This window comes from Paenibacillus sp. FSL K6-2524 (genome assembly GCF_038005525.1).
Classification (GTDB): domain Bacteria; phylum Bacillota; class Bacilli; order Paenibacillales; family Paenibacillaceae; genus Fontibacillus; species Fontibacillus anaericanus.
In genome coordinates this window covers 5,435,001-5,490,900 of record NZ_JBBOSP010000001.1, presented here as the reverse complement: position 1 = coordinate 5,490,900, position 55,900 = coordinate 5,435,001, and the positions used below count along the sequence as shown (strand labels likewise).

Annotated in this window: 72 protein-coding genes, 1 rRNA gene and 1 other annotated feature (2 of these 74 only partly in view); of the genes, 70 read left to right on the top strand and 3 right to left on the bottom strand. The window is 43.9% G+C overall.

Annotation, left to right across the window (positions count from 1 at the left end):
* Positions 1-422: the 3' portion of a CDP-diacylglycerol--serine O-phosphatidyltransferase gene (gene pssA / locus NST85_RS25690; protein WP_307402307.1), read on the top strand. It extends 307 nt beyond the left edge of the window; only the last 422 of its 729 coding nucleotides appear in the window; its start codon lies off the left edge, out of view; the stop codon is at positions 420-422.
* Between the two features lie 542 nt (positions 423-964).
* Here pssA and NST85_RS25685 read toward each other — a convergent pair.
* The gene (locus NST85_RS25685; RefSeq protein ID WP_127194382.1) at positions 965-1,360 is read right to left on the bottom strand and encodes a DUF1573 domain-containing protein; all 396 of its coding nucleotides are present in this window, start codon (positions 1,358-1,360) and stop codon (positions 965-967) included.
* 208 nt (positions 1,361-1,568) lie between these two features.
* On the opposite strand from NST85_RS25685, the gene NST85_RS25680 reads away from it, so the two are divergent.
* The 65 genes from NST85_RS25680 (at position 1,569) to NST85_RS25360 (ending at position 51,828) form a co-directional block, all read left to right on the top strand.
* Positions 1,569-2,657, top strand: a complete 1,089-nt coding sequence (locus NST85_RS25680; protein WP_341190760.1) for a PIN/TRAM domain-containing protein — start codon at positions 1,569-1,571, stop codon at positions 2,655-2,657.
* A 96-nt stretch (positions 2,658-2,753) separates the two neighbouring features.
* Complete coding sequence (ispD, locus tag NST85_RS25675; RefSeq protein ID WP_445671189.1) at positions 2,754-3,461, top strand: 2-C-methyl-D-erythritol 4-phosphate cytidylyltransferase; 708 nt, start codon at positions 2,754-2,756, stop codon at positions 3,459-3,461.
* Positions 3,458-3,946, top strand: a complete 489-nt coding sequence (gene ispF, locus NST85_RS25670; protein WP_341190758.1) for a 2-C-methyl-D-erythritol 2,4-cyclodiphosphate synthase — start codon at positions 3,458-3,460, stop codon at positions 3,944-3,946. Before ispD ends, ispF begins: the two co-directional genes overlap by 4 nt.
* A 31-nt stretch (positions 3,947-3,977) precedes the next feature.
* A complete protein-coding gene (gene gltX / locus NST85_RS25665) occupies positions 3,978-5,444 on the top strand; it encodes a glutamate--tRNA ligase (protein ID WP_341190757.1) in 1,467 nt (488 codons plus the stop codon).
* Positions 5,445-5,945: 501 nt separating this feature from the next.
* Positions 5,946-6,605, top strand: a complete 660-nt coding sequence (cysE, locus tag NST85_RS25660; RefSeq protein WP_341190756.1) for a serine O-acetyltransferase — start codon at positions 5,946-5,948, stop codon at positions 6,603-6,605.
* 38 nt (positions 6,606-6,643) lie between these two features.
* The gene (gene cysS / locus NST85_RS25655; protein WP_341190755.1) at positions 6,644-8,047 is read left to right on the top strand and encodes a cysteine--tRNA ligase; all 1,404 of its coding nucleotides are present in this window, start codon (positions 6,644-6,646) and stop codon (positions 8,045-8,047) included.
* A 119-nt stretch (positions 8,048-8,166) separates the two neighbouring features.
* On the top strand, positions 8,167-8,628 hold the full coding sequence (locus NST85_RS25650; RefSeq protein ID WP_127194444.1) for a Mini-ribonuclease 3: 462 nt from the start codon (positions 8,167-8,169) through the stop codon (positions 8,626-8,628).
* An 86-nt stretch (positions 8,629-8,714) separates the two neighbouring features.
* Positions 8,715-9,476, top strand: coding sequence for a 23S rRNA (guanosine(2251)-2'-O)-methyltransferase RlmB (rlmB, locus tag NST85_RS25645; RefSeq protein WP_127194389.1), 762 nt, complete (start codon positions 8,715-8,717; stop codon positions 9,474-9,476).
* Between the two features lie 5 nt (positions 9,477-9,481).
* On the top strand, positions 9,482-10,003 hold the full coding sequence (locus NST85_RS25640; protein ID WP_127194390.1) for an NYN domain-containing protein: 522 nt from the start codon (positions 9,482-9,484) through the stop codon (positions 10,001-10,003).
* Positions 10,004-10,163: 160 nt separating this feature from the next.
* Entirely contained in the window at positions 10,164-10,814 is a 651-nt protein-coding gene (sigH, locus tag NST85_RS25635) for an RNA polymerase sporulation sigma factor SigH (protein ID WP_127194391.1), read from the top strand.
* Between the two features lie 290 nt (positions 10,815-11,104).
* On the top strand, positions 11,105-11,254 hold the full coding sequence (rpmG, locus tag NST85_RS25630) for a 50S ribosomal protein L33 (RefSeq protein WP_341190754.1): 150 nt from the start codon (positions 11,105-11,107) through the stop codon (positions 11,252-11,254).
* A 21-nt stretch (positions 11,255-11,275) separates the two neighbouring features.
* Positions 11,276-11,467, top strand: a complete 192-nt coding sequence (gene secE, locus NST85_RS25625) for a preprotein translocase subunit SecE (protein ID WP_127194392.1) — start codon at positions 11,276-11,278, stop codon at positions 11,465-11,467.
* Between the two features lie 23 nt (positions 11,468-11,490).
* The gene (gene nusG / locus NST85_RS25620; RefSeq protein WP_127194393.1) at positions 11,491-12,024 is read left to right on the top strand and encodes a transcription termination/antitermination protein NusG; all 534 of its coding nucleotides are present in this window, start codon (positions 11,491-11,493) and stop codon (positions 12,022-12,024) included.
* A 70-nt stretch (positions 12,025-12,094) separates the two neighbouring features.
* A complete protein-coding gene (gene rplK / locus NST85_RS25615) occupies positions 12,095-12,520 on the top strand; it encodes a 50S ribosomal protein L11 (protein ID WP_127194394.1) in 426 nt (141 codons plus the stop codon).
* Positions 12,521-12,673: 153 nt separating this feature from the next.
* On the top strand, positions 12,674-13,366 hold the full coding sequence (gene rplA, locus NST85_RS25610; protein ID WP_127194395.1) for a 50S ribosomal protein L1: 693 nt from the start codon (positions 12,674-12,676) through the stop codon (positions 13,364-13,366).
* Positions 13,367-13,447: 81 nt separating this feature from the next.
* Positions 13,448-13,599: a sequence feature (ribosomal protein L10 leader region), on the top strand.
* A 32-nt stretch (positions 13,600-13,631) separates the two neighbouring features.
* On the top strand, positions 13,632-14,141 hold the full coding sequence (rplJ, locus tag NST85_RS25605; RefSeq protein ID WP_127194396.1) for a 50S ribosomal protein L10: 510 nt from the start codon (positions 13,632-13,634) through the stop codon (positions 14,139-14,141).
* 65 nt (positions 14,142-14,206) lie between these two features.
* Positions 14,207-14,566 (top strand): 50S ribosomal protein L7/L12, encoded by a 360-nt coding sequence (gene rplL, locus NST85_RS25600; RefSeq protein WP_127194397.1) that lies wholly within the window; start codon positions 14,207-14,209, stop codon positions 14,564-14,566.
* A 116-nt stretch (positions 14,567-14,682) separates the two neighbouring features.
* Positions 14,683-15,279, top strand: coding sequence for a class I SAM-dependent methyltransferase (locus NST85_RS25595; protein ID WP_127194398.1), 597 nt, complete (start codon positions 14,683-14,685; stop codon positions 15,277-15,279).
* Positions 15,280-15,662: 383 nt separating this feature from the next.
* On the top strand, positions 15,663-19,208 hold the full coding sequence (gene rpoB, locus NST85_RS25590) for a DNA-directed RNA polymerase subunit beta (protein ID WP_341190753.1): 3,546 nt from the start codon (positions 15,663-15,665) through the stop codon (positions 19,206-19,208).
* Positions 19,209-19,402: 194 nt separating this feature from the next.
* Positions 19,403-23,017 (top strand): DNA-directed RNA polymerase subunit beta', encoded by a 3,615-nt coding sequence (gene rpoC / locus NST85_RS25585; RefSeq protein WP_127194400.1) that lies wholly within the window; start codon positions 19,403-19,405, stop codon positions 23,015-23,017.
* A 186-nt stretch (positions 23,018-23,203) separates the two neighbouring features.
* A complete protein-coding gene (locus tag NST85_RS25580; RefSeq protein ID WP_127194401.1) occupies positions 23,204-23,455 on the top strand; it encodes a ribosomal L7Ae/L30e/S12e/Gadd45 family protein in 252 nt (83 codons plus the stop codon).
* Positions 23,456-23,597: 142 nt separating this feature from the next.
* The gene (gene rpsL / locus NST85_RS25575; RefSeq protein ID WP_127194402.1) at positions 23,598-24,020 is read left to right on the top strand and encodes a 30S ribosomal protein S12; all 423 of its coding nucleotides are present in this window, start codon (positions 23,598-23,600) and stop codon (positions 24,018-24,020) included.
* Between the two features lie 45 nt (positions 24,021-24,065).
* The gene (gene rpsG, locus NST85_RS25570) at positions 24,066-24,536 is read left to right on the top strand and encodes a 30S ribosomal protein S7 (protein WP_127194403.1); all 471 of its coding nucleotides are present in this window, start codon (positions 24,066-24,068) and stop codon (positions 24,534-24,536) included.
* 44 nt (positions 24,537-24,580) lie between these two features.
* Positions 24,581-26,662 (top strand): elongation factor G, encoded by a 2,082-nt coding sequence (gene fusA / locus NST85_RS25565; protein ID WP_127194404.1) that lies wholly within the window; start codon positions 24,581-24,583, stop codon positions 26,660-26,662.
* A 92-nt stretch (positions 26,663-26,754) separates the two neighbouring features.
* On the top strand, positions 26,755-27,945 hold the full coding sequence (gene tuf / locus NST85_RS25560) for an elongation factor Tu (protein WP_127194405.1): 1,191 nt from the start codon (positions 26,755-26,757) through the stop codon (positions 27,943-27,945).
* Positions 27,946-28,174: 229 nt separating this feature from the next.
* On the top strand, positions 28,175-29,521 hold the full coding sequence (locus NST85_RS25555; protein ID WP_170220277.1) for a globin-coupled sensor protein: 1,347 nt from the start codon (positions 28,175-28,177) through the stop codon (positions 29,519-29,521).
* A 353-nt stretch (positions 29,522-29,874) separates the two neighbouring features.
* Positions 29,875-30,183 (top strand): 30S ribosomal protein S10, encoded by a 309-nt coding sequence (gene rpsJ, locus NST85_RS25550; protein WP_102715347.1) that lies wholly within the window; start codon positions 29,875-29,877, stop codon positions 30,181-30,183.
* A gap of 45 nt (positions 30,184-30,228) precedes the next feature.
* Positions 30,229-30,852, top strand: coding sequence for a 50S ribosomal protein L3 (rplC, locus tag NST85_RS25545; protein ID WP_127194407.1), 624 nt, complete (start codon positions 30,229-30,231; stop codon positions 30,850-30,852).
* 26 nt (positions 30,853-30,878) lie between these two features.
* A complete protein-coding gene (rplD, locus tag NST85_RS25540; protein ID WP_127194408.1) occupies positions 30,879-31,502 on the top strand; it encodes a 50S ribosomal protein L4 in 624 nt (207 codons plus the stop codon).
* Entirely contained in the window at positions 31,502-31,792 is a 291-nt protein-coding gene (gene rplW / locus NST85_RS25535) for a 50S ribosomal protein L23 (RefSeq protein WP_127194409.1), read from the top strand. Before rplD ends, rplW begins: the two co-directional genes overlap by 1 nt.
* A 27-nt stretch (positions 31,793-31,819) precedes the next feature.
* Entirely contained in the window at positions 31,820-32,650 is an 831-nt protein-coding gene (gene rplB, locus NST85_RS25530; RefSeq protein ID WP_127194410.1) for a 50S ribosomal protein L2, read from the top strand.
* 72 nt (positions 32,651-32,722) lie between these two features.
* The gene (gene rpsS / locus NST85_RS25525; protein WP_127194411.1) at positions 32,723-33,001 is read left to right on the top strand and encodes a 30S ribosomal protein S19; all 279 of its coding nucleotides are present in this window, start codon (positions 32,723-32,725) and stop codon (positions 32,999-33,001) included.
* A gap of 35 nt (positions 33,002-33,036) precedes the next feature.
* Positions 33,037-33,369 (top strand): 50S ribosomal protein L22, encoded by a 333-nt coding sequence (gene rplV / locus NST85_RS25520; protein ID WP_127194412.1) that lies wholly within the window; start codon positions 33,037-33,039, stop codon positions 33,367-33,369.
* Between the two features lie 13 nt (positions 33,370-33,382).
* On the top strand, positions 33,383-34,051 hold the full coding sequence (gene rpsC, locus NST85_RS25515) for a 30S ribosomal protein S3 (protein ID WP_127194413.1): 669 nt from the start codon (positions 33,383-33,385) through the stop codon (positions 34,049-34,051).
* A 2-nt stretch (positions 34,052-34,053) separates the two neighbouring features.
* Positions 34,054-34,488 (top strand): 50S ribosomal protein L16, encoded by a 435-nt coding sequence (gene rplP / locus NST85_RS25510; RefSeq protein ID WP_127194414.1) that lies wholly within the window; start codon positions 34,054-34,056, stop codon positions 34,486-34,488.
* Positions 34,478-34,678 (top strand): 50S ribosomal protein L29, encoded by a 201-nt coding sequence (gene rpmC, locus NST85_RS25505; RefSeq protein ID WP_127194415.1) that lies wholly within the window; start codon positions 34,478-34,480, stop codon positions 34,676-34,678. Before rplP ends, rpmC begins: the two co-directional genes overlap by 11 nt.
* 48 nt (positions 34,679-34,726) lie before the next feature.
* Complete coding sequence (gene rpsQ, locus NST85_RS25500; protein WP_127194416.1) at positions 34,727-34,990, top strand: 30S ribosomal protein S17; 264 nt, start codon at positions 34,727-34,729, stop codon at positions 34,988-34,990.
* 34 nt (positions 34,991-35,024) lie between these two features.
* On the top strand, positions 35,025-35,393 hold the full coding sequence (rplN, locus tag NST85_RS25495) for a 50S ribosomal protein L14 (RefSeq protein ID WP_127194417.1): 369 nt from the start codon (positions 35,025-35,027) through the stop codon (positions 35,391-35,393).
* Between the two features lie 90 nt (positions 35,394-35,483).
* Complete coding sequence (rplX, locus tag NST85_RS25490; RefSeq protein WP_211350252.1) at positions 35,484-35,837, top strand: 50S ribosomal protein L24; 354 nt, start codon at positions 35,484-35,486, stop codon at positions 35,835-35,837.
* Positions 35,838-35,870: 33 nt separating this feature from the next.
* Positions 35,871-36,413, top strand: a complete 543-nt coding sequence (gene rplE, locus NST85_RS25485; protein WP_127194418.1) for a 50S ribosomal protein L5 — start codon at positions 35,871-35,873, stop codon at positions 36,411-36,413.
* Between the two features lie 45 nt (positions 36,414-36,458).
* Positions 36,459-36,644, top strand: a complete 186-nt coding sequence (locus NST85_RS25480) for a type Z 30S ribosomal protein S14 (protein WP_054025317.1) — start codon at positions 36,459-36,461, stop codon at positions 36,642-36,644.
* Between the two features lie 31 nt (positions 36,645-36,675).
* A complete protein-coding gene (gene rpsH, locus NST85_RS25475) occupies positions 36,676-37,074 on the top strand; it encodes a 30S ribosomal protein S8 (RefSeq protein WP_127194419.1) in 399 nt (132 codons plus the stop codon).
* Positions 37,075-37,104: 30 nt separating this feature from the next.
* Positions 37,105-37,647 (top strand): 50S ribosomal protein L6, encoded by a 543-nt coding sequence (rplF, locus tag NST85_RS25470; protein WP_127194420.1) that lies wholly within the window; start codon positions 37,105-37,107, stop codon positions 37,645-37,647.
* A gap of 83 nt (positions 37,648-37,730) precedes the next feature.
* Entirely contained in the window at positions 37,731-38,099 is a 369-nt protein-coding gene (gene rplR, locus NST85_RS25465) for a 50S ribosomal protein L18 (protein ID WP_127194421.1), read from the top strand.
* A 27-nt stretch (positions 38,100-38,126) separates the two neighbouring features.
* Positions 38,127-38,624, top strand: coding sequence for a 30S ribosomal protein S5 (gene rpsE / locus NST85_RS25460; RefSeq protein WP_110931228.1), 498 nt, complete (start codon positions 38,127-38,129; stop codon positions 38,622-38,624).
* Positions 38,625-38,636: 12 nt separating this feature from the next.
* Positions 38,637-38,822, top strand: coding sequence for a 50S ribosomal protein L30 (rpmD, locus tag NST85_RS25455; protein ID WP_127194422.1), 186 nt, complete (start codon positions 38,637-38,639; stop codon positions 38,820-38,822).
* A 44-nt stretch (positions 38,823-38,866) separates the two neighbouring features.
* Positions 38,867-39,307 carry a 50S ribosomal protein L15 gene (rplO, locus tag NST85_RS25450; RefSeq protein WP_127194423.1) on the top strand — a complete coding sequence of 147 codons (441 nt, stop codon included), beginning with the start codon at positions 38,867-38,869 and terminating at the stop codon, positions 39,305-39,307.
* The gene (gene secY / locus NST85_RS25445; protein ID WP_127194424.1) at positions 39,307-40,605 is read left to right on the top strand and encodes a preprotein translocase subunit SecY; all 1,299 of its coding nucleotides are present in this window, start codon (positions 39,307-39,309) and stop codon (positions 40,603-40,605) included. The genes rplO and secY overlap by 1 nt, the downstream gene beginning before the upstream one ends.
* A gap of 83 nt (positions 40,606-40,688) precedes the next feature.
* On the top strand, positions 40,689-41,333 hold the full coding sequence (locus tag NST85_RS25440; protein WP_127194425.1) for an adenylate kinase: 645 nt from the start codon (positions 40,689-40,691) through the stop codon (positions 41,331-41,333).
* 5 nt (positions 41,334-41,338) lie between these two features.
* The gene (gene map, locus NST85_RS25435) at positions 41,339-42,091 is read left to right on the top strand and encodes a type I methionyl aminopeptidase (RefSeq protein ID WP_127194426.1); all 753 of its coding nucleotides are present in this window, start codon (positions 41,339-41,341) and stop codon (positions 42,089-42,091) included.
* A 3-nt stretch (positions 42,092-42,094) separates the two neighbouring features.
* Positions 42,095-42,409, top strand: coding sequence for a KOW domain-containing RNA-binding protein (locus NST85_RS25430; protein ID WP_127194427.1), 315 nt, complete (start codon positions 42,095-42,097; stop codon positions 42,407-42,409).
* A 2-nt stretch (positions 42,410-42,411) separates the two neighbouring features.
* On the top strand, positions 42,412-42,627 hold the full coding sequence (gene infA / locus NST85_RS25425; protein WP_028559500.1) for a translation initiation factor IF-1: 216 nt from the start codon (positions 42,412-42,414) through the stop codon (positions 42,625-42,627).
* Between the two features lie 232 nt (positions 42,628-42,859).
* Positions 42,860-42,973 (top strand): 50S ribosomal protein L36, encoded by a 114-nt coding sequence (rpmJ, locus tag NST85_RS25420; RefSeq protein ID WP_037291536.1) that lies wholly within the window; start codon positions 42,860-42,862, stop codon positions 42,971-42,973.
* A 20-nt stretch (positions 42,974-42,993) separates the two neighbouring features.
* The gene (gene rpsM / locus NST85_RS25415; protein ID WP_127194428.1) at positions 42,994-43,362 is read left to right on the top strand and encodes a 30S ribosomal protein S13; all 369 of its coding nucleotides are present in this window, start codon (positions 42,994-42,996) and stop codon (positions 43,360-43,362) included.
* A 19-nt stretch (positions 43,363-43,381) separates the two neighbouring features.
* Complete coding sequence (gene rpsK, locus NST85_RS25410; protein WP_127194429.1) at positions 43,382-43,777, top strand: 30S ribosomal protein S11; 396 nt, start codon at positions 43,382-43,384, stop codon at positions 43,775-43,777.
* A gap of 131 nt (positions 43,778-43,908) precedes the next feature.
* Positions 43,909-44,853, top strand: coding sequence for a DNA-directed RNA polymerase subunit alpha (locus NST85_RS25405; RefSeq protein ID WP_127194430.1), 945 nt, complete (start codon positions 43,909-43,911; stop codon positions 44,851-44,853).
* A 36-nt stretch (positions 44,854-44,889) separates the two neighbouring features.
* Positions 44,890-45,255, top strand: coding sequence for a 50S ribosomal protein L17 (gene rplQ, locus NST85_RS25400; protein ID WP_127194431.1), 366 nt, complete (start codon positions 44,890-44,892; stop codon positions 45,253-45,255).
* Positions 45,256-45,411: 156 nt separating this feature from the next.
* Positions 45,412-46,218 (top strand): tRNA pseudouridine(38-40) synthase TruA, encoded by an 807-nt coding sequence (gene truA / locus NST85_RS25395; RefSeq protein ID WP_127194432.1) that lies wholly within the window; start codon positions 45,412-45,414, stop codon positions 46,216-46,218.
* Between the two features lie 64 nt (positions 46,219-46,282).
* A complete protein-coding gene (locus NST85_RS25390; protein WP_127194433.1) occupies positions 46,283-46,639 on the top strand; it encodes a TFIIB-type zinc ribbon-containing protein in 357 nt (118 codons plus the stop codon).
* 246 nt (positions 46,640-46,885) lie between these two features.
* Positions 46,886-47,323: a 50S ribosomal protein L13 gene (gene rplM / locus NST85_RS25385; RefSeq protein WP_127194434.1), complete on the top strand. Its 438-nt coding sequence runs from the start codon at positions 46,886-46,888 to the stop codon at positions 47,321-47,323.
* A 19-nt stretch (positions 47,324-47,342) separates the two neighbouring features.
* The gene (gene rpsI / locus NST85_RS25380) at positions 47,343-47,735 is read left to right on the top strand and encodes a 30S ribosomal protein S9 (RefSeq protein WP_127194435.1); all 393 of its coding nucleotides are present in this window, start codon (positions 47,343-47,345) and stop codon (positions 47,733-47,735) included.
* Positions 47,736-47,897: 162 nt separating this feature from the next.
* Positions 47,898-48,590: a phosphoadenylyl-sulfate reductase gene (locus NST85_RS25375; RefSeq protein WP_127194436.1), complete on the top strand. Its 693-nt coding sequence runs from the start codon at positions 47,898-47,900 to the stop codon at positions 48,588-48,590.
* Positions 48,591-48,625: 35 nt separating this feature from the next.
* Positions 48,626-49,795: a sulfate adenylyltransferase gene (sat, locus tag NST85_RS25370; protein ID WP_341190752.1), complete on the top strand. Its 1,170-nt coding sequence runs from the start codon at positions 48,626-48,628 to the stop codon at positions 49,793-49,795.
* A gap of 87 nt (positions 49,796-49,882) precedes the next feature.
* The gene (gene cwlD, locus NST85_RS25365) at positions 49,883-50,635 is read left to right on the top strand and encodes an N-acetylmuramoyl-L-alanine amidase CwlD (protein ID WP_341190751.1); all 753 of its coding nucleotides are present in this window, start codon (positions 49,883-49,885) and stop codon (positions 50,633-50,635) included.
* Between the two features lie 77 nt (positions 50,636-50,712).
* Positions 50,713-51,828: an Mrp/NBP35 family ATP-binding protein gene (locus NST85_RS25360; RefSeq protein WP_341191168.1), complete on the top strand. Its 1,116-nt coding sequence runs from the start codon at positions 50,713-50,715 to the stop codon at positions 51,826-51,828.
* A gap of 47 nt (positions 51,829-51,875) precedes the next feature.
* On the opposite strand, the gene gerD is transcribed toward NST85_RS25360, so the two are convergent.
* Positions 51,876-52,616, bottom strand: coding sequence for a spore germination lipoprotein GerD (gene gerD, locus NST85_RS25355; protein ID WP_341190750.1), 741 nt, complete (start codon positions 52,614-52,616; stop codon positions 51,876-51,878).
* Between the two features lie 121 nt (positions 52,617-52,737).
* On the opposite strand from gerD, the gene NST85_RS25350 reads away from it, so the two are divergent.
* Positions 52,738-53,325 (top strand): KinB-signaling pathway activation protein, encoded by a 588-nt coding sequence (locus tag NST85_RS25350; protein ID WP_341190749.1) that lies wholly within the window; start codon positions 52,738-52,740, stop codon positions 53,323-53,325.
* A gap of 154 nt (positions 53,326-53,479) precedes the next feature.
* Here NST85_RS25350 and pdaB read toward each other — a convergent pair whose 3' ends face one another.
* Positions 53,480-54,289 (bottom strand): polysaccharide deacetylase family sporulation protein PdaB, encoded by an 810-nt coding sequence (pdaB, locus tag NST85_RS25345; RefSeq protein WP_341190748.1) that lies wholly within the window; start codon positions 54,287-54,289, stop codon positions 53,480-53,482.
* Positions 54,290-54,410: 121 nt separating this feature from the next.
* Between pdaB and NST85_RS25340 the strand changes: the two genes are divergently transcribed.
* From NST85_RS25340 to NST85_RS25330, 3 genes are all read left to right on the top strand, one after another.
* Positions 54,411-55,028, top strand: a complete 618-nt coding sequence (locus NST85_RS25340; RefSeq protein WP_341190747.1) for a stage II sporulation protein M — start codon at positions 54,411-54,413, stop codon at positions 55,026-55,028.
* Between the two features lie 211 nt (positions 55,029-55,239).
* On the top strand, positions 55,240-55,470 hold the full coding sequence (locus NST85_RS25335; protein WP_127194443.1) for a hypothetical protein: 231 nt from the start codon (positions 55,240-55,242) through the stop codon (positions 55,468-55,470).
* A gap of 344 nt (positions 55,471-55,814) precedes the next feature.
* A 16S ribosomal RNA gene (locus tag NST85_RS25330) occupies positions 55,815-55,900 on the top strand; it runs 1,467 nt beyond the window's last position.

Sequence of the window (55,900 nt, the reverse complement as noted above, 5' to 3'; positions counted from 1 at the left end):
TGTGCGGAGCATTACGATTGGCACGGTTCAATGTGCAAAAAGGAATTCCTGGTTACTTTATCGGCTTACCTATTCCTGCTGCTGGTGGTGTTTTAGCAACACTTTCATTATTTCATAAAGATATTACAGCGCCTTACTTTATCATTGCGATGTTGCTATTATCCTATCTCATGGTTAGCTCCGTGAAGTATCCTAATTTCAAGAAAGTCGGTCTGCCGAAAAAAGCAGTTGCCGTTGCACCATTTGTCGTTGTCTTAGCAGTTGTTCTTGCCGTACTCTTTCCTGAGCAACTTTCTAAAATGATCTTTATTCCGCTTGTTATTTACGCGTTATATGGATTGAAACAAAACGTCGACAAACTACTCCGTCGGAAAAAGCGTCATGAGGACGACTCCGAAGAAGTTTACCGCCCTAAACGTTAATATCACTCAACGTACAAAAAGGCATTGATCACCGCGAAGCGGAATGATCAATGCCTTTTTTAGGTTTATTCTTTAATGGTTTTCAATCTTTATTATTTTTCAATGTTTAATGTTATTAATTATTTCAACCGCGTATCCCGTAGGGACAGCATTGCCCATAGCGGATCCCCAAAGGGGACAGCGATTCCACGCACATAGTAGTGCACATCACTCTCAGGCTGGGCGTAAGCTCTAAAAGTAAAGCGTGCCCGTTAGGGCGACAAGCGACTCATTTCACCCAAGTCACTCGTGTGCTTCTAAAGTAGTAGTGTCTGCAGCATGTTTACCCTGGTAATACGGGTGTGCCCAAAGTGAGACGAACCCGAAGGGGGAAAAGCGTGCCACGTACCACCCCGAGCGTATCCCCAACGGGGACAGCGATGCAGGAGCGCCTCTAACACTCCCACGTTCCTTAAGCGGGAGTCCAGAGGGCGGGCAGCCCTTGGGGCCCTCCCTTACGATAAGGGAGGGTTTGGGTGGGATGGGATACCGGATCCCCACAACTATGACAAATTAAACAATCCCAACGTTGAGCACTTCTTGAACTCCCGTTCAACGACTTCATTCATATTAATTTCTAACAAATTGCAAAGTGCTGACATATAAAAAAGGTTTCGTCCCAGTTCATTGGTAATAGCATCACGGCAGTTCTCACACAGTTCGCCTTGAACATGCTTACGAATCGTATCTTTGGCTTGTTGTAGATCTATACCAGGCTCAAAGTCTTGTTTCGTAGCATGTAGTTCAATACAGCCGCATTCAGTAACTGCTTTGGTGACTGAACGGACGACAGAAGCATTCGTCTGCCCTGATTTAGATAACACATCCAACAAACTACGGTGACGGAGCAACAGTTCAGAGACTTGTTCTTGGAAAGATTGAAGACTTGGTGTGTTCATTTTTCCATCCACCTCGATAATTAAGAATTGAATACATTATATGCCACAGTTTCCCCTCTTATCAACAGGAAATCCCACGTAGTGGGGGACTACTCATTCCTACGTCCATTATTTTACCTAGAAAAAAGTTACAATTCGACCGATTACGTTTCCAAAAATTGGACCATACTTATTAAAGAACATACTTTATCAGGAGGTGAAGAGAGACATGATCAAAAAAGGTTTTTTTAGCGTGGTCGGTTTATGTGGAGCTTGGTTTGGATATACGGTAGGCGGGATGATAGGATTCTTTCCACAATTCCTCCAAACTTGGTTTGACGGAATGAACCCCATATCGAGTCACTTCATATTGGCGGTAACCGGAGCTTTTCTGTTCTTATTCTTGTTCTCAATAGGTGCGGGGGTCTTTTCCGCCCGGATAAGACGGTGGATTGAGGCATTGACCGTAATTCCAATGAGCGAAATGGCAGCCGGATCAGCTGGACTGACTGCGGGACTACTTCTTTCTTTAATGACTTACCCTATTTTGTCCTTGCTTGGATCTTTAGAGAGCTTTGCGCAGTTTGCTGTTTCGGCGCTGCTCGGCTACATAGGACTAACGGTTGCATTGGGGAAGAAAGAAGAACTGTCCTCATTCTGGAAATCAGGAAAATGGGGAAGTGGAACAGAGGGAAAAGAGCGGAAACTTGAGGAACATAAAATTTTGGATACAAGCGTAATTATTGATGGGCGGATAGCGGATATTTGCAAAACTGGCTTTATCGAAGGTACCATCGTTATCCCTGAATTCGTTCTGGAAGAACTGCAGCATATCGCGGATTCATCGGATCTGCTCAAGCGAAATAGGGGGCGCCGGGGCTTGGATATTTTGAATAAAATCCAGAAAGAGCTCGACGTTCAAGTTATGATCTATGAGGGAGATTTTGAGGATATATCTGAAGTGGATAGCAAACTCGTAAAACTTGCTAAAGTATTGCAGGGTAAAGTTGTTACTAATGACTTTAATCTCAATAAAGTGTGTGAGTTACAGGGGGTTTCGGTGCTCAATATTAACGATCTAGCTAATGCCGTTAAACCGGTCGTACTACCAGGTGAAGAGATCATGGTGCAGGTGATCAAGGACGGTAAGGAACATGGGCAAGGCGTTGCGTATTTGGATGATGGTACTATGATCGTGGTTGAAGGCGGTCGAGACTTTATTGGCAGCGTTACAGAAGTGTTAGTAACCAGTGTATTACAGACATCAGCGGGTCGTATGATATTTGCCAAACCAAAACTGTTGGAAAAAGCCCAGTAAATTCGGTATGATGGGTACAAATGCATGGCATCTTGGAGGGGAATCCAAAACCACGCATAATTCAGGCAGTGTAAGGCAGGGATCATGGTGACAGAAGTGAACACGGGAACAGGAGTTATTGTGGTGGCGGCAGGTCGGGGAACCCGCATGGGTAGTAAAGAGTCCAAACAGTATCTTATGCTGCAGGACAAGCCGATCGTCATCCATACGCTGGAGGTGTTCGACCGCCATCCGTTGATTACTGAGATTATATTAGTAACGGGTGCGCAGGATGTGGAACGCTGCTTATCATGGATTCATGAGTTCGGTATGACTAAAAAGATAAAAGTTATTGCGGGCGGCGCTGAGCGTCAGCATTCAGTTTACCAAGGGTTGCTTCATATGAATTCACCCTGGGTACTGGTGCATGACGGCGTTCGCCCTTTTGTCACGCAGCAACAGGTAACCTCATGCTATGAGGCAGCGGTTCAACATGGTGCAGCTGTTCTGGCAGTGCCTGTTAAGGATACGGTGAAACAAGTTGACGGCCAAGGATGGGTCACGGCTACACCTGACCGTCGCAGCTTGTGGGCGATTCAAACCCCGCAGGCTTTTCGACGTTCCGAATTAATACAAGCACATGAGGTTGCTGAGGCAGAGGGCTTTATAGGGACGGATGATTCCATGTTAATTGAGCGTTTGGGTGTTCAAGTGATGGTAGTGGAAGGTGGATATGCTAACATCAAGATTACAACACCGGAAGATTTGGATTACGCGGAATTTATCCGTATGAAAAAAGAATTAAAGGGAGAGGGCATAAAATGATTACTGTAGGACAAGGCTTTGATGTACATGAACTGGTTGAGGGAAGACCTTGTATTATTGGGGGGGTTACGATTCCTTTCGAGAAGGGACTAATGGGACATTCCGACGCTGACGTACTGCTGCATGCGGTGACCGATGCAATATTGGGAGCGCTTGGTCTGGGAGATATCGGACGCCATTTTCCTGATACCGATCCAAACTTTAAAGATGCAGACAGTTTGAAGTTACTGCAAGAAGTATGGGGTATGGCAAAAGAACGTGGATATCGTCTCGGAAATCTAGATGCCACGATTATCGCGCAACGTCCTAAGATGGCACCTTATATCCCGCAGATGGTTGACATTATAGCTGGAGCACTAGAATCACAGCCGCAGCAAGTCAACGTCAAAGCAACAACGACTGAACAACTTGGTTTTACTGGACGCGGAGAAGGCATTGCCTCTCAGTGTATTGTCTGCCTTGTTGCAGATGTGCTATCATCGTAAGATTGAATCAAAACTTTTAGGGGGGATTGTCATGACGGAAGTTCGTGTGCGTTACGCGCCGAGTCCGACGGGACACTTACATATCGGCAACGCAAGAACAGCGCTCTTCAACTATTTATTCGCTAGACATCACGGAGGCAAATTCATTATCCGAATAGAAGATACAGATGTGAAGCGCAACGTTGAAGGTGGGGAAGAGAACCAGTTCACTTATCTCAAATGGCTTGGTATTGAATGGGATGAGAGTGTTGACGTAGGCGGGGAGTATGGCCCTTACCGTCAAACGGAGCGTTTGGACCTTTATCGTACGTACTGGCAGGATTTGCTCGACCGTGGACTAGCTTATCGTTGTTATTGTACGGAAGAAGAATTAGAGCAAGAACGCGAAGAGCAGATAGCTCGGGGCGAGATGCCGCGTTATTCTGGGAAACACCGAGATCTGACATCGGAACAATGCGCTGCGTTCGAAGCAGAAGGTAGACAAGCTAGTATCCGTTTCCGCGTGCCAGAAGGACGCACCTTCACATTTGATGATCTAGTGAAGGGACCGATCTCATTCGAGTCAGACGTCAGCGGCGACTTTGTTATCGTGAAGAAAGATGGAATTCCGACTTACAACTTTGCAGTTGCACTCGATGACCATCTGATGAAAATTACACATGTACTACGTGGTGAAGACCATGTATCCAATACACCACGTCAGTTGATGATCTACGATGCGCTTGGCTGGGAGCCACCGATTTTTGGACATATGACACTGATTGTCGGAGAAAATCATAAGAAGTTGAGCAAACGCGACGGATCAGTCATTCAATTTATTGAGCAATATGATGAATTGGGTTATTTGCCGGAAGCCATGTTTAATTTCATCGCATTACTTGGCTGGTCACCGACAGGAGAGGAAGAGTTCTTCACGAAAGAAGAGCTGATTTCAATCTTTGATGCCGGGCGTTTATCACGTAGCCCTGCTTTGTTTGATAAGCAAAAGCTGGCTCACCTGAACAATCATTACATCAAGAATGCGGATACTGCGCGGATTGCTAAATTAGCTATTCCACACTTGCAGAAAGCCTCTCTCTTGCCTAATGATTTGACAGTAGAACAAGAAGATTGGGCGAATAAGTTGGTTGCCTTGTATCAAGAGCAGATGACGTCGGCTTCTGATATCGTCGAGCTGTCTGACCTATTCTTCCGAACTCATCTGGAACTGGATGATGAAGCAAACGCTGTGTTGTCCGAACCACAGGTTCCAACCGTGCTAAGCGCTTTTCTGAGCAAGGTGGAGGAACTTTCACCATTTGCACCAGAGAACATTGCAGCAGCGATCAAAGAAGTGCAGAAAGAAACTGGTTTCAAAGGCAAAGGCTTGTTCATGCCAATTCGTGTAGCTTTAACGGGGCAAATGCATGGACGTGATTTGAACCAGACGATCTACCTGCTTGGTCAGGAACTTACGATTGAACGTCTCAAGTTACAAATTAGTAAGCAACAGAGCTAACCCTCTTGTCAGCTTTATGGAATTTCGGGTAAGATAAGCACAAGAATCCTATTCTTGGCACAATATATCAAAATAAGAAATGCATAGATCGGGAGAAGTACGCAGGTGTCTGTATTTACCAGAGAGGATAACCGGGACTTTGAAGTGGATATTTAAGAAAGTATATTTTCAATTTATACTTTGCTTACTTTTCTACTTGGTTTCAGGCTGAAAGTTATCTAGGTACAGAGGGCGGAAATGCACCCGGGAGCTGCGGGATTGAGCGCGCGTAAAGCGTGGGTAGATCCTGACGTAATGTCCGCGTTAAGGACCCAAGGGGGAGGCTTCGAGTGCCACCGCTTATAATGAGCGGCTGTGATACAAGAAGAATCCAAGCAGAGTGGAACCGCGCGTAAGGCGTCTCTGTAGCGAAAGCTACAGGGGCGCTATTTTTGTTGGAATGATCAAAGGTTAAGGGTTAAGTGCAAGCCGGCATTGCATGGGAGAACAGGGGGAAGTTCTATGTTAAAGAGAATGAGGTCTGATATACAGGCTGTGTTTGATAACGATCCGGCTGCAAGAGGTTGGTTCGAGGTAATCTTCACTTATTCTGGACTCCATGCGATATGGAACCACCGGATGGCGCACTTTTTCTACCGGCATCATTGGTTCACGATTGCGCGAATTATCTCACAAGCTAGTCGCTTTTTTACCGGAATAGAGATTCATCCTGGTGCCAGAATCGGCAATCGATTGTTCATTGATCATGGCATGGGCGTCGTCATTGGTGAAACTTGCGAAATCGGTGATGATGTGGTTATCTATCAGGGAGTGACCTTGGGGGGAAGCGGTAAAGAGAAAGGGAAAAGGCATCCCACTATTGGCAATAATGTAGTGATTGGGTCGGGAGCGAAGATCTTAGGTTCATTTAAAATAGAAGATCAGTGCAACATTGGAGCAAATTCGGTAGTGCTGAAGGAGGTACCTTTTGGCAGTACGGTGGTAGGCATCCCAGGTAGAGTTGTTCGCCAGGGCGGGAAGCGCTTGGATCGATTAAGCCATCAGATGCCGGATCCCGTCGTTGATGCAATGGGATTGTTGCAGCGTGAGATTGAACAACTCCGGGTGGAAATGAAGAGTTTGAAAGAACAACTAGAGGCAGAGAAACTCCCGAAAGAGTAACCTCTTTCAATAATCATATGATTGAGAGGAAAGTGAATATGGCACTACAAATATACAACACGTTAACCCGAACGAAAGAGAAGTTCGAAAGCCAAGAGCCAGGAAAGGCTAGTATTTATGTCTGCGGTCCAACCGTATATGGATATATCCATATTGGAAATGCACGACCTGTGATTTTTTTCGATATCGTTCGTAGGTATTTAGAGAACCAAAATTATGAGGTCAATTATGTCGTCAATTTTACGGATGTGGATGATAAGCTAATCCGTAAGGCGGAGGAGATGAATACTTCTGTTTCTGATGTAGCGGAGACTTTTATTGAGGCTTATTATGCAGATTTAGAGGGTCTTGGCGTACCACGTGCCACAGCGAATCCTCGCGTAACGGATAATATGGGGATCATCATAGAATTTATAGAGGACCTGGAACGTAAAGGTTTTGCTTATGAAAATGGTGGAGATGTGTTCTTCCGCACCAATAAATTCGAAAGTTATGGTAAGCTGTCAGGCCAAAATATCGGTGAATTACAGTTTGGTATCCGAGTAGACGTAGATGAGCGCAAAGAAAATCCTGAAGACTTCGTATTGTGGAAGGCTGCCAAGCCGGGAGAAATCCATTGGAGCAGCCCTTGGGGTGAAGGACGTCCTGGTTGGCATATTGAATGCTCTGCGATGTCACGTCATCTACTTGGGGATACGATCGATATTCATGGGGGGGGACAGGATCTACAGTTTCCGCATCATGAGTGCGAAATTGCCCAATCCGAGGTTGTAACAGGCAAACCTCTTGCGAGATATTGGATGCATAACGGATATATTAATATCGATGGCGAAAAAATGTCGAAGTCACTGGGAAATGGCGTGCTTGTTAAAGACTTACGTAGCCATTATAAGCGTGAGGCATTGCGTTATTTTATGTTATCGACGCATTATCGCAATCAACTCAGCTTCACAGAAGAAACGATGACGCAAGTAGAGCGTAGTTTAGAGCGGATCACCAATGCGGTGGGCAATCTCCGCCACAGACTCGGTTCGGCTGCTAAGGAAAGCGCTGAAGTTACTCCAGAATGGAATGATAAGTTGCTTCAAATTGGTGCGACATTCCATGCCAAAATGCAAGATGATTTCAATACACCAGATGCGATTACAGCGATTTTCGAATGGGTTACTGAAGTAAATGGCTTATTGCAGCAAGCCGATGTAAGTCGTGCTGATTTGGAAGCGGCAGAGAAACTGTTCGCCGAAATGAATAGTATCTTGCGTATTGTAGCTGATACTGAATCGGAGTTATTAGACCAGGACATAGAGAACCTCATCACAGAGCGGGGGGAAGCACGCAAAGCTAAAAATTGGGCTCGTGCTGATGAAATCCGCGACTTGTTGGATGCTCAGGGAATTCTATTGGAAGATACGCCTCAGGGCATGAGATGGCGTCGTAAATGAGTACAAGCGACGAGAATACCCATGGTTTGTCGGAAGGGGCCCAGTCAAGCGCTGCGCCCCTTGGCGGAGGCGAGGGGGAGACTCTCTCTGCCAACTCTGCTGAGGCTACTGGACAAGATATGGCGCTAGCTGGAGGTATTGCCCTTGGGAATGGGGAGGTCTCACCGCTATGGTTCGCAGAGAAGCCATCCAAGCCCGCTCGGCTACTACCGCCGCTCGCTCTAGCCTATATAGGGGATGCCGTCTTCGAGGTGGCCGTTCGTCAACATGTTATGGCGCAGCTCAATTTGCGGCCGCATCACTTGCACGGACAGTCGACGAAGTATGTCGCTGCTAAAGCACAAGCTAAGCTACTGAGCTTACTCGAGCCTAATCTTACTGAGGATGAGAAAGATGTAGTGCGTCAGGGGCGCAATGCTAAATCAGGTGTACCGAAGAATGGAAACGTGATCGATTATCGGCATGCGACAGCATTTGAGAGCCTTGTTGGATACTTATACTACACTGGCGCGCACGAACGCCTTCGTAGTCTCATTTCATATGGATTTGACCTATTAGACTCAGAGACAAAGTCGATTTGAAAGTAATTTAGGTGCTTAATTTTTATCAGAACAAACATTAAACATAATATAAGAAAGATCCGAGGATCTTTCGCAGGAGGAATCACATGGAGGATCAAGACCAAGAATGGGTCGCTGGTAAGCACTCAATACTTGAAGCGCTGCGGGCTGGTCGTACGATCAATAAAATATGGGTCGCTGAAGGCGCTCAAAAACACCTTACCGGGCCTATTTTGACAGAGGCAAAGAAACAAGGAATCGTTGTTCAATTCGTTGATAAACGGAAGCTTGATCAAATGGTTCCAGATGTACAGCATCAAGGAGTTGTAGCTCAGGCTGCGCCGTATGCTTATGTAGGAGTCGAAGAATTGCTAGCTAAGGCAGCAGACAAAGGGGAACCTCCTTTTCTTCTTATTCTAGATGAAATTGAAGATCCTCATAATCTCGGCTCAATTTTACGTACTGCGGAATGTACAGGTGCTCATGGTGTTATTATTCCGAAGCGCAGATCTGCTGCAGTAACAGCAACAGTGTCGAAAACATCAGCTGGAGCAGTGGAGTATGTGCCTGTTGCACGAGTGACGAATCTGGCTCAATGTATTGAGGAATTGAAAGAAGCAGGCGTGTGGGTAGTGGGTACAGATGTTGATACCAAAGATGAGATGTATGGAAATGGTGGCAACGTACTTACAGGTCCTGTGGCGATTGTAATCGGGAATGAGAACAAAGGAATGGGACGTTTGATCCGCGAGAAGTGTGATGTGCTTCTCAAACTTCCAATGACGGGTCGTCTTAACTCCTTGAACGCATCGGTTGCTGCGGGAGTTGTGATGTACGAAGTGTTGCGTAGACGTCGCGCTGAGGGGTAGACAAAATGCGCGAAATGCGCGATGTGCTATTAGTTGATGGCTATAATATGATCGGAGGATGGCCAGAACTTGCGGCATTGTCCAGGATCGGTTTGCAGGAAGCGCGTGACCGACTGTTGGAGAGACTTGCTGATTACCAAGCCTTTTCCGGTATTAGAACCATCACCGTTTTTGATGCTTACCGGGTACCTGGACTCGGAAAGTCGTTTGCCCAGAATCAGCTAGAAGTACATTTCACCAAGGAGAAAGAAACGGCGGACGAATGCATTGAACGACTGGTGCGCGAACTAACACACAAACGGCGACAAATTTATGTTGCAACAAGCGATATGGTGGAACAACATGTCATTTTTGGACAGGGAGCACTACGGATATCAGCTCGCGAACTGCTAATTCAAGTGGAGAAAAGTGAGAAAGAAGTTCAGATGAAAATCGCCGATCGCAGCGTTAAATCAAGCCGTAATACAATTGATGATAAGCTGAGTCCGGAAGTAAAGCTAATGTTTGAAAGATGGCGAAGAGAATAGAGGAGTGTTCACCAAGTCATACTTTTTGGTACTCTTTGCTAGATCAACTTACATCTTTTGGTACTTTTGTTGTTGACGCTAATATGCACCGTAATATATACTGTTCGTATTACTTGACAGAGTGACGGGGCACCGTGCGTTGCAGCCGGAGGGATTTGTGGTGAGTGTCAATCTCGAGAAATGGGTAAGGTATGACTATGAGATCCAAAGTGACGAAGAAATTGTCGAATCGGTCCGTGAAGGTGACAGTGAAGCGCTAGAGTACTTAATTAATAAGTACCGGAGTTTCGTGCGCGCCAAAGCCAGATCCTATTTCTTAATCGGTGCTGATCGGGAAGATATCATTCAAGAAGGAATGATAGGGCTCTATAAATCGATCAGAGATTTCCGAGGGGATAAGCTTGCTTCATTCAAGGCGTTTGCCGAGTTATGTATAACACGTCAAATCATTACGGCGATCAAGACGGCGACACGGCAGAAACATATTCCATTGAACTCTTATGTATCTTTGGACAAGCCAATTTACGATGAGGATTCTGATCGGACGTTGCTTGATGTTATTTGTGGGTCCCAAGTGTGTGATCCCGAAGAGTTGATTATTAACCAGGAGGAGTTCATGGGCCTGGAGGACAAGATGTCCGAAATTCTCAGCGATCTGGAACGCAAAGTACTCATGCTTTATCTAGACGGGCGTTCATATCAGGAGATTGCAGTAGATTTGAAACGTCATGTTAAGTCCATTGATAATGCACTACAGCGTGTCAAACGTAAACTTGAGAAGTACCTAGAAGTTCGAGATGGTGATTTTTAATCTCTATTCTATAAGCTCAGAAGGTCAATACAAAAGATAGCTATTTTAATAGCTGTCTTTTTTTATATCATGATAAAAATTCCTATTAGTAAATTCAGGATGTTTTTGAGGTTTATCTTTAAAAGTGCAGTGTAATACTGTTTAATAGCTAATCCCAAAAGCTGTAAGCCTCGTTGACACGAATAGGTCCATTGTGATAAAGTGTTTTAGGTAGGCCCAATTTTTTATTTTAATTTTGGGTCAATATAGAGACATCTCATATTGTAGAATGTCTTCGGGAGGTGCACATCATGCGGGTAATTATTACGTTGGCTTGTACGAACTGTAAACAAAGAAACTACACGACAACGAAAAACAAGCGTAACCACCCCGACCGCATGGAGATGAAGAAATTTTGCAAGTTTTGTAACGAGCAAGTTTCTCATCGCGAAACCAGATAGTCTTTGGAGGTGTAGTCGCGCGTGAAACGAAGTTTCAAGTCGTTGTTTTCTTTTTTCTCCGAAAGCTGGGCAGAGCTTAAAAAGGTTCGCTGGCCTAATCGTAAAGAGCTGACCAATTATACGCTGATTGTGCTTGGTACAATTGCAGTTGTCGCGATTTATTTTTGGGTTCTTGACATCGGCATTTCTGCTGTGATCGAAGCGATAATTTAAGAAGGGTCCTTAGGTGGCTTGATATGGAAAAAAGATGGTACGTCGTTCATACCTATTCTGGGTATGAGAACAAAGTCAAAGCCAATTTAGAAAAGCGTGTCGAGTCTATGGGCATGGAAGACAAGATATTCCGCGTTCTTGTTCCGATGGAAGAAGAAGTGGTAAACAAAGACGGTAAGAAAAAGACTGTCATGCGTAAAGTTTACCCCGGATATGTCTTGGTGGAAATGGTCCAAACCGATGATTCTTGGTATGTTGTTCGCAATACACCAGGAGTTACTGGATTTGTCGGCTCTACAGGTTCTGGTTCCAAACCAACTGCTCTGCTTCCTGAAGAAGTAGAACAGATCCTTAAACATATGGGTATGGAAGAACCAAAACCAGTTATGGAGTTCGAACTCAAAGAATCCGTACGTATCAAAGTTGGTCCGTTTGCCAATTTCGTTGGTTCGATCGAAGAAATTCTGGTCGAGAAGAGCAAGGTCAAGGTTCACGTTAACATGTTTGGACGAGAAACCCCGCTTGAACTGGATTACACTCAAGTGGAGAAAATTTAGGGTTTCTTGTGTTTTACGTGGGAGGGGCTTCGGTTCCGTCTACCACTACTAGGGCAAGGAGGTGTCTTACATGGCGAAAAAGATTATCAAAGTTGTAAAGTTGCAGATCCCTGCAGCAAAAGCGAATCCTGCACCTCCGGTAGGTCCGGCATTGGGTCAAGCGGGTGTCAACATCATGGCATTCTGTAAAGAGTTCAACGCACGTACTGCCGATCAAGCAGGTTTGATTATTCCGGTTGAAATTTCGGTGTTTGAAGATCGCTCGTTTACTTTCATCACCAAAACTCCTCCGGCAGCCGTTCTACTTCGCGTTGCAGCGAAGATTGAGAAGGGTTCCGGTGAACCAAACAAGAAAAAAGTAGCTACTGTGAATCGCAACGTTGTTCGTGAAATCGCAGAGCAAAAAATGCCTGACCTTAACGCAGCTTCTGTTGAAGCAGCTATGCGTATGGTTGAAGGTACCGCCCGCAGCATGGGCATCACGATCCAAGACTAGTTTTTGGAGAGTACAAGCAACGGAAGTTGTTAATCTTGAAGTGAAGATAGCAACTGAAGTTGCCTCTGATAAATAAGTTTTCCTTTGGATAACTTATTTTTACAGAGATCAGTGGGAGGAATTTCCGCTAATACCACAAAGGAGGATGAATTCATGGCTAAGCACGGTAAGAAGTACCAAGAAGCTGTTAAGCTTATTGATAGCGAAGCAACTTATGAGCCTTTAGAAGCTGTTGAGTTGGTGAAAAAGGCAGCGACTGCAAAGTTCGACGAAACCGTTGAGATCGCAGTTCGTTTGGGTGTAGACCCTCGTAAACAAGACCAAGCTGTTCGTGGCGTAGTAGTTCTACCTCACGGTACAGGTAAAACACAACGCGTTTTGGTTTTTGCTAAAGGTGAGAAAGCGAAAGAAGCGGAAGCTGCTGGAGCTGACTATGTTGGCGATCAAGACGTAATTAACAAAATCCAACAAGGCTGGTTCGAGTTCGATGTTTGCGTAGCAACACCGGACATGATGAGTGAAGTTGGTAAATTGGGTCGTCTGCTTGGTGGTAAAGGTCTTATGCCTAACCCTAAAGCAGGTACAGTTACGTTTGACGTAGCTAAAGCGGTTCAAGAAATCAAAGCAGGTAAAATCGAGTATCGTCTAGACAAAGCAGGACAAATTCATGCACCGATCGGTAAAGTGTCTTTCACTACTGATCAATTGAACGAGAACCTTAAGGCTCTTGTTGATGCATTGAACCGGGCTAAACCGGCTGCTGCTAAAGGCGTTTACTTGAAGAACATTGCGATTTCTTCAACAATGGGCCCGAGCGCTCGTGTCAACACTTCTGTATACAGATAATACCACTCGCTTATAGTGAGTTAGGGATTGACATTATGGATGTCCCTGGGTATACTGAGAAAGTTGTTTTGATGTGAGAATTAAATTTGAATATGCTTACCGTAGACAGTAGGTGCCTTCGGGCTTAATTCCCTACCGAGGTGTTGTGATAGAACGTCAGTATTTTGCAGGTTTCTGCAAAAGATGATTTCATCAGGCCTTCGTGATTCTACGGAGGCTTTTTTAATGGGATAAGGCCTAGAAAATCTATCAGGAGGTGTACAGTTTGGCAAACGTAAAACTGATTCAAGCAAAACAGGAAGCTGTTGATGTTGTTACTGAGAAGTTGCGCAATAGCGTAACGACTGTAGTTGCAGATTACCGCGGACTTAACGTTACTCAAGTTACGGAACTTCGCAAACAGCTTCGTGAAGCTGGTGTGGAATTCCAAGTGCTTAAGAACTCGCTAGTTCGTCGTGCTACAGCTGCTGCAGAACTTTCTGAACTGGACGAAGTATTGGTTGGTCCTACAGCCGTTGCGTTCAGTACAGAAGACGCTGTAATTCCAGCGAAAATCATTAACGATTTCGCTAAGAAGAACGATGCTCTTAAAATAAAAGGTGGCGTGGTTGAAGGTAAGGTAGTAGGCGTTGATCAAATCAAAGCGCTTGCGGATCTTCCATCCCGCGATGGTCTCCTTTCCATGCTCCTCAGCGTGCTTCAAGCTCCAGTGCGCAACTTCGCACTTGCAGTCAAAGCCGTTGCAGAGAAAGAAGAAGGCAACGCAAGCGCGTAAACTTCTTCTGACTCAAGTGATTTAAAATAATCAACCAAATAAACTAATATAACGGAGGTTCAACCATGAGTAAAGAAACTATTTTGGAAGAAATCAAAGGTATGACCGTTCTTGAACTGAACGATCTTGTTAAAGCAATCGAAGAAGAATTTGGTGTAACTGCAGCAGCTCCAGTAGCAGCAGCAGGTGCCGCAGCTGTAGAAGCTGAAGAGCAATCCGAATTCGACGTAATTTTGAATGGTGCTGGCGCATCCAAAATCAACGTTATCAAAGTCGTTCGCGAAATTACAGGCCTAGGCTTGAAAGAAGCAAAAGACCTTGTTGACAATGCACCAAAACCAATCAAAGAAAAAGTTGGCAAAGAAGAAGCAGACGCAGTAAAAGCGAAATTGGAAGAAGCAGGCGCTTCTGTAGAAGTGAAGTAATTCCATCTCTGCTATACACAAACCCCTTGAATCAAATTCAAGGGGTTTTGTTTTAGTTAGAAGTAAGAATGAGAATGATAAATCTATTAAAACCGTTAACCGGAGGGAATGTAACAATGTCTGATCATTACTATACCAGTAAGCCGAAGGCTGATCATGACCGAAAGGTTTGGGAGACACAGCTAAAGGGGCAAGTATTCCGATTTGTAAGCGACGCAGGGGTATTCGCCAAGAGTGGTGTTGATTATGGCAGTAGGACATTAATTGAAGCAATGGAAATTCCGAAGGGTGCTCAGGTGCTAGATATCGGTTGTGGATACGGTCCTATAGGTCTAACAGCTGCAAAACTTGTTGTTCATGGGCATGTTACAATGATCGATGTTAACAGTCGGGCGGTAGAATTAGCACGAGAGAATGCTGCGCTGAACAAGGTGGATAATGTAACTGTATTAGAGAGTGATTTGTTTGAGGCACTGGGAGAACAAAAATTCGATGTTGTTCTGACTAATCCGCCAATTCGGGCAGGCAAAGAAACGGTACATGCTATTTTCGAAGGGGCTTCTGAACGGTTAAAGCAAGGGGGCACACTGTGGATTGTTATTCAGAAAAAGCAGGGGGCACCATCCGCACTTCGTAAACTGGAATCACTTTTTACGAAGGTGGAAGAAGTGACCAAGGATAAAGGATACCGAATATACAAGGCTACGAAGTAATGAAGTAGATAGAAAAGAATCAAAAGAAGAAGAGTTGAAAGATATAGGTTGACTTAGAAAATTGAATGTGATATTATTATAAAATGTCAGTATTAGGATGGTCTTTGTGACTTTAGTTTGCTGAAATGTCAAGAGTTTTACGAGAACAATGCATTAAATCATATTGTTTGACGTATAATATGCACATTTTGGGCAAATCTACTGAATACGAGGACATCAGGGCAGAAGTGTCACAGATAATGGTGCTCTTTTTTCGAAAGCATTCGATAAGGGCTTTTCTTTATTTGTGGATGAATCCGTTGTTCTTGAACCTATTATAAGGGTACAAACACGGGTTCGCAATCAATTTTTTAAAGTGAGTAGACATGAGGGGTGAGTTAAAGTTGGCAGGACATCTTGTTCAATATGGTCGACGCACTCGGCGAAGTTATGCGCGAATTAACGAGGTACTCGAAATTCCGAACCTGATCGAGATCCAACAGAAATCGTATGAATGGTTCTTGGAAGAGGGCCTACGGGAAATGTTTCATGACATTTCGCCGATTCAGGATTTCACGGGGAATTTGGTGTTGGAATTTATCGATTACAGCCTGGGCGAACCAAAGTATACAGTAGACGACGCGAAAGAACGTGACGTGACATATGCGGCGCCGCTTAGGGTTAAAGTCCGGCTCATTAATAAGGAAACCGGCGAAGTTAAAGAGCAGGAAGTGTTCATGGGAGATTTCCCATTGTTGACGGAAACCGGCACTTTTATTATTAATGGTGCAGAACGGGTTATTGTCAGCCAATTGGTTCGCTCTCCTAGCGTCTATTTCAACACGAAAGTAGATAAAAACGGTAAGAAAACATATGCTGCTACGGTTATTCCTAACCGCGGTGCATGGCTGGAACTTGAGACGGATGCGAAGGATATTGTATATGTTCGTATCGACCGTACTCGTAAAATTCCAGTTACCGTACTACTCCGTTCGCTTGGGTTTGGGACGGACGCAGAAATCTTAGATTTGCTCGGAAACGATGAATATATCCGTAACACCTTGGATAAAGACAACACGGATTCGACGGAGAAAGCTCTCATTGAAATTTACGAGCGTCTTCGTCCGGGTGAACCTCCGACTCTCGATAATGCGAAGAGTCTATTGGTGGCGCGTTTCTTTGATCCAAAACGTTATGATCTGGCCAATGTAGGCCGCTATAAGGTAAATAAGAAGCTTCATATTAAGAATCGTCTTTTCAACCAGCGTCTTGCTGAGAGTCTTATTGACATCAGTACAGGTGAAATTATCGCGGAAGCAGGCCAAATGGTCGATCGGCGTTTGCTGGATGAAATACTCCCTTATTTGGAGAATGGCGTAGGTTTCAAAAACTACCATGTTGCTAACGGTGTTCTTGATGCTAATGATGTGCCGCTCCAAACTATCGACATTTTCTCGCCGATTGAAGATGGGAAAGTAGTTAAGGTTATTGCGAATTGTAATATCGACAAGTCAGTGAAACATATCACGCCTGCTGATATCATTTCGTCAATCAGTTACTTCTTGAATTTGCTACACGGTATTGGTAGCACGGATGATATCGATCATCTTGGCAACCGCCGTCTGCGTTCCGTAGGTGAACTGCTTCAGAACCAGTTCCGTATTGGTTTGTCACGGATGGAACGTGTTGTACGCGAGAGAATGTCAATTCAGGATGCTAATGTTATCACGCCTCAAGCGTTGATTAACATACGCCCTGTAATTGCTTCAATTAAAGAGTTCTTTGGTAGCTCCCAGTTGTCACAGTTTATGGATCAGACGAACCCACTTGCAGAATTGACGCATAAACGTCGTCTGTCAGCCCTAGGACCCGGCGGTTTGACGCGGGAACGTGCGGGCTTTGAAGTACGGGACGTCCATCATTCACACTATGGCCGGATGTGTCCAATCGAGACTCCAGAAGGACCGAACATTGGGTTGATTAACTCATTGTCTACATTTGCTCGCATTAATGAGTATGGCTTCATTGAAGCTCCATACCGTTGGGTAGATCCGAAGACAGCGAAAGTTACGGATCAAATTGCTTATGTAACTGCCGATGAGGAAGACAACTATATCATCGCTCAAGCGAACGCTATCCTTAACGAGGATGGTACGTTCCAAGATGAGAATGTTATCGTTCGTTACAATAAACAAGCAGACAACATCCTGACAATGCCAAGTGATCGTGTAGATTACATGGACGTTTCTCCTAAACAGGTTGTATCCGTAGCTACGGCGCTCATCCCGTTCCTAGAGAACGATGACTCTAACCGTGCGCTAATGGGATCAAACATGCAACGCCAAGCGGTACCTCTTCTTATACCAAAAGCCCCGCTCGTGGGAACAGGTATGGAGCATAAGTCTGCTAAAGATTCCGGCGTATGTATTGTGTCCAAATACGATGGTATTATCGAACGTTCTGCAGCTAATGAAATTTGGTTGCGTCGGATCGAGACTGTAGACGGCAAGGAAGTCAAAGGCGACCTTGTTAAACATAAATTGCACAAATTTATGCGTTCTAACCAAGGGACATGCATCAACCAACGTCCAATCGTTAAACACGGAGATGTAGTCAAAGCAGGAGATATTCTTGCGGATGGACCATCAACGGAAATGGGCGAATTGGCACTTGGACGAAACGTAGTCGTTGCCTTCATGACTTGGGAAGGTTACAACTATGAGGATGCAATCCTACTGAGTGAGAAGCTTGTGAAAGAAGACGTGTATACGTCAATTCACATTGAAGAATACGAGTCTGAAGCCCGTGATACGAAGCTTGGACCGGAAGAAATCACTCGTGATATTCCAAACGTAGGTGAAGAAGCGCTTCGTAACCTTGACGAACGCGGTATTATCCGTGTTGGTGCTGAAATTGGTGCAGGTGACATCTTGGTTGGTAAAGTAACACCTAAAGGGGTTACAGAACTGACTGCAGAAGAACGCCTTCTACATGCGATTTTCGGTGAGAAAGCTCGCGAAGTGCGTGATACTTCCCTTCGAGTGCCTCATGGTACTGACGGTATTGTCGTTGACGTTAAAGTGTTCACTCGTGAGAATGGCGATGAATTGCCACCAGGTGTGAACCAACTCGTTCGGGTATATATTGCCCAAAAACGTAAAATATCCGAAGGTGACAAAATGGCAGGACGTCACGGTAATAAGGGTGTCGTAGCTCGTATTTTACCTGAAGAGGATATGCCGTTTATGCCTGATGGTACACCAGTTCAAGTCGTGCTTAACCCACTAGGGGTTCCGTCACGGATGAACATTGGTCAGGTATTGGAGATCCATCTAGGTATGGCAGCTCTTCGTCTCGGTATTCACGTAGCAACACCAGTATTTGATGGTGCTAGTGAGTACGACGTATTTGATGCAATGGAAGAAGCAGGCATGCAGCGTAATGGTAAGACTGTGTTGTACGATGGTCGCACGGGGGATCGCTTTGAACGCGAAGTAACCGTCGGTGTCATGCACATGATCAAACTGGCGCACATGGTTGATGATAAAATCCATGCCCGTTCAACTGGACCATACTCACTCGTTACGCAACAGCCTCTGGGCGGTAAAGCTCAGTTTGGTGGACAGCGCTTCGGAGAGATGGAAGTGTGGGCGCTTGAAGCTTATGGCGCCGCGTATACACTGCAGGAAATTTTAACAGTTAAATCCGATGACGTGGTTGGTCGGGTGAAAACCTACGAATCTATCGTCAAAGGTGAAAATGTGCCAGAACCTGGCGTACCGGAATCCTTCAAGGTCTTGATCAAAGAGCTTCAAAGTTTAGGGATGGATGTTAAAATCCTGAGCGAAAACGAAGAAGAGATTGAGATGAAAGAAATGGACGATGAAGATGATGCGGCAGGAGATAAATTGAGCCTGAACTTAGAGGGCGCGGAAGTCGGCGCAGAATAACATCCTGACGGCCTATGCTGTCGTGTGATGAAGATTTTCGCAGTGGAAGCTGCCTTATTGGACAATCGGCCTGCCACTTGGCGGCCGATGTTTCCAAAATAGATAGATTGAATTAGGGAGACCGTGGAGACACAGTCTTTCGTTCACTCTATCCAGATTGTTAATATCAGGACTTGGTTAAGGAGGGATGCTCCTTGTTGGACGTTAACAACTTCGAGTTTATGAAAATTGGGCTTGCTTCCCCAGATAAAATTCGTTCTTGGTCCCGCGGAGAAGTCAAGAAACCGGAAACAATTAACTACCGTACATTGAAACCGGAAAAGGAAGGGCTCTTTTGCGAGAAGATATTTGGCCCGACCAAAGACTGGGAATGTCATTGCGGTAAATATAAGCGTGTCCGTTATAAAGGCGTTGTCTGCGATCGCTGCGGCGTTGAAGTTACAAGAGCTAAAGTACGTCGTGAACGTATGGGGCATATTGAGCTTGCTGCACCAGTTTCGCATATTTGGTATTTCAAAGGGATTCCATCCCGTATGGGTCTTGCACTCGACATGTCGCCACGTTCTTTAGAAGAGATTATTTACTTTGCATCTTATGTAGTAACGGATCCAGGTGAAACTCCTCTTGAGAAAAAGCAGCTTCTGTCCGAGAAAGAATACCGTAGCTATCGTGAAAAGTATGGTTATGGTTTCCATGCTGGTATGGGTGCTGAAGCTGTGAAGAAATTGCTTCAGGATATCGATATTGAAAAAGATTTAGAGTTTCTTAAGGAAGAGTTGCGTACGGCTCAAGGACAACGTCGTAACCGTGCTATCAAACGTCTAGAAGTTATCGAGGCATTCCGCAATTCTGGTAACGAACCAGAATGGATGATCCTTGATGTACTTCCAGTTATTCCACCGGAACTTCGTCCGATGGTTCAACTTGATGGTGGACGTTTCGCGACTTCTGACTTAAATGACTTGTATCGTCGTGTAATTAACCGCAACAACCGACTGAAACGACTTCTTGATCTCGGTGCACCAGATATTATCGTGCAAAATGAGAAACGGATGCTCCAAGAAGCGGTTGATGCTTTGATCGATAACGGCCGTCGTGGTCGTCCAGTAACAGGTCCAGGTAACCGTCCACTTAAATCCCTCAGCCACATGCTGAAAGGTAAACAAGGACGTTTCCGTCAGAACTTGCTCGGTAAACGGGTCGACTATTCTGGTCGTTCAGTTATCGTAGTAGGACCTTATCTCAAAATGTACCAATGTGGTCTTCCGAAGGAAATGGCGCTTGAACTATTCAAACCGTTTGTAATGAAAGAACTGGTCAACAAAGGACTGGCTCATAACATTAAGAGCGCGAAGAGAAAAGTAGAACGTGTCAGCCCAGAAGTATGGGATGTATTGGAAGAAGTCATTAGAGAGCATCCGGTTCTTCTGAACCGTGCACCAACACTTCACCGTCTCGGTATTCAAGCATTTGAACCGATTTTGGTTGAAGGCCGTGCAATTCGTCTTCACCCACTCGTATGTACAGCATATAACGCTGACTTTGACGGTGACCAAATGGCGGTTCACGTACCGTTGTCTGCGGAAGCTCAGGCAGAAGCTCGCATATTGATGCTAGCTTCCGGTAACATCCTGAACCCTAAAGACGGCAAACCAGTAGTTACGCCTTCACAGGATATGGTCCTTGGTTCTTTCTATCTAACGATGGATAACAAAGAAGCTAAAGGTACTGGCATGATTCTCCGCTCGGTAAACGAAGCGGTATCAGCATACCAACGTGGTACAGCTGAACTACATGCACGTGTTGCTATTCCTGCTAAAGCGCTCAACAAAACTGGATTCACAGAAGCACAACAAAATGCGTTGCTTATTACTACTGTGGGTAAGATTATCTTTAATGAAATCTTCCCATCCACATTCCCATATATTAACGATGCGACTCGTGCGAACTTGTTCCAAGGGACACCTGATCACTTCTTTATCTTTGATAAGGGCGCTAATATTACGGAACGTATCAATGAAGCACCTCAAGCTAATGGGATAGGTAAAGAGTATCTGGGCGAAATTATCGGTCGATGCTTTGAAATTTATCACACTACGGAAACTTCAGTGATCCTGGATAGAATTAAGCAAACTGGATTTACTTATTCTACCCGTTCCGGTGTTAGTATTGCGGTTTCTGACGTTATTGTTCCAGATGAAAAACCGGCTATTCTTCACGAGTCTGATGAGAAAGTCCGTGTCGTTACGAATCAATACCGTCGTGGTTTGATTACAAACGAAGAGCGGTATGACCGTGTTATTGCAATCTGGGGTAAAACTAAAGATCAAATTACCGAAGTATTGATGAAATCGATGGATCGTTACAATTCCATCATGCTCATGGTTGACTCCAAAGCACGGGGTAACAAATCGCAGATTACTCAGCTCGGCGGTATGCGTGGTTTGATGGCCAACCCATCAGGACGTATCATCGAGTTGCCAATCAAATCGAACTTCCGTGAAGGACTAACCGTCCTCGAGTACTTCCTTTCGACGCATGGTGCTCGTAAAGGTTTGGCGGATACTGCACTACGGACAGCTGACTCTGGTTACTTGACTCGTCGTCTCGTAGACGTTGCACAAGATGTGATCGTGCGCGAAGAGGATTGTGGCACGGATAAAGGCTTCTCTGTTAGTGTCATCCAAGACGGTAAAGAGGTTATTGAGGATCTGTATGACCGGATCGAAGGACGTTACTCTTTCGAAACGATCAAGCATCCTGAGACCGGTGCGGTTATTGCTCAGCGCAACGAACTGATCGATTCCGACAAAGCACATGAGATCGTCAATGCTGGCGTTACTAAACTGCAAATTCGTTCGGTACTTAGTTGCCGTGCTCGCCATGGCGTGTGTAAGAAATGCTACGGTCGTAACTTGGCTACAGGCAAACATGTTGAAATTGGTGAAGCAGTTGGTATCATCGCTGCACAATCTATCGGAGAACCGGGAACTCAGCTCACCATGCGTACGTTCCATACCGGGGGCGTTGCGGGTGATGATATTACGCAAGGTTTGCCGCGTATCGTCGAAATGTTTGAGGCACGGAATCCGAAAGGTCAAGCGACAATCAGTGAAATTGATGGTGTCGTGAAGGAAATTCGTGAAGCTAAGGACCGTCGTGAAGTTGAGGTTCAAGGTGAAGCTGAAACGAAGATCTACTCTGTTACCTACGGTTCTCGTCTTCGTGTTAGCGAAGGTCAGGAAATTGAAGCCGGTGATGAACTCACCGATGGTTCAATTGATCCGAAGGAAATCCTACGTATCAAAGGTATTCGTGGCGTACAGAACTACATTCTACAAGAAGTACAACGCGTATACCGTAATCAGGGCGTAGAAATTAATGATAAGCACATCGAAGTTATGATCAAGCAAATGTTGCGCAAAATCCGCATAGTTGATGCGGGAGATACGCCGCTTCTGCCAGGAGCATACGTCGATTTGCATGAATATGAAAGAGCAAACAAAGAAGCTATTCTGTCCGACAAAGAACCAGCTGTGGCCAAACCGGTCCTTCTGGGGATTACGAAGGCATCGCTCGAAACAGACTCATTCTTGTCTGCAGCTTCCTTCCAGGAAACTACACGGGTACTTACCGATGCAGCAATCAAAGGCAAAGTGGATAAATTGCTCGGCCTGAAAGAGAATGTTATTATCGGTAAACTGATTCCAGCGGGTACAGGAATGAATCGTTACCGCAGTATTCAGTTTGAAGAACCAGAGAATGATCTAACTGCTTCAAAAGGTTTAGAACCTGTTTCTGTTGAATAGTTCTAGACTGTAAGAGACAGCGGCGCGGCCAGTCAGTGTTGTAGCTGATCTGTGCCGGTCGCTGTTTTATTAATTAAATTATTGATTGAAATTAGTTAATAATTTTCTTGACATAGCCCATTGAAAAGTGATATTATGTCAAAGTGCGTGAGAACGGATAACCCTGTGCTTTGGAGGACGCTTATAATGTCTAATGATAAAGGTTTACAGGATGCACATATTAAAATCGGCACCAAGCAAACCATGCGAATGGTGGAGCAAGGACAGGCTGATGAGGTTTACGTAGCTGAAGATGCAGATCCACGCCTTACATCGAAAGTCATTGCGCTATGTAATCGAAACTCCGTTAAGGTCACATATGTTGACACAATGGATAATCTCGGCAAAGCTTGCGGGATACAAGTGGGAGCAGCGATGGTTGCGATCGTAAGACCATAGTTTAGAATTCGTTTTTGCTGATTGGGCAAATCCTTTCGGCAAGAACTTTTCATTTGTTCTTTTATGAACCGCCTGGATCTGTGGGCTTAAACAAGAGGTTTGTAAAGAAACATAAAGATTTGAGGAAGGGGGTGGCAACAACATGCCAACTATTAACCAATTGGTACGCAAGGGACGCCAAGACAAGATATACAAATCTAAATCACCAGCATTGCAAAGAGGGTTTAATGCCCTGAAACGTGAGGCTACTGATTTGAGTGCTCCACAAAAACGTGGGGTGTGTACTCGTGTCGGCACTATGACTCCTCGTAAACCGAACTCCGCACTTCGTAAATATGCTCGTGTTCGCTTGACGAACCGTTTAGAAGTTACGGCTTACATCCCAGGTATCGGACACAACTTGCAAGAGCACAGTGTGGTTCTGATTCGTGGTGGTAAGGTGAAAGACCTTGCGGGTGTACGTTATCACATCGTACGCGGCGCATTGGACACTGCTGGTGTAAACAACCGGATGCAAGCTCGTTCTAAATACGGTGCTAAACGTCCTAAAGCTAAAAAATCCTAGGTTATATACCTAAAGAATTAAACTATCATTGAAAGGGGGATAACTATGCCACGCAAAGGTCCAGTTACCAAAAGAGACGTATTGCCGGATCCATTGTATAACAGCAAGCTTGTTACTCGATTGATCAACCGCATCATGCTAGACGGCAAACGCGGCGTTGCTCAAAGCATCCTTTATAATGCATTCAAATTGATTCAAGAACGCACGGGCAATGACCCAATGGAAGTATTTGAAGCAGCAATCAAGAACATTATGCCTGTCCTGGAAGTTAAAGCTCGTCGTGTAGGCGGAGCAAACTATCAGGTTCCTATCGAAGTGAAACCAGAGAGACGTACTGCTTTGGGATTACGTTGGCTCGTAAACTACTCCCGCAACCGCGGCGAGAAGACTATGGAAGAGCGTTTGGCTGCTGAAATCATGGATGCAGCTAACAACACAGGAGCTTCCGTTAAGAAACGTGAAGACACGCACAAAATGGCTGAAGCAAACAAAGCGTTTGCTCACTACCGTTGGTAGGATTAAGCTAAAGTTAGTAGTATATATTGAAGGGAGACATCATTATGGCAAGAGATTTCTCCTTGAATAATACACGTAACATTGGGATCATGGCGCATATTGATGCTGGTAAGACAACCACGACGGAACGTATCTTGTTCTATACAGGCCTTACGCACAAAATCGGTGAAGTTCACGAGGGTGCTGCGACAATGGACTGGATGGAACAAGAGCAGGAGCGCGGAATTACAATTACTTCCGCTGCAACAACCGCTCAATGGAAAGGTCACCGCGTAAATATCATCGATACCCCGGGACACGTAGACTTCACAGTTGAAGTTGAACGTTCCCTACGTGTATTGGACGGGGCAGTAGGCGTTTTCAGTGCGAAAGAAGGCGTTGAGCCACAGTCTGAAACCGTATGGAGACAGGCTGACCGCTATGGCGTTCCTCGGATCGCTTATGTAAACAAAATGGATATCATCGGTGCTGACTATCTTAACGTTATAGCTAGTATGCGTGATCGTCTGCAAGCCAATGCGGTAGCAATTCAGTTGCCAATGGGTGCAGAGAACCATTTTGATGGTATCATCGACATCGTTGCTCAAAGAGCTCATATTTTCCACGATGACTTAGGTCAAAATATCGAAGAAACAGATATTCCAGCAGAGTTCCAAGCGCAAGTAGAAGAACTTCGTGCAGAATTGATTGAGAAAGTTGCAGAACTAGATGAAGAATTAACAATGAAATACCTAGAGGGTGAAGAAATCTCTGTTGCAGAGATCAAAAAAGCTCTCCGTAAAGGTGTTATCGAAGTTAAGATCTTCCCTGTTATCTGTGGTTCCTCTTACCGTAACAAAGGTGTTCAATTGATGATGGATGCTGTTGTTGATTACTTGCCAGCGCCAACAGACGTACCAAGTATCCAAGGTCACTTGGAAGACGGTACTTTGGAAGAACGTCACTCTGATGATGCAGAACCGTTCTCAGCGCTAGCATTTAAAATCATGACAGACCCTTACGTTGGTAAACTTACGTTCTTCCGTGTGTACTCCGGTGTGCTTCAATCCGGTTCGTACGTACTGAATGCAACTAAGAACAAACGCGAGCGTATCGGCCGTATTCTTCAAATGCATGCTAACAGCCGTCAAGAAATCAGCATCGTTTATTGTGGTGATATCGCGGCTGCAGTAGGTTTGAAAGATACGAGCACAGGTGATACACTATGTGATGAGAAGGCTCCGATCATTCTTGAATCGATGAACTTCCCTGATCCGGTTATCGAAATCGCCGTTGAACCAAAAACGAAAGCCGACCAAGATAAAATGGGCGTAGCTCTCGGTAAATTGACTGAAGAAGATCCAACTCTTCGTGCTCATACTGATGAAGAAACCGGTCAAACGATTCTTGCAGGTATGGGTGAGCTTCACTTGGATATTATCATCGACCGTATGCGCCGCGAGTTTAAGGTAGAGACTAATGTGGGTAAACCACAAGTAGCTTACCGTGAAACTTTCAAAGTGCCAGCACGTGTTGAAGGTAAATTTGTCCGTCAATCCGGTGGTCGTGGTCAATACGGTCACGTATGGGTTGAGTTCGAACCTTTGGAAGCCGGTTCAGGCAACCAGTTCGAAAGTAAAGTTGTGGGTGGTTCAGTACCAAGAGAATACATTGGTCCTGCACAACAAGGTATTGAAGAATCTATGAAGAATGGTGTCCTTGCAGGCTTCCCGCTTGTAGACGTTAAAGCCACAATCGTAGACGGTTCATACCATGATGTCGATTCCAATGAAATGGCGTTTAAAATCGCCGGTTCGATGGCACTGAAAGCAGCCAAAGAGAAATGTCAAGCTTGTCTCCTTGAGCCGATTATGAAAGTTGAAGTAACGGTTCCTGAAGAGTACATGGGTGATGTTATGGGTATGTTGAATTCCCGTCGTGGACGGATTGAAGGTATGGATTCTCGTGGTGGAGCGCAAATTATCCGTGCGAAGGTACCTTTGTCTGAAATGTTTGGATATTCAACAACACTTCGTTCCGGTACGCAAGGACGCGGTGTGTTCTCAATGGAACTTTCTCACTATGAAGAAGTTCCGAAGAGCATTGCTGAAGAAATCGTATCTAAGTACAAAGGCAACGCAGAATAATTTTTTGTATTTACTAATTGGGGATCCGTTTCGGCGGAAATCCCCGATTAGTCCAACATAACAATCCATATTTTAAGGAGGAACTGTTTAAAATGGCTAAGGCTAAATATGAACGTACAAAACCGCATGTTAACATCGGTACAATCGGTCACGTCGACCATGGTAAAACAACCCTGACTGCTGCAATCACTTCTGTATTGTCCAAGACTTACGGTGGTGCTGCAATGTCTTTTGATCAAATCGATAAGGCTCCTGAAGAGCGCGAGCGCGGTATTACAATTTCAACTTCCCACGTGGAGTATGAAACTAACAACCGTCACTACGCACACGTTGACTGCCCAGGTCACGCCGACTATGTTAAGAACATGATCACTGGTGCTGCTCAAATGGACGGCGCTATCTTGGTTGTATCCGCTGCTGACGGCCCAATGCCGCAAACACGCGAGCACATCCTTTTGTCCCGTAACGTAGGTGTTCCTTACATCGTCGTATTCTTGAACAAATGCGACATGGTTGAAGACGAAGAACTCTTGGAATTGGTTGAGATGGAAGTTCGCGACCTTCTTAGCGAATATGAGTTCCCAGGCGACGATACTCCAATCGTTCGTGGTTCTGCTCGTGAAGCTCTTCAAAACCCTGAAGGCGAATGGGCTAAAAAGATCGTTGAAATGTTCGAACAAATCGACGAATACATTCCACTTCCAGAGCGTCCAGTTGACAAGCCGTTCCTTATGCCTGTCGAAGACGTATTCTCCATCACTGGTCGCGGTACCGTTGCTACAGGTCGTGTAGAACGCGGAACTGTTAAAGTTGGCGAAGAAGTTGAAATCGTTGGTATCCACGAAGAAACTAAGAAATCGGTTGTTACAGGCGTTGAAATGTTCCGTAAATTGCTCGATTCCGCTCAAGCGGGCGACAACATCGGCGCATTGCTACGTGGTGTAGACCGTAACCAAATCGAACGTGGTCAAGTACTTGCAAAGCCAGGTTCCGTTAAGCCACACATGGAATTTACTGCACAAGTATACGTTCTAACTAAAGAAGAAGGCGGACGTCACAAACCTTTCTTCACTGGTTACCGTCCACAATTCTATTTCCGTACAACTGACGTAACAGGTATTATCAACCTGCCTGAAGGTACTGAAATGGTTATGCCTGGTGATAACATCACTGTTACCATTTCACTGATCGCTCCAATCGCTCTTGAAGAAGGAACTCGCTTCTCCATTCGTGAAGGTGGACGTACAGTTGGATCCGGTGCTGTAGTTAGCATCCAAAAATAATTAGGTTTTATAACCTTTAGAAAGAGCTATTCCTGTCTTTATGACATGGAGTAGCTCTTTTTTTATCTATATAAATTTGAGAACAAATGAAGAAACGAGACTCCATTCCAGAAATAGATCGAATACTGTCGAATAATGGCATAATTTTGTTTACAGTGATTATTGTCACAGGTATAATGACCTGTAACAACTAAATATGTGTCTGCGGACAAGGAGTGGAGATCGCTTTATGAAGTGTCCCTTTTCAACTTTACTCAAGTCATCAACAAAGCAAGAATTAACAGACGCTACATACTCGATAGATCGAATAAAGGTAATAACGAATCTGGATACAGGGCCTGTATATCTTGAAATTGAAGGTGAGCAGGAGATTAACGAGCAACTACGGATGATTGATTTGAGTGCAAGTGATATTGAATTATTGCATCAAATGAAGCCTTTCATAGAGAAGAGGATTGAATGGATTACAAGTACTTTCTATCAATCGGTTCTTGACGTCCCCAAACTGACAGAAATTATAATCAAGCACAGCACGGTTGAACGACTGAAAATGACTTTGCAGGAACATTTGCTTGATATGTTCAGCGGTAATATAGATCAAGAATTTATTTCTAAGAGATTGAGAATCGCAAAGGTGCACAAAAAGGTAGGACTTGAACCAAAATGGTATTTATCTGCTTTTCAGAATTTGCAAAATGCTTTTTTGAAGGTGATCTATGATGAAATCAAGAGTGAAGATCTACGTTTGCAGATGATTAAGACGACTAGTAAGCTTCTAAGTCTTGAACAGCAACTTGTACTCGAGGCATATGAACGGGAGAATCTGCTTGAGAAGGAACAACAATATGAAATTGTAAAGAATGAACTTAAAGGCAAAATCACAATGTTTAGTGAAGAATTGGAAGATTTGAGTCTTGGCACGAACGCAGCAGTAGAAGAGCTTGTGGCGAGCAGTCAGGGAGTAAATGAGGCAATTAAACGTTCGGTACAAACAGCTAATGAATCACAACAACTTGCTGAAGCAGGGCGAAGTCATTTACAACAGTTAAATGAACGAATAGGGAGTATTAATGAACGGACTAGTGTGATGGATCAATCCGTACAGCAGTTAGATATTTCATCACGGCACATTCAAAAAATAGTGGATACCGTTGCTGGGATAGCTGGTCAAATTAAACTATTATCCCTAAATGCAAAAATTGAAGCAGCGCGGGTTGGAGAGCAAGGTAAGGCATTCGGAGTTGTCGCCCAAGAGGTAAGTAAACTGTCAGAGAATACGAAAGACACAGTAACTCAAATTGCTGCATTAGTACAGCATTCTGCTTCGATGACCTCTCAAGTAGTACAATTAATAGAAGAAGTACGTAAACTAGCGGAGAGCGGTAAATTGCAGTCTGAGGCGACGAATGAAGTCTTTATTCATATATTAAGTTCAATGCATAACAGTGCTAATGAAATTGTCGCTGTTGAAGGACAGATTAGTGAATTGATTGAGACGATTGAAGGTATCGGTTCATCTACATCTCAGGTTGCTGCATCGGCTGAACGTTTAAACCAGGTATCTTCAGATTTATAGTTCTAATTAGCATATATATAGAAGAAATAAATTTTAGAATGGCAAAAATAATTACTGAGCCGGCCTGATCTAAGGTTATGGCTCTTTTTTTTGACAAGAGACAGCTTGTTCAGAACCTCTTAATCTACGAAAGATAGGATTATCGAGGTGGGAATAAATACATCTTAAAAAACTTTCAACTTCCTGTTGCAATTGTCCCGGTTATTCTATATAATAATAAATGTTGTTCTGTGACGTTGCGATGATGTGAGAGGTTACCGACACACCTGGCCCCTTTGCCATGGGAGAGTGGTTGGAAAATTTTCACGGAGTATGTCCGATACCAAATTGGGCGATAGAAGGAGGGAATAAAAATGGCAAAGCAAAAAATTCGTATTCGTTTGAAAGCTTACGACCACAGAATTCTTGATCAATCCGCAGAGAAGATTGTTGAAACGGCAAAGCGTTCGGGTGCTAGTGTATCTGGTCCGATTCCGCTTCCAACTGAGAAACAAATCATTACTGTTCTCCGTGCGGTACACAAGTACAAGGATTCTCGGGAACAATTCGAACAACGGACGCACAAACGTCTTATCGACATTGTGAACCCGACTCCACAAACCGTGGATGCCTTGATGCGCTTGGACCTACCGTCCGGTGTAGATATCGAAATCAAATTGTAATATTAATTACAGCAGTTTAATTAGTAAAGGAAAAGAGGTGTCAACATGAAAGGTATCTTAGGAAAAAAACTCGGAATGACTCAAGTTTTTACACCTGAAGGAAATGTTATTCCTGTAACGGTGATTGAGGCTAGCTCCAATGTTGTTCTGCAAAAGAAAGATGTGGAGAACGATGGTTATGAAGCAATTCAAATTGGTTACTCTGATAAGAAAGCACAAAGAGCGACTAAACCAGAAGTAGGCCACGCTAAAAAAGCAAATACAACACCTAAGCGCTACGTTCGCGAAATTCGCGGTATTGATTTGGCAGGATATGAAGTTGGCCAAGAGGTCAAAGTTGATATTTTTGCTGAAGGCGAGTTTGTTGACGTAACAGGTGTTTCTAAAGGTAAAGGATTCCAAGGTAACATTAAACGTTGGGGTCAAAGCCGCGGACCAATGTCTCACGGGTCGCGTTATCACCGTAGACCAGGTTCGATGGGTTCTATCCAAGCGAACCATGTTCTTAAAGGCAAACGTCTTCCAGGACATATGGGTCACGAAACAGTAACAATTCAACGCCTAGAAGTTATTAAAGTAGACGTTGAACACAATGTGTTGCTCATTAAAGGCGCAATTCCAGGGCCTAAAAATGGCCTCATTAAAGTAAAAGAAAGCATTAAGAAATAATTTTCTGAAGAAAGGAGGAACAACAAATGCCAAAAGTAGCACTTTTTAATGTAAGTGGTAGCCAAGTAGGCGAAGTAGAATTGAATGATGCGGTATTCGGTATCGAACCGAATGTACACGTGCTTCATGATGCAGTGGTTATGCAACGTGCTTCCTTACGTTTTGGTACCCATAAAGTAAAAGGACGCTCCGAAGTTCGTGGCGGTGGCCGCAAACCTTGGAAACAAAAAGGTACAGGTCGTGCTCGTCAAGGTTCTATTCGCTCCCCGCAATGGGTAGGCGGTGGTACAGTGTTCGGACCAACTCCACGCAGTTACTCGTTTAAACTGCCTAAGAAAGTCCGTCGCTTGGCGATCAAGTCGGCGCTTTCGTCGAAAGTGATTGATCAAGACATTATCGTTCTTGATGCGTTGACTTTGAACGCACCAAAAACTAAAGAGTTTGCAGCAATCTTGAATAACCTGAAAGTGGAACGTAAAGCATTGATCGTAGCTGGTAGCTATGACGACGTTATCGCGCTTTCTGCTCGTAATATCCCAGGTGTTAAATTCATTGCAGCTGACGGCATTAGTGTTCTTGACGTGCTAACGCATGACAAACTGATCATTACGAAGGAAGCAGTTCAGAAGGTAGAGGAGGTGCTCGCGTAATGAAAGATCCTCGTGATATTATCAAGCGCCCGGTGATTACGGAACGTACGGCAGAATACATGAACGGACTGAAATATGTCTTCGAAGTGGATATTCGTGCTAATAAGACCGAAATCAAACAAGCTGTAGAAGCGATCTTCAATGTTAAAGTGAGCAATGTGAATACGCTGCGTGTTCCTGCTAAGCCAAAACGTTATGGACGCCACTTCGGATATAGATCCGAATGGAAAAAAGCGTTCGTAACTTTGAAAGCAGATAGCAAACCGCTCGAATTCTTTGAATCGGTATAAAATTGCTAAAGTAAGGAGGGAAACATAGTGCCAATCAAAAAGTATAAACCGACATCCCCGGCTCGTCGTAATATGTCCGTGTCAACTTTCGAAGAAATTACCACGGATCAACCGGAGAAATCGTTGCTTGCGCCACTGAGCAAAACAGCTGGTCGTAACAACCAAGGTAAAATTACAGTTCGTCACCATGGTGGTGGACACAAACGTAAATACCGTATTATCGACTTTAAACGTACTAAAGATGGAATTCCAGGCCGCGTTGCTACTATTGAGTATGACCCGAACCGGACTTCTAATATCGCTTTGATCCATTATGCTGACGGTGAGAAACGTTACATTATCGCTCCAAAAGGTCTTAAAGTGGACGATGTAATCGAATCTGGCGTTGGTTCAGATATCAAAGTCGGGAATTGCCTTCCAATGGAGAATATTCCTGTAGGTACTGTTATCCACAACATCGAACTTCAACCAGGTAAAGGTGGACAACTCGTTCGCGCTGCTGGTACAGAAGCACAATTGCTTGGTAAAGAAGAAAAATACGTAACAGTTCGTTTGTCTTCAGGCGAAATGCGTAAGATTCTAAAAGTTTGCCGCGCTACTATTGGCTCTGTAGGTAACGAAGATCATGAGCTTTTGAAAATCGGTAAAGCTGGACGTAATCGCTGGTTGGGTAAACGCCCTCAAGTCCGCGGTGTTGTCATGAACCCTAACGATCACCCACACGGTGGTGGTGAAGGTCGCGCTCCAATCGGTCGTAAATCGCCATTGTCACCTTGGGGTAAACCAACACTTGGTTACAAAACGCGTAAAAAAGGCAAAGCATCTAATAAATATATCGTACGTAGCCGCACGAAGTAATCCGCTCCGCGGATCACTTCCGGGCTCTGATATAAGTTGGAAACAAGCAGCGTGATGAAGGGAGGATAAAAAATGAGTCGCAGTGTAAAAAAAGGACCTTTTATTGATGGTTACTTGTTGAAAAAAGTGGCAGATGCTGAAGCATCGAGCAAAAAGATCGTGATCAAGACTTGGTCCCGTCGCTCCACAATTTTCCCGCAATTCATTGGTCAAACGTTCGGGGTTTACGACGGTCGCAAACATGTACCTGTATATGTTACTGAGGATATGGTCGGACACAAACTGGGCGAATTTGCTCCAACTCGTACCTACAAAGGTCATACGGATGATGATAAGAAAACGAGACGTTAATTTATAAGTTCTTCGTTTGAAAGGAGGTAACACTTATGGAAGCAAAAGCACATGCTAGGTCAATTCGCATTGCTCCACGGAAAGCTAAGTTGGTTATTGACTTGATCCGCGGTAAGCAAGTAGGCGACGCTATCGCGATTCTTCGCCACACTCCTAAGGCGGCTTCACCGATCGTTGAGAAGCTTCTAAACTCTGCGATTGCCAATGCTGAACACAACTATTCTATGGATGTAAATAAATTGGTTGTTACGGAGGTCTTCGTAAACCAAGGACCAACAATGAAACGTTTCCGTCCACGTGCAATGGGACGTGCAAGCCGTATCAACAAACGCACTAGCCACATTACTTTGGTGGTATCCGAAAAATAAGGAGGGAAAACGTGTGGGCCAAAAAGTAAATCCCATTGGATTGCGTATAGGTGTTATTCGCGATTGGGAATCTAAATGGTACGCAGGCAAAGATTTTGGTGATCTTTTGCTGGAGGACGTAAAAATTCGTGAACACTTGAAAAACAAACTTAAAGATTCAGCAGTATCTCGCATTGAAATCGAGAGAGCAGCTAATCGTGTGAATGTTACTATCCACACTGCCAAGCCGGGTATGGTTATCGGTAAAGGTGGCGCGGAAGTTGAAAACTTGCGTAACGCAATTACAAAAATTGCAAAAGGCAAAAAAGTTCACATTAACATCTCTGAAATCAAATACCCTGATCTTGATGCAATTCTAGTTGCTGAAAGTATCGCACAACAATTGGAACGTCGTGTTTCTTTCCGCCGTGCGTTGAAACAAGCAATTCAAAGAACTATGCGTTCAGGAGCAAAAGGGATTAAAACAGCAGTCAGCGGTCGTGTAGGCGGTGCTGAAATTGCTCGTACAGAAGGCTATAGCGAAGGAACTGTTCCGCTTCATACACTTCGTGCTGATATTGATTATGGTACAGCAGAAGCACATACGACCTATGGTATCATCGGCGTAAAAGTATGGATCTATCGTGGAGAGATTCTTCCCCCGGCTAAGAAACAGCAAGCTGCTAAGGAAGGAGGCAACTAATCATGTTGGTACCAAAACGTGTAAAACACCGCAAACAACAACGCGGTAGTTTGAGAGGTATGGCTAAAGGCGGAACCGAACTAAACTTCGGAGAATTCGGTCTACAAGCAACTGAGCCATCTTGGATCACCAACCGTCAGATTGAAGCTGCGCGTATTGCAATGACGCGTTATATGAAACGTGGCGGTAAGGTATGGATTAAAATTTTCCCTGACAAACCGATTACTCAGAAGCCTCTAGAAGTCCGGATGGGTAGCGGTAAAGGTAACGTTGAGAAATGGGTTGCAGTTGTGAAACCTGGCAAGATTATGTTTGAAATTGCAGGAGTTTCTGAGGAAGTCGCACGTGAAGCTATGCGTCTTGCTTCTCACAAGCTGCCAATCAAAACTAAGTTTGTGAAACGTGAAGAATTGGGTGGTGAAGCAAATGAAAGCTAATGAACTTCGCAACTTAACCACTGCTGAGATTGAACAAAAAGTCGCCGGATATAAAGAAGAACTCTTTAATCTCCGTTTTCAATTGGCTACAGGCCAGCTTGATAACCCTACTCGCATCCGCGATGTACGGAAAGAAATAGCTCGTGCTAAAACAATTTTACATGAGAGAGTACTTGGAATTACTAGCTAATGTAATTAAGCATCGCATTAGCGTCTGAATTCAGGAAGGAGGCTAACCATGAGCGAACGCAATAACCGTAAAGTGCAAGTGGGTAAAGTCGTCAGCGACAAAATGGATAAAACCATCGTAGTAGCTGTAGAAACATACAAAAAGCATGATTTGTACCACAAGCGCATTAAATATACGAAAAAATTTAAAGCGCATGATGAGAACAATACTGCGAAAATCGGAGATGTTGTTAAAATCACCGAAACTCGTCCGTTGTCTAAAGACAAACGTTGGAGACTAGCAGAAATCATTGAAGTGGCTGTTGTTATCTAATTGCATATAGCTTAACCGAAAGGAGGAAATATCCATGATTCAACCATTTACACGTTTGCATGTAGCCGATAACTCTGGCGCGAAGGAATTGATGTGTATCCGCGTTCTCGGTGGTACTGGACGTCGTACAGCAGCAATCGGTGATCTAATCGTGTGTTCTGTTAAACAAGCAACACCAGGCGGCGTTGTCAAAAAAGGTGATGTAGTCAAAGCGGTTGTGGTTCGTACTAAACGTTCCGTTCGCCGTAAAGATGGTTCTTACATCGCATTTGATGAGAATGCAGCTGTCGTTGTAAAAGATGACAAGAGCCCACGTGGTACTCGTATTTTCGGACCTGTCGCTCGCGAACTTCGCGATAGAGACTTCATGAAAATCGTTTCCTTGGCTCCGGAAGTTATCTAAAACATATGTCACCGAAAGAGTGACTTTCGGTGAAAACGATATAGACGTGCTGCAAGGCACGGCCAACCCTTGAAGCAGGAGGTGTAAAGAATGCCAAGACTGAAAAAAATTCTAGAATCCCATAACAATAAGTTGCACGTCAAAAAAGACGATTCAGTTATTGTAATTACCGGTAAAGACAAAGGTAAAAAAGGCCGCGTTATCGCTGCTTACCCTCGTGAAAACCGTGTGCTTGTGGAAGGCGTGAATATGGTGAAGAAACATCAAAAGCCAAATCAGCTGAACCCACAAGGCGGCATTATCGAAAAAGAAGCTCCGATTCATGTTTCGAACGTGATGCACGTTGATCCAAAGAGCGGAAAAGTAACCCGTATCGGTTACAAAGTGCTGGATAACGGCAAAAAAGTTCGTGTTGCTAAAAGATCCGGAGAAGTAATCGACTAATCCAGAAACGTTAAGAAAGGAGGACCACGATTCATGACAACAAGATTGAAAGAGCGCTTTTTGAACGAAGTGACACCTGCTTTGGTTCAAAAATTCAACTATACGTCAGTGATGCAAGTGCCTAAAATTGAGAAAGTAGTTATCAACATGGGTGTGGGTGACGCTGTTGCCAACTCCAAAGTGTTAGATGCTGCACTTAATGATATGCAATTAATCGCTGGACAAAAACCAGTTATCACTCGTGCGAAGAAATCCATCGCTGGATTTAAACTTCGTGAGAACATGCCGATCGGTGTTAAGGTTACCCTTCGCGGTGAACGCATGTACCATTTCTTAGACAAATTGTTTAACGTAACGCTTCCGCGTGTACGTGACTTCCACGGTGTATCGACGAAAGCATTCGACGGACGTGGAAACTATACACTTGGCCTCAAGGAACAATTGATCTTCCCTGAGATTGAGTATGATCAAGTTGATAAAGTACGCGGTATGGATATCGTCCTCGTTACGACGGCGAAAACCGATGAAGAATCTCGTGAATTGCTGACCGCTCTCGGCATGCCTTTCGCGAAATAAATCGTTCATAAATTCTCCGAAACTATTTAGGAGGTGTCAGGCTAAGTGGCAAAAACTTCGATGAAAGTTAAACAACAACGCACGCCGAAGTTCAAAGTACGGGCATATACCCGCTGCGAACGTTGTGGTCGTCCACATTCGGTACTGCAAAAATTTAAAGTATGCAGAATTTGTTTCCGTGAATTAGCTCATAAAGGCCAGATTCCTGGCGTGAAAAAAGCAAGCTGGTAAACAATCAACAACGGGAAGGAGGTTTACACGAATGACTATGTCAGATCCAATTGCAGACATGTTAACTCGTATTCGTAACGCCAATACGGTTCGTCACGAAACGGTTGAAATGCCTGCTTCAACGATTAAAAAGCAAATCGCTGAAATCTTGAAGCGTGAAGGCTTTATCCGTGATGCAGAATTTATCGATGATAACAAACAAGGTATGATTCGTATTTTTCTTAAATACGGTTCAAACAATGAGCGTGTTATCACCGGTTTGAAGAGAATTAGTAAACCGGGCCTTCGCGTATACACGAAAAGTAATGAAGTACCTCGTGTACTCGGCGGTCTAGGAATCGCTATTATCTCGACTTCAAAAGGAATTATGACCGACAAAGAAGCTCGTCAGTCCAAAGCTGGCGGCGAAGTTGTCTGCTACGTTTGGTAATTAACGTCACAAAATAAGGAGGTGCAATAAATGTCCCGTATTGGTCGCAAACCAATTACAGTACCAAGTGGTGTAGATATCACACTTGATAATTCCGTAATTACAGTAAAAGGACCTAAAGGTTCCTTGACTCGTGAGCTTCATAAAGACATCAAAGTAATTATTGAGGAAAATTTGATTACTATTGAGCGTCCTTCAGATAATAAATTACATCGTTCTTTGCATGGTACAACACGGAGTGTTGTTAACAACATGGTGAGTGGAGTAACAGAAGGTTTCTCCAGAACTCTTGAGTTGGTAGGGGTAGGATATCGTGCAAGTAAAGTCGGCGATAAACTCGTACTAAACGTTGGATACTCTCATCCAGTAGAAATCACTCCAGAACCAGGTATCGAATTCGATGTGCCTACGAATACAAAGATCATCGTTAATGGAATTAATAAAGAGCGTGTTGGTGAATACGCTGCAAATATTCGTTCTGTTCGCGCACCTGAGCCTTACAAAGGTAAAGGGATCAAGTATGAAGGCGAACGCATCATTCGTAAGGAAGGTAAAGCCGGTAAGAAGAAATAAACCTCTTCTTAACGGACCCATCCTTTTGGCGTCTTGAATGGAAATGCTTGTTATGGTAAACCGAAAGGAGTGAAATGGAAGTCATGATTACAAAACCGGATAAAAACAAAGCCCGTCTTAAAAGACATTTGCGTGTACGTAGAAAAATTCAAGGAACGGCTCTTCGTCCAAGACTTAACGTATACCGTTCTTCCAAACATATCTATGCACAATTGATTGATGATGTGGCTGGCGTAACAATTGTTTCCGCTTCGACAGTCGATAAAGAACTGAGCGAAGGGTTGACTAGCGGAAGTAACGTTGAAGCTGCTCGTAAAGTTGGCGAACTTATCGCAAAACGTGCGGAAGGCAAAGGCGTGAAAAACGTTGTGTTTGACCGCGGAGGTTACTTGTACCATGGACGAATTCAGGCATTGGCTGATGCAGCTCGCGAAGCAGGCCTTGAATTCTAAGATATTTTCTAAAAGGAGGTTAACGACTTGCGTGTAGATCCGAACACTTTAGAACTAACTGAAAGAGTTGTAAATATTAACCGCGTAGCTAAAGTAGTTAAGGGCGGACGCCGTTTCAGCTTTAGCGCACTCGTCGTTGTCGGCGACGGCAAAGGCTGGGTTGGCGCTGGTATCGGTAAAGCGGGCGAAGTTCCTGACGCGATTCGCAAAGGAATTGAAGATGCTAAGAAAAACCTTGTATTCGTTCCTCTAGTGGGGACTACTGTCCCTCACCAAGTGATCGGACACTTTGGTGCCGGACGTGTGCTTTTGAAACCGGCATCTGAAGGTACTGGAGTTATCGCTGGCGGTCCAGTTCGTGCAGTACTTGAATTGGCTGGTGTAGGCGACATTTTAACAAAATCCCTAGGTTCTTCGAATTCCATCAACATGGTCAACGCGACTTTGGAGGGCTTGTCCCGTCTGAAACGTGCTGAAGATGTGGCGAAATTACGCGGCAAATCCGTCGAAGAACTTCTCGGTTAAGGAGGGAATCTCATGGCTAAACTGCAAATTACCCTTGTGCGTAGTTTGATCGGTCGTCCGGAGACTCAACGTACTACCGTGAAAACTTTGGGACTTCGCAAAATCAATGATTCTGTAGTTCAAAACGACAACGCAGCTATTCGTGGTATGGTTAATCAAGTAAGTCACTTGATAGCTGTTAAAGAAATTCAAGAGTAGTCAACTAAGTAAGTCTAACAATAAATAAGGAGGTGCAACGAACGATGAAACTACATGAGCTTTCCCCAGCTCCTGGATCCCGCAAAGAACGCAAACGCGTAGGTCGCGGTACAGGTAGCGGTACGGGTAAAACATCAGGTCGTGGCCATAAGGGTCAAAATTCTCGTTCCGGTGGTGGTGTGCGTCCAGGCTTCGAAGGCGGACAAAACCCGCTGTATCGTCGCTTGCCGAAACGCGGATTTACTAATCCAACGCGGAAAGAGTATGCGATCGTTAACATCGAGGAACTTAACAACTTTGCGGCGGATACGGAAGTAACTCCAGAACTGTTGTCACAACAAGGAATCGTTAAAAATGCTAAAAGCGGCATCAAGATTCTTGGCAACGGTGAAGTTACTGTCAAATTGACAGTTAAAGCGAATAAGTTCTCCCAATCCGCGGTAGATAAAATTCAGGCTGCCGGCGGTAAAACCGAGGTGATCTAATGTTCAAAACCATTAAGAACATATGGCATGTCAAGGATCTGCGTAATCGTATTGGATTCACACTGTTTATCTTCATTATTTTCCGGATCGGTACTTTTGTTCCGGTTCCGGGAGTTAATGCAGCAGTGTTTCAATCAACTACAGGTCCAGAGAATGGTTTACTAGGGTTATTCAACACATTCTCAGGCGGAGCATTGAAGAATTTCTCCATCTTCGCTCTGGGGATTATGCCTTATATCACGGCATCTATCATCGTACAACTCCTTTCTATGGATGTTATTCCGAAATTTGCGGAATGGGCTAAACAAGGGGAACATGGTAAGAAGAAGATGGCTCAAGTCACTCGCTACGGTACAGTGATCTTGGCTATCATTCAAGCCTTTGCTACTTCATACGGTTTCAATCGGCTGTACAGCACTGAAATGATTCCAAATGCAACATTTGCGGATTATGCTGTTATTGCTATTGTACTGACTGCAGGTACATCGTTCTTAATGTGGCTCGGTGAGCAAATTACTGAAAAAGGTATTGGAAATGGTATTTCGTTAATTATCTTCGCAGGGATCGTCGCTGGTTTTCCAACAATGATTCAAAGCATTGCTAATTCCGAATTTATCGTTGATAATCAAACATTCATGAATGTAGTTAAATTTTTGGCTATCTTCATCGTGGTGATACTAATCATCATTGGTGTTATTTACATCCAACAGGCGATTCGGAAAATTCCGGTGCAGTATGCAAAACGTGTTGTTGGTAACAAAATGTATGGTGGTCAGAATACGCATATCCCATTGAAGATCAATGCAGCAGGCGTTATTCCGGTTATCTTTGCATCCTCGCTATTGCAGTTCCCAGTAATTATCGCTAATTTCTGGGCGACGCATGGTTGGGCTAAGTGGGTCGGAACTAACTTGTCGCATACGAAACCGCTCGGGATGTTACTTTATGTTCTTATGATCGTCGGCTTTACGTTCTTCTACACTTTTGTGCAGATGAATCCACAGCAGATGGCTGATAATATGAAGAAAAATGGTGGTTATATTCCAGGGATTCGTCCAGGGAAAGCAACAGCTACTTATCTGACACGGGTATTAACTCGTTTGACGATGACTGGTGCCATATTCCTTGCGGCTGTTTCGATCCTTCCGGTTGGGCTGGGTGCTTTGGCTGGTTTGCCGCAGTCAGTACAAATCGGTGGTACTTCAATCCTGATCGTTATCGGTGTTGCACTTGATACGATGAAGACAATTGAAGGACAATTGATCAAACGTCACTATAAAGGCTTCATTAAAAAATAGGCGATAGGTTCCAGGTTGATGAACTCGCCTGGTACCTGTTGTTCTGTTTCTTGTATTGAGTCATCTTGGAGGGAGTGATAATCATGAACATTTTATTCATGGGGCCTCCTGGAGCAGGAAAAGGAACACAAGCTGAGGTCATCGTTAAAGAATTTGGCATTCCCCATATATCTACTGGTGATGCATTTCGCCTGGCGATTAAAGAGGGAACTCCCATTGGGATTAAAGCCAAGGAGTATATCGATCAAGGCCTTCTGGTGCCTGATGATGTAACGGTTGGCATCGTTCGTGAGCGCCTACAGCAGTCCGATTGCGAAAAAGGTTTCTTATTGGATGGTTTTCCAAGAACCCTTTCGCAAGCGGAAGCGCTGGAGGATTTGCTTAGCGGATTAGATCGCAAGCTGGAGCATGTCATTAACCTGAAAGTGGACCGGAACAAGCTACTCGCGCGTCTAACCGGACGTCGGATATGCAAGTCCTGCGGAGCCACGTATCATGTGATCTTTAATCCTCCGGGGCAAGAAGGTCTTTGTGATAAATGCGGTGGCGAGTTGTACCAACGCTCTGATGATAATGAAGAGAGCGTAGGCATTCGTTTGGATGAATATATCAACAAAACAGCACCTCTTCTCAAGTTTTATGATGAAAAGGGTTTGCTACGTGAAGTTGATGGAGAACAGGAAATCGGTGCGGTATCGCAAGAGATCGTATCCTTACTGCGAGGTTAGGTGTAATGATCATATGTAAATCCGAAACGGAACTAGGCTTTATGAGAGAAGCAGGGCGAATCGTCGCGGAAACGCACAGGCTCATGGCGAAATCGATTGAGCCAGGAATTACGACGGGGGAACTCGATCAAATCGCCGATAAGTACATTCGTAGTCAAGGCGCTTTGCCGTCTTTTAAAGATTACAACGGTTTCCCTTACAGCATTTGTGCTTCGGTCAACGAAGAGTTGGTACATGGATTTCCCGGCAAACGCAAATTGAACGAAGGCGACATCATCAGTATTGATATCGGCGCAGAGTTTCGTGGATTTCACGGAGATTCGGCGTGGACATATCCCATCGGTACGATTTCGGATGAAGCTAAGCGGCTTCTAGAAGTCACCGAAGGATCACTATTTGCTGGTCTCGCGCTCGTCAAACCTGATGTCCGTTTGTTCACTGTCTCGCATGCTATTCAGCAATACATCGAAAATGCTGGTTTCTCTGTTGTTCGTGAATATGTCGGTCACGGCATAGGATCGAGCCTTCACGAAGAACCGCAAATTCCGAACTACGGCACACCGGATCGTGGTCCACGCCTTAAACCAGGTATGGTGCTTGCGATCGAACCGATGGTTAACATCGGCAAACGGTATGTTAGAACGCTTGAAGATAATTGGACGGTCGTTACGGTAGACGGTTCACTCTGTGCTCACTTCGAGCATACTGTAGCAGTCACACCGGATGGTATGGAAATTCTTACAAAGCTGGACGATTAGACGATGAATATGAAACCATGTTCTGAAGTTCAAATTGGTCAAATTGTGAGAGTTCTGAAAGGTAAAGATGCAGGTTCATTTTACGTAATTGTGCAGATTATTGACGACAAGTTCGTTATGATTGTAGATGGGGCCAAACGGAAGTTTGATCAGCCTAAGCGTAAAAATATACAGCATCTTGAACTTCAGCCAATGATCAGCAGCGAGGTTGTTCATAGTTTGCAAGAAAGCGGGCGAGTAACAAATGCTAAGCTGCGTTACGCAGTGAATGCTTATGTGGAATCCGCCAATATAAATGCTGAGAAGAAAGGAGACTGACTGTGGCTAAGGAAGATGTCATTGAAGTCGAAGGTACGGTTATAGAACCGCTACCAAATGCTACATTCAAGGTTGAGCTCGAGAATGGTCATCAAATTCTCGCTCATGTTTCTGGAAAGCTACGGATGCACTTTATCCGTATACTGACTGGAGACAAAGTTGTAATTCAATTATCACCTTATGATCTTACAAAAGGTCGTATCACATACCGTAAATAGATTCTGGTTCCGATACCCATACCATTTATAAAGTATTTATGATATGATATTCGGGTTGAGTTTTATTTGCGGGTAATTCATGCATCGCAATGTACAAAATCAACACTATGAATTCAGTTTTACTACAGTAAAACTTAGTTTATCCTTACGAAGAGAGTTTTGCTTCTCAAAAACGGAGCTTACGCTTTCGAAGTCAGTTTTACATTCGTAAAACTTTTAGGAGGTAATCAACATGAAGGTAAGACCTTCTGTGAAGCCTATGTGCGAAAAATGCAAAGTCATTCGTCGCAAAGGCAATGTTATGGTGATTTGTGAAAATCCAAAGCATAAACAAAAACAAGGTTAAAGAAGGGGGTGTAGCGTAAAATGGCACGTATAGCTGGTGTGGATTTGCCACGTGATAAACGCGTTGAGATCGCCTTAACTTACATTTTCGGAATCGGTAAAACGACTTCACAGAAAATCCTGAAATTGACAGGCATCAATCATGACACACGTGTTCGTGATTTGACGGAAGATGAGGTTAGCAAACTACGCGAAACGATCGACAAAGAAGTCAAAGTAGAAGGCGACCTTCGTCGTGAAATTTCCTTAAATATTAAACGTTTGATCGAAATTGGCTGCTACCGTGGAGTGCGTCACCGTCGTGGTCTGCCTGTTCGCGGACAACGTACGAAGACTAATGCCCGTACTCGTAAGGGTCCTCGTCGTACTGTAGCGAACAAGAAGAAATAAGAAGGGGGGATAACTGACAATGGCTAAACCGAAAAAAGTCGTACGTACTAAACGTCGCGACCGTAAAAATATTGAATCGGGTGTGGCACATATCCGCTCCACCTTCAACAACACGATCGTAACGATCACGGATCCACACGGTAACGCAATTTCTTGGGCTAGCTCCGGCGGCCAAGGATTTAAGGGTTCCCGTAAATCAACTCCATTTGCTGCTCAAATGGCTGCAGAATCTGCTGCTAAAGCTGCAATGGAACATGGTATGAAAACCGTTGAAGTTATGGTTAAAGGACCAGGAGCAGGCCGCGAAGCCGCTATCCGCTCCTTGCAAGCGGCTGGTCTGGAAGTTAACGTAATTAAAGACGTTACTCCAATTCCTCATAACGGATGCCGTCCTCCAAAACGTCGCCGCGTTTAATGAAGCCGCCTTTAGTGTGGTATAACAACAGCGCAATTTGGTAACAATGGTTGTTTAGACATACTAGTTGATAGACTTCAGTGAGCATGTGCATTTTCTAGAGGAACGACGTTTTGAAGGAGGGGTACTTCGTGATAGAAATCGAAAAGCCGAAAATTGAGACCGTTGAAGTTAACGATGATGGCACCTATGGGAAATTTGTAGTAGAACCACTTGAGCGTGGGTATGGCACCACACTGGGCAACTCGCTTCGCCGGATTTTGCTCTCTTCTCTGCCGGGTGCGGCGGTAACATCGGTCCAAATCGATGGTGTTCTGCATGAATTCGCAACCATTCCGGGCGTAATGGAAGACGTTACGGAGATCATTCTCAACCTGAAAGCTCTCTCGCTCAAAATCCACTCCGATGAAGAGAAAACTCTCGAAATCGATGCGGAAGGCGAAGGAATTATTACGGCTGGAGATATTCGTGCGGATAGCGATGTGGAAATTCTTAATCCGGATTTGCATATTGCTACACTTGAGCCGGGTTCCAGACTCCACATGCGGATTTTTGCTGGCCGCGGCCGTGGTTACGTTCAGGCGGATCGGAACAAAAGAGATGATCAACCAATTGGTGTGATTCCTGTTGATTCGATCTATACCCCAATTACTCGTGTCAATTACGTTGTAGAAAATACACGTGTTGGACAAGTGACGAACTACGACAAGCTTTCGCTCGAAGTATGGAGTGATGGTAGCATTAGACCGGAAGAGGCAGTTAGCCTCGGTGCTAAAATTTTGACCGAGCATCTTTTCTTGTTCGTGGGTCTCACGGACGAAGCGAAAGACGCTGAAATTATGGTTGAAAAAGAAGAAGACAAGAAAGAAAAAGTTCTTGAAATGACGATTGAGGAGCTTGACCTCTCTGTTCGATCCTATAATTGCCTTAAACGTGCCGGCATTAATACGGTACAAGAGCTTACTACGAAAACCGAAGAAGATATGATGAAAGTTCGTAACCTCGGACGCAAATCTTTAGAGGAAGTACAAGAAAAGCTCGAAGAGCTCGGATTAGGTCTTCGTACGGAAGAATAAACTGCTTGAATCGTTCTAGCGAAGGAGGGAAAACTCATGGCATACCAAAAGTTGGGCCGCGATTCCAGTGCGCGTAAAGCTTTGTTTCGCGATCTGGTAACAGACCTATTCTTATACGAACGTATCCAAACGACAGAAGCTAAAGCGAAAGAAGTTCGCTCTATCGCTGAGAAACTGATCACTAAGGCTAAGCGTGGAGATCTTCATGCTCGTCGCCAAGTGGCAGCTTATGTTCGTCGCGAATCTATTGATGGAGAGCAAGATGCAATCCAAAAATTGTTTGCAGATATCGCAACTCGTTACTCCGAACGTCCAGGTGGATACACTCGTATCTTGAAACTAGGACCTCGCCGCGGTGACGCAGCACCTATGGTTTATCTGGAATTGGTAGACCGTTCGTAATCACTAGGGTGTATATCCTAGTTCCCTTTCTTGGGGAATAGAAAACTCTCTGTCAGCGCGACCTTTAGGCCTCGCGATCGGAGAGTTTTTCCATGTAATGAGAGTGAGTTGTTCATTCTATAGACTGTTCACGATATAGCGAAAGGAGGGTGTCTGTTGCGTAATGTGTTTATGACTGTCAGTTATGATGGAACGAACTATTACGGCTTCCAAACCCAACCTGGTGGGAACACAATACAGGATCATTTGGAAGCAGCAATAGTTCACTTGACGGGTGAAGTTGTGAAGATTCACGGCTCTGGTCGCACTGACGCTGGGGTACATGCTCGTGAACAGCCATTCCACTTTAGTACCTCTTCACTTATACCACTTGAACGTTGGCGGTTAGCGCTAAATGGCCGTCTCCCCAGCGATATAAGAGTGACTGAGGTACGTGAAGTGCCGATGGACTTCCATTCTCGCCGTTCGGCTAAGCGGAAGACTTATAGGTATTCGATTAACGGCAATCGTGTACCTGATGTGTTCCAACGCAATTTACAATACCATCACCCAGGTAAGCTTGACTTATCGGCTATGCGTGAGGGATTGAAGTATATAGTGGGCACCCATGACTATACTTCATTTGCTTCCCGGCGTTCGACTAAGACGAGTCATGTACGTACGATCTATGAGGCACAAATGGTAGTAGATACGTCTTCTGACTATCCGGGTACACACGAGCAAGGAATCATACACTTTTATATAACTGGCAATGGGTTTCTTCAACATATGGTTCGGATTATTATGGGGACCTTACTTGAGATTGGTGAAGGTAAGCGTCGACCAGAGGATATGGGAAATATCCTAGAAAAGAAGAATCGTATGGCTGCAGGTCCAACAGCAGAGAGTAAGGGTCTGATGTTGTGGAAGGTAGAATTTAATGAAGAGGTTCTTTTGTTAAATTCCGAGATAGCTGATGAATAAACGAAACCTATAGGTACATTTGTACGTAGCATATACAAAACAAACCATAGGAGGGTCTACCTGAATGAAGTGTCCTGTATGTGATAATGTTCGTATGAGAGAAGTAGAGAAGGATGGAGTTTTGATTGATGTGTGTACTGAATGCAAAGGTGTATGGCTTGACAGGGGAGAGCTTGATAAACTGTTGAGTGAAATACGTGAGATTCGTCCCGCATTTAACGAATGGTATGGTAATCGTGAGGGCGAATCAGAATATGACCGCAAAGAAGTGAACCGTCAATCCCCTAACTTGAATCAAGGATCTAGTTCTCAGTCGCATCAGGCCTACGATTACAGGGATCAAAAGCATGGATATAATAAAGGACATCAACATAAGAAGAAAAAGTCAGTGCTGGATGTGTTCGGAGATTTATTCGATTAAACTGAAATAATACGAAAAAAGACTTGCGTATTATTTTTACATCCTGTAGAATAAAAGTTGTGTTTTCTTAATGGCTATCCCACGGCCCCCAATTAAGAAGACCAAAACAACAGTAAAATTAATGTTAGCTTACAAGATAATAACAACGATCGAAGATAAATGGGCTGAGTTGTTCGGCAATCTGAATTGTTGATCATATTCAGCATTAATGGACTATTTCGGACGAGAATGAAGGAGGATCTTTACATGCGTACCACTTATATTGCTAAGCCAAGCGAAGTTGAGCGCAAATGGCACATTATTGATGCCACTGGCAAAACGTTAGGCCGATTGGCTAGCGAAGCTGCAGCACTCATTCGCGGTAAACACAAACCCGAATTTACTCCTCATGTTGATGGCGGTGACTTTGTTATCGTAATTAACGCTGAGAAGATTACACTAACTGGTAAGAAAATGGAAAACAAGAAATACTACCGTCACTCCATGCACCAAGGTGGTTTGAAAGTTACAGTCGCTCAAGACTTGCTTAGAACTTACCCTGAACGTATGATTGAATTTGCTATTCATGGCATGTTGCCAAAAACTCGCCAAGGCGAGAAAATGAAGCTTAGATTGAAAGCATACGCTGGCGCTGAGCATCCACATGCAGCACAAAAACCTGAAGTTTACGAACTTCGCGGATAATTAAAAGGAGGACAGTTTCATGGCTCAAGTACAATACTATGGGACAGGTCGTCGTAAACATTCGGTAGCTCGTGTTCGCCTTGTACCGGGTGAAGGACGCATTGTCATTAATAAACGCGACATCAATGAATATTTTTGTCTGGAGACTCTTAAGCTGATTGTTAAACAACCACTTAATTTGACAGAAACGCTTGGTAGTTATGATGTACTAGTTATCGCACATGGTGGCGGTACATCTGGTCAAGCAGGAGCAATTCGTCACGGTATTTCACGTGCATTGCTTAAAGCTGATCCAGAACTTCGTCCAGCTCTTAAAAAAGCAGGATTCTTGACTCGTGACCCACGGATGAAAGAACGTAAAAAATACGGTCTTAAAGCCGCTCGTCGCGCGCCACAGTTCTCCAAACGTTAATATTTTCAGTTCATTCAAGAACCCTCTTTCGAGAAATCGAGAGAGGGTTCTTTTTTTTGTATTATTGACTTATTGCTGGAAAGTTTTATACTTTAATATATAATTCAAATGTGTTTAGTAGGACTATTTCCTTATTTATGTATTGTCTAAGGAGGAGAAGGAATGAACTTATTAGAAAAAGAAGAATTGATCAAGGTTAAGGCAGAGGAACTGGAGTCAGCATCTGCGGAGGAGGTAATTGCTTGGGCAGTAGAGGCATTTCCGCATTTAACATTTGCTTGTAGCTTTGGAGCAGAAGATGTTGTGCTCGTAGATATGCTGCAACAGATCAGTCCTACTAGTGATATCTTTTATCTAGATACGGATTATCATTTCAAAGAAACGTATGAGACACGCGATGCTATGGCTGCTAGATATGATCTAGAGTTTGTACGGGTATCTCCGAAATTAACTCCTGAAGAACAGTCATTACAACATGGTGAGGAATTGTGGACTACAGATGCAAATGCATGTTGTGGTATTAGAAAAGTAGAGCCATTAACGCGTATTTTATCTCAGTATGATGCATGGATAACGGGGATCCGCCGGGATCAAGCACCGACACGGGCTAATGCAAAGAAAGTTGAGTATGATAGCAAATTTGGACTAGTTAAGTTCAATCCATTGGCGAGTTGGAGTACGGATGATGTGTGGAATTATATTCGTAAGAACGATATTATATACAATCCTCTCCATGATCAGAACTTTCCTAGTATTGGGTGTCAGCAATGTACTCGTCAGGTTATGCCAGGGGAGGATCCTCGTGCTGGACGCTGGGCAGGGTCGGAGAAGACGGAATGCGGATTGCATAAATAAATATACTATATGCATATAACGAAGGGGAGAAATGTATGACTGCAATTGCACCACATGGGGGTACTCTGATCAATCGTGTTATTACAGGTGAAGAACGTGAAAACTTATTACTAGCTGCGAAGAATTTGTCAGTGATTCAGATTAATGCATGGACGATATCGGATCTCGATTTAATTGGTGTGGGTGCGTTTTCTCCGTTAACGGGCTTCTTGAATGAAGAAGATTATCATTCTGTTGTGAGTTCAATGAGACTCGCAGATGGTACGGTGTGGAGTATTCCTATTACGTTGTCTGTCAGTGAAGAACAAGCTCTAAGTCTTACGGTCCAACAGGAAGTAGCCTTAGTGGGTGAAAAAGATGGGGTAGTTTACGGACTACTTGAGATAGAAAGTATTTATAAGGTTGATCAAGCTGTTGAAGTCAAAAACGTATTCAAAACGGAAGATCCAGAGCATCCTGGTGTGAAAAAATTACTAGAGAAGTCGCCGATTTATGTTGGTGGATCAATTAAGGTGCTTAATCGTCCGCGGCCAGAGCGATTTGGGGAGTTTTATTATGATCCTGCCGTGACTCGTGCTATTTTTGCTGAGAAGGGTTGGAGAACTGTTGTTGGTTTTCAAACCCGTAATCCAGTTCATCGGGCACATGAGTATATCCAGAAGAGTGCTATGGAGATCGTGGATGCTCTTTTTCTGAATCCACTTGTTGGTGAGACGAAATCGGACGATGTCGCAGCTGATGTGCGGATGCAAAGTTATTTGACTCTGTTAGAGAATTATTATCCTGCGAACCGTACATTTCTAGGTGTATTCCCGGCAGCCATGCGTTATGCGGGACCACGGGAAGCGATCTTCCACGCTATGGTACGGAAAAATTACGGTTGTACCCATTTTATTGTTGGCCGTGATCATGCAGGTGTAGGAGATTATTATGGGACGTATGAAGCGCAGGAAATCTTCTCTAACTTTACAACTGAAGAATTGGGAATCTCGCCATTGTTCTTCGAACATAGTTTCTTCTGTACTAAATGTGGTAACATGGCGTCCAGCAAGACATGCCCTCATCCTAGTGAAGATCATTTGACTTTATCCGGCACAAAAGTAAGAGCGTTACTGCGTGATGGGGTATGTCCACCACCAGAGTTTACGCGGCCAGAAGTGGCCAAAGTATTGATCGAGGGTATGAGCCATCAAGTTGTAATTTAAGGAGAACTACATCCTTGTTAGGTATATTTGTCCACCTTGTCCCATATAGATGAGTATTGTCATTATGGGGACGGAGGTGGCTTTTTTATGGGCTCAAAAGATAAGTTGTTTGTATCTATTTCCTTCAGCCGTGTAAAAAAGATGCTGGTTGGGTTAGTTTTACTGGGGATATTGCTGACAATAGCAGTCTATGAAATTCCTACAACGAAAGTATGGAAATACTGGAGTCTCCCGTTGGCCGGTGTAACCATTGCTTTAGACGCAGGTCATGGTGGGCCGGATGGAGGGGCAGTAAGTAAGCAAGGGATCATCGAGAAGGATATTAATCTGGCGGTGGCCTTGTATTTACGGGATTATTTGCAACAAGCAGGGGCTATAGTAGTTATGACGCGAGAAGATGATCGTGACTTGGCAGGAGCGGATACAAAAGGTTATAAGAAGCGAAAATCAGAAGATCTCAAGCAGCGTGTACGATTTATAGAAGAGAAGGAAGCGAAGTTGTTTCTGAGCATTCATATGAATAGCGTACCTTCCTCACGATGGAGCGGAGCGCAGACGTTCTATAATAAACAGAATGAGGATAGTGTGAATTTGGCTCAACTTGTGCAGCAGGAGTTAAAAGTCAATCTAGAGAATACCGATCGAGTTGCCAAACAATCAGATAAGACCGTGTATTTATTAGAAGCGCTAAAAATCCCTGCCGTCCTGGTAGAGGTTGGATTTCTATCGCATCCTGAGGAGTCGAAGTGGTTGAAGGATGACGCTTATCAGCGTAAAGTCGCTGGCGCGATTTACAAGGGGATTCTACGATATACTGCTGGCGAAAAGAGTGAGAACTGAGCGTTAAATGGCAGATAATGCTATAATAAATTATTATTATAGTTAATACGATATGAGATGAAGTCGAGGTGCTGTCATTGTTATCGAAGGAAGAACTTCAGAATGCGCTGCTTCCAATTATTGAACCTACATTAAAACGAAGCTTGGTTGAGATGCAGTGGATTCGCGATATGATGGTCAAAGAGGACCGCGTCTCGCTTACGGTTATCTGTTTAGAAAAGAGCAAGGATTTGCAAGAGAAACTGGAGAGTGAAATCCGCCTGCGTCTTTCTGAGCTAGGAGTAAAAGATGTACATCTTCGACTTAGAGAGGCATCAGAGCAGGAGAGGGAGGAAGCGCTTGGCTCAGAACTTGAGGAATCTATTTCTTCTGCTCCGAATGGAGAGCGTTTTAAAGGTCGTGCAGCTGGGTTAGAACAACTTCCGATTCTAGATCCTAATACTAAAGTGAACTTCGTTGCCATTGCTAGTGGAAAAGGCGGTGTAGGTAAATCAACCGTAACTGTTAATTTAGCTGTAGCTCTTGCTCGCTCTGGTCAGAAGGTTGGGCTTATTGATGCTGATATCTACGGGTTCAGTGTACCGGATATGATGGGGATCGAAGAGACTCCTATCGTTGAGGATGGGTCCATTATTCCTGTTGAACGTTTTGGCGTCAAAGTAATGTCGATGGGGTTCTTTATTCGTGAGAACAATCCCGTTATCTGGCGTGGGCCGATGCTTGGTAAGATGCTTCGGCAGTTTCTCAGCGATGTTGACTGGGGAGAATTAGATTATATGTTATTAGATCTACCTCCAGGTACTGGTGACATCGCACTTGATGTGCATCAAATGCTCCCGCAAAGCCGCGAGATCATTGTGACGACTCCACATGCAACTGCGGCATTCGTGGCAGCTCGGGCGGGGGCGATGGCGCTTCAAACAGAGCACGAAGTGTTGGGTGTGGTAGAAAATATGGCTTATTACGAATGTAAGGCTTGTGGGAGTAAGGATTATGTATTTGGCAGAGGCGGCGGGGCACAGTTGGCAGAGACCCTTCATACCGATTTGCTTGCCCAGATCCCACTTGGAGCGCCGGACAACCATCCTTCAGAACCTGATTTTTCACCTTCCGTTTATAAGGAAGATAGTTTGATTGGGAAGATTTATAACGATATGGCCAAACAAGTTATGAATAAATACAGCAAAGACTGACCGAGTGGTCAGTCTTTTTAAATGCAATGTGTAATTCGTCTTTCCGGTTAAGAAGAACCGTCACTACCACTTCCGCTGCCTTCGCCACCGCCACTATCGCCACCTGAATCTCCCGATTCTCCTGATCCGCCTTCACCACCACTTTTCGAATCAGTGATCTTGGGCTCGAGCTGTTCCTTAACAACGGCCTTTAGTATTTCCATTATTTCCATTTTGAACAAGGGGCTTTGCATCGTTTCTTGAACTACAGACATGGACTGTTTGCGATAATCTGAAGTTTTCGTGAGATCTAGAAACATCTTCATCATTTCAGGTGACTTCATAATTTCGCCAACTGATTTTTGATAAGTTGGGTCCTTGATTAGTTGTAAATGAAGTTGCTTGCTCTCGGAGTTAATCGCCTTAGCAAAATCCCCCGCAAATTTAGGCTCAGTCATAATTTTTTCGATTTCTTTCTTATATTCTGGAGAGGTGATCGTGTCTTTAACAGCGAGTCGTACTTCATCGTTCGTTTGTGAAGGGAGAATCATTTTAACACCAACAGTTCCACCACCGCTGGATCCTCCTCCAGAATCTGAACTAGAGCTTGAGCTGCTACCTCCGCTGCTTATAGCTTCATATATGGCCTTTTTTCCTTCATCCGATTTAAGGATATCTAAAAGCATGGTCTTTGTCTCCTTGTATCCTCCACCTTGAGACGAAGAGCTTTGTTCAGAACCGCAGGCCGTTAGCGTAAGAGCAAATGTACACAAGATGCATAATAACCATCGGTAACCAAGCCATTTCATGGTCCCTTCCTCCTTGTTATCGTCACTGTCCTTAGTATGCGGTCATAAAAAGGAATTATCCTATTGAAAAGAATGGTTTTTTACTGGAAAGGTTGGTAAAATAATTGCGGAGGTGTGATCTTTGAACTTGAAAAAATGGATATATTTACTTTGGACAACTTTGGTAGTTGGGGCGGTTGTTTCGCTTGTAGCTGGATTGCTATTACAATGGACTCATACCGTACAATTAAATGGAACAGCTGATTTTTTTGTGAATATGGCTATATTGCTCGGGGTTGGAATTATGGTTAGTGTTTATTCTCAAATGGGCTTTTTTGCATATTTAATGTTGAATTATATGGGATCAGGTGTTTTTTCAAAAGTAACATGGAGATATATACAAATTGGACTTACCGTTCTGGCGTTAATGGAACTGCTGTTCCTCCGAGTTTTTCTAGGCGAAGAGAAGAATGGAATTTCAGATGTGGTACTGGGTATCATTATTCTTGTCATTTCTTGTGTTACAGCTTATTTGAAAGTGAAAGCAACGAATAATTCAGCTTGGATTCCCACATTATTCTATATGATCTCCGTGACAATAGTAGAGATGGTTGGTGTGCTCAATATCGGCGTTGACCAAGCAACGGTATGGATCGGTGCACCGCTTATTGCTTGTAACGCTTACCAAATTATGATTTTACACCGGTTATTGAAGCCTGCGAATCGTTAATAATACATACATCAATTGCTAAGAGTTCGGGGGGCACAACCTGAACTTTTTTTTGTTATCTCAGTTACCTTATCTACAACAAAACTATAAAAAAAGAACTTCTGAAATTACAGAAGTCCGGATTATTAAAAAAACTGAATTACTTATAAGAGAACTACATGCCGGCAGCGTTATTTATCTCTTGTTGCACCCAGGTTTGATCGCGAACTTCGGAGCCTTTGACACTTGCTTCTGTAAGTAAATCGGATACGGTGACAAATTCATAACCCTTCTTGCGAAGTTCATCGATAATAATGGGGAGGGCTTCATGCGTTTGTTTAACAGAGTCACTGGCGTGAAGTAAAACAATATCTCCAGGATGCGCTTTACTCACTACTCGATCAACGATAGTCTGCACCCCTTTGTTCATCCAATCTTGTGAATCTGTATCCCATTGAATGACGCTATACCCTTTATTTTGGGCGATTTTCAGTACACGTTTGTCGAAATCTCCGTTTGGAAGACGAAGGAGTTTTGGCTCTTTTCCAGTTAAGTCGGTTAAAATAGAATGTGCCGAGGAAATTTGGCGGGTGATCTCTTCTTCGTTCAGTCCACTGTAATTGACGTGTTTATGACCATGGCTTCCGATTTCGTAACCTTGTTGCTGAATTGCCTTTACAATCTCAGGGTGAGACTTACTCCAAGGAGAAGAGAGGAAGAACGTTGCTTTTTGTACTCCTTTGTCCTTGAGCACTTTAAGGATAGGCTCTGTACGCTTGTCTCCCCAACTAATATCGAAGGTAAGGGCAATCACTTTCTTTTCCGTAGACACGCTGTAAATAGCGGAAGGACTGCTCTCTTCAGAGAACACCGTAACATGGCCCTTCTCTACATAAATAATACCTACTGCAAACAGGGCCGCAGTGAAAACAAAGAAAAACTTTTTGATTCTCTTCCCGTTCAGGACATAGAAGAAGTTGTTCATGAGCTTTAAGCCCCTCTCGTTATCAGAATGATTTATCCACTTTTACAATGTATGCTCGTACCTTTAAGTTATTACTTTTCTTAGCTAGTAAAACAAATACGGTTTTCAGGAGGATTTTTTTATGACTTCATTGCGTAGATTTGTACAGGATTTATTTTTTTATAAGAAAATGATGGCATTGTCATTGATTCTTTTTACAGCTGGTATCGTTATTGGAACTTTGAATGCTGATTTTATTACGGAGCTAATCACTCCGCAATTGCAGGGTTTACAGGAGTACAGTCGGGAATTATCAGAGTCTGCAAATCCGCAGTGGAGCTTTTTTGTGTTTATTTTCCTTAACAATGCTGTGAAGAGTATCGTCATTATTTTTGCAGGTGCTTTATTTGGATTGCTACCGATTTTCTTTTTGATGATGAATGGAATGGTTATAGGTTTTCTGCTAACTACTGCTGCATCTCAAGGAGAGAATATGTTTGATCTAATTGTCTTAGGGTTATTGCCACATGGAATTATTGAAATCCCCGCGATATTGATCGCTTCCGGATTTGGTCTTCAGTTTGGATATATGGTTTTAAAGGGATTAGGGGAATTGGGTGCAAGAGATGAATCGGAACGGACAGTTAAGTGGGGGGGATTTTTGAAAACAGCAGGAAGGGCATCCATCTGGATAACGTTGTTGTTACTAATCGCTGCCATTATTGAAAGTACCCTTACTTTCTATTTAGTCACATTATAAAATTTAATAATAATTCATAATTTACCAAAAATATGTGCATACCAATAAAGCGGTTGGAAGGGCCGGTTTATTTTGGTGGGGATAAGGTTAAACAAACTTAACGAGCGTAATATATGAGCGACCCAAGCCAATGTAGCTATACGACAAACATCAAGAACTTCATAAGAACTTCAGAGATTTGAAATCTAGACAAAAGAGGAGATGAGGCGCAATGCTGGGAATGTTGTTTAATGAGAAAGAATACAAAGAGCTAGATTATGTACTTCGAAAAGAGTTAGATGAAATGCTGCTGGACATGGGGGATCATCGTCTGGACCAAGATATACGCCATTCGATTGCTAAACGATATAAAACAGTGTTCCAAATGTATGCCAGGTTCGCGCCGTCTAAAGAGCTTTCAAAGTATGTTCGTAGGGGATGGTTTCCTCAGGCAAAACAATAAAATAAAATATTGTAGATAAAGGGTTGACTTTGGGGCTGGGATTATGATAAATTATATCTCGCCCCTAAAAAAGAAAAAGATGTTGGATCGTGTCAGTCAGGTTACTGGCTGAAAGAAATCTTAAAAAAACTTCTTGACTTAATCAGGGTGAACATGTTATATTATAAGAGTTGCTGCTGAGACATTGAGCGACAACGAAAACGAAGTTGATCTTTGAAAACTGAACAACGAGTGAGTGAATTTCACGAAAGTGAAAATCAAAAAAATGATGTATTCCAAACGGATGTAAATCCGATTGAGATAATATCGTCAGTTTCAAAATGAGCAATATCAGCTTTTCCAACTTAATGGAGAGTTTGATCCTGGCTCAGGACGAACGCTGGCGGCGTGCCTAATACATGCAAGTCGAGCGGAGTTGATGAGGTGCTTG

Coding starts and splice junctions, on each gene's coding strand:
- NST85_RS25390 (WP_127194433.1), top strand. CDS start 46,283: ATGAAGTGTCCTGTATGTGATAATGTTCGTATGAGAGAAGTAGAGAAG.
- rpsS (WP_127194411.1), top strand. CDS start 32,723: ATGAGTCGCAGTGTAAAAAAAGGACCTTTTATTGATGGTTACTTGTTG.
- NST85_RS25430 (WP_127194427.1), top strand. CDS start 42,095: ATGAATATGAAACCATGTTCTGAAGTTCAAATTGGTCAAATTGTGAGA.
- rpsQ (WP_127194416.1), top strand. CDS start 34,727: ATGAGCGAACGCAATAACCGTAAAGTGCAAGTGGGTAAAGTCGTCAGC.
- NST85_RS25555 (WP_170220277.1), top strand. CDS start 28,175: ATGAAGTGTCCCTTTTCAACTTTACTCAAGTCATCAACAAAGCAAGAA.
- gltX (WP_341190757.1), top strand. CDS start 3,978: ATGACGGAAGTTCGTGTGCGTTACGCGCCGAGTCCGACGGGACACTTA.
- secY (WP_127194424.1), top strand. CDS start 39,307: ATGTTCAAAACCATTAAGAACATATGGCATGTCAAGGATCTGCGTAAT.
- NST85_RS25650 (WP_127194444.1), top strand. CDS start 8,167: ATGGCGCTAGCTGGAGGTATTGCCCTTGGGAATGGGGAGGTCTCACCG.
- rpsG (WP_127194403.1), top strand. CDS start 24,066: ATGCCACGCAAAGGTCCAGTTACCAAAAGAGACGTATTGCCGGATCCA.
- rpsI (WP_127194435.1), top strand. CDS start 47,343: ATGGCTCAAGTACAATACTATGGGACAGGTCGTCGTAAACATTCGGTA.
- rplF (WP_127194420.1), top strand. CDS start 37,105: ATGTCCCGTATTGGTCGCAAACCAATTACAGTACCAAGTGGTGTAGAT.
- rplN (WP_127194417.1), top strand. CDS start 35,025: ATGATTCAACCATTTACACGTTTGCATGTAGCCGATAACTCTGGCGCG.
- rpsL (WP_127194402.1), top strand. CDS start 23,598: ATGCCAACTATTAACCAATTGGTACGCAAGGGACGCCAAGACAAGATA.
- NST85_RS25375 (WP_127194436.1), top strand. CDS start 47,898: ATGAACTTATTAGAAAAAGAAGAATTGATCAAGGTTAAGGCAGAGGAA.
- rplQ (WP_127194431.1), top strand. CDS start 44,890: ATGGCATACCAAAAGTTGGGCCGCGATTCCAGTGCGCGTAAAGCTTTG.
- rplP (WP_127194414.1), top strand. CDS start 34,054: ATGTTGGTACCAAAACGTGTAAAACACCGCAAACAACAACGCGGTAGT.
- rplO (WP_127194423.1), top strand. CDS start 38,867: ATGAAACTACATGAGCTTTCCCCAGCTCCTGGATCCCGCAAAGAACGC.
- rpmC (WP_127194415.1), top strand. CDS start 34,478: ATGAAAGCTAATGAACTTCGCAACTTAACCACTGCTGAGATTGAACAA.
- rpsJ (WP_102715347.1), top strand. CDS start 29,875: ATGGCAAAGCAAAAAATTCGTATTCGTTTGAAAGCTTACGACCACAGA.
- cysS (WP_341190755.1), top strand. CDS start 6,644: ATGGCACTACAAATATACAACACGTTAACCCGAACGAAAGAGAAGTTC.
- rplW (WP_127194409.1), top strand. CDS start 31,502: ATGAAAGATCCTCGTGATATTATCAAGCGCCCGGTGATTACGGAACGT.
- rplX (WP_211350252.1), top strand. CDS start 35,484: ATGCCAAGACTGAAAAAAATTCTAGAATCCCATAACAATAAGTTGCAC.
- nusG (WP_127194393.1), top strand. CDS start 11,491: ATGGAAAAAAGATGGTACGTCGTTCATACCTATTCTGGGTATGAGAAC.
- rpmD (WP_127194422.1), top strand. CDS start 38,637: ATGGCTAAACTGCAAATTACCCTTGTGCGTAGTTTGATCGGTCGTCCG.
- NST85_RS25680 (WP_341190760.1), top strand. CDS start 1,569: ATGATCAAAAAAGGTTTTTTTAGCGTGGTCGGTTTATGTGGAGCTTGG.
- rplM (WP_127194434.1), top strand. CDS start 46,886: ATGCGTACCACTTATATTGCTAAGCCAAGCGAAGTTGAGCGCAAATGG.
- tuf (WP_127194405.1), top strand. CDS start 26,755: ATGGCTAAGGCTAAATATGAACGTACAAAACCGCATGTTAACATCGGT.
- NST85_RS25440 (WP_127194425.1), top strand. CDS start 40,689: ATGAACATTTTATTCATGGGGCCTCCTGGAGCAGGAAAAGGAACACAA.
- sat (WP_341190752.1), top strand. CDS start 48,626: ATGACTGCAATTGCACCACATGGGGGTACTCTGATCAATCGTGTTATT.
- pdaB (WP_341190748.1), bottom strand. CDS start 54,289: ATGAACAACTTCTTCTATGTCCTGAACGGGAAGAGAATCAAAAAGTTT.
- rpsK (WP_127194429.1), top strand. CDS start 43,382: ATGGCTAAACCGAAAAAAGTCGTACGTACTAAACGTCGCGACCGTAAA.
- map (WP_127194426.1), top strand. CDS start 41,339: ATGATCATATGTAAATCCGAAACGGAACTAGGCTTTATGAGAGAAGCA.
- NST85_RS25335 (WP_127194443.1), top strand. CDS start 55,240: ATGCTGGGAATGTTGTTTAATGAGAAAGAATACAAAGAGCTAGATTAT.
- NST85_RS25685 (WP_127194382.1), bottom strand. CDS start 1,360: ATGAACACACCAAGTCTTCAATCTTTCCAAGAACAAGTCTCTGAACTG.
- NST85_RS25595 (WP_127194398.1), top strand. CDS start 14,683: ATGTCTGATCATTACTATACCAGTAAGCCGAAGGCTGATCATGACCGA.
- ispF (WP_341190758.1), top strand. CDS start 3,458: ATGATTACTGTAGGACAAGGCTTTGATGTACATGAACTGGTTGAGGGA.
- rpsH (WP_127194419.1), top strand. CDS start 36,676: ATGACTATGTCAGATCCAATTGCAGACATGTTAACTCGTATTCGTAAC.
- rpmG (WP_341190754.1), top strand. CDS start 11,105: ATGCGGGTAATTATTACGTTGGCTTGTACGAACTGTAAACAAAGAAAC.
- NST85_RS25640 (WP_127194390.1), top strand. CDS start 9,482: ATGCGCGAAATGCGCGATGTGCTATTAGTTGATGGCTATAATATGATC.
- NST85_RS25580 (WP_127194401.1), top strand. CDS start 23,204: ATGTCTAATGATAAAGGTTTACAGGATGCACATATTAAAATCGGCACC.
- rpmJ (WP_037291536.1), top strand. CDS start 42,860: ATGAAGGTAAGACCTTCTGTGAAGCCTATGTGCGAAAAATGCAAAGTC.
- rplD (WP_127194408.1), top strand. CDS start 30,879: ATGCCAAAAGTAGCACTTTTTAATGTAAGTGGTAGCCAAGTAGGCGAA.
- rplA (WP_127194395.1), top strand. CDS start 12,674: ATGGCTAAGCACGGTAAGAAGTACCAAGAAGCTGTTAAGCTTATTGAT.
- rplK (WP_127194394.1), top strand. CDS start 12,095: ATGGCGAAAAAGATTATCAAAGTTGTAAAGTTGCAGATCCCTGCAGCA.
- rlmB (WP_127194389.1), top strand. CDS start 8,715: ATGGAGGATCAAGACCAAGAATGGGTCGCTGGTAAGCACTCAATACTT.
- rplE (WP_127194418.1), top strand. CDS start 35,871: ATGACAACAAGATTGAAAGAGCGCTTTTTGAACGAAGTGACACCTGCT.
- NST85_RS25340 (WP_341190747.1), top strand. CDS start 54,411: ATGACTTCATTGCGTAGATTTGTACAGGATTTATTTTTTTATAAGAAA.
- cwlD (WP_341190751.1), top strand. CDS start 49,883: ATGGGCTCAAAAGATAAGTTGTTTGTATCTATTTCCTTCAGCCGTGTA.
- gerD (WP_341190750.1), bottom strand. CDS start 52,616: ATGAAATGGCTTGGTTACCGATGGTTATTATGCATCTTGTGTACATTT.
- rplV (WP_127194412.1), top strand. CDS start 33,037: ATGGAAGCAAAAGCACATGCTAGGTCAATTCGCATTGCTCCACGGAAA.
- fusA (WP_127194404.1), top strand. CDS start 24,581: ATGGCAAGAGATTTCTCCTTGAATAATACACGTAACATTGGGATCATG.
- rpsM (WP_127194428.1), top strand. CDS start 42,994: ATGGCACGTATAGCTGGTGTGGATTTGCCACGTGATAAACGCGTTGAG.
- rplC (WP_127194407.1), top strand. CDS start 30,229: ATGAAAGGTATCTTAGGAAAAAAACTCGGAATGACTCAAGTTTTTACA.
- rplL (WP_127194397.1), top strand. CDS start 14,207: ATGAGTAAAGAAACTATTTTGGAAGAAATCAAAGGTATGACCGTTCTT.
- rplR (WP_127194421.1), top strand. CDS start 37,731: ATGATTACAAAACCGGATAAAAACAAAGCCCGTCTTAAAAGACATTTG.
- cysE (WP_341190756.1), top strand. CDS start 5,946: ATGTTAAAGAGAATGAGGTCTGATATACAGGCTGTGTTTGATAACGAT.